Genomic DNA, 57,671 nt, shown 5'->3' on the forward strand with positions numbered 1-57,671 from the left:
CTTATATCTATGGGAGCTAAGATGATAGAATTCGATGAATTCTTGAAGTTAATAGATAAAGGATTAAGTTAATAATTGTAATGAGAAAGGGAGTACATTCAAAAATGATGTACTCCCTTAATGATGTTATTCATACCTATAAATAAAGGAGATATTATAATTATTGCCCATTTCACTAAATTATATACATTAAATAATAAAAAAAATCATATTATTTATTAAAACTGCAAGGATGTGATGATGTTTATGGATCTTAATGGCTTAAGCACTCTTGCTCTTTTAATGTATTTAGACGAAGGCTTAGTTACAAATCTATCTTCTTTAATGTTAAGTGGCTATATCAATATAAGAACTACTAAACTTATTCAAGATAGAACATTGTTAGGTAATGCAGCTATAGAAGAGAGAAATAGAGGATATGAAGAAGATAGAAGAGGGGATGAGAGAAGAGACGGGTTTAAATCTGACAATTATTATAATGTAGGTAGTTGTGAAGAATCAAATTTTAATAGAGGTTTTCTAGAAAATAGGGAATTTATAAGACGAGAAGAAGAGTTTCAGAGAATATATACTACATTTACGCTTCATAGTCAATTGATACAGGAGATAGGAAATAAATACGATGTTAAAGAATTTGATAATATAACAATAAACGAAAATCAAGTAAAGGCAGGGGATTATGTAAGTATTCATGGAGAGCTTACTAGTAAATCAGTTAATTCGTATGTGGATTCAGTTCTAACTGTATTTAATTGCTTTGGATGCGAAAACCTTAATAATATGATTTCACAAAACTTCAAAGATAAGTGCTGTATGGATTTTAATTCTATGAATACATTTATGAATCATTTAAGTGAAATTTTAAATAAAAATTCTACTGAAGATTTAATACTTACATGTGGGAATACTCAAGTTGTTTTGAATGTAAATGATAATTATTTTATGAATAATAAAGCATATGTATATGATAGAGTGGATTGTCCATGTACTGTATTTGGTAAAGTATTAAAAGTTGCTGCAAGTGGTGAATGTATAAGTTTACTTAGAAAAACAGCACAACAAGAATATTATGAAAAAGTATTAGATAATTTTTGCCCATATTGTGATGCCATGACAAGTAGTGGTATAGTTGTCCCAGAAATGCCAAATTTAAAATGTGAAGGAGTATCACTAGTAGTATTACCAATTAGTATTTCTATATAATTGGATCAATAGTAAATAAATCTATAGATCCAATTACTTTTATGAATTTATTTGACATAATGGTTAATAATATGTAAAATAAAGAATGTAAATGATAAATGAATATTTTGTGATGAAGAGAAAGAGTAATAAATTATATGCTTTTTAGAGAGACTAGGGGTGGTGCAACTAGTTAAGCAGATTTTATGAAAGGAATCTCTGAGCAGAAAGTAGAGAGAATCTATGTAGTGAAAGATGGGCTTAAGCCAAGAAGGGTGGAACCGCGGAATGATATTTCGTCCCTTTATGGTAAGAGCTTTTTTTGTTCTCTAGGGAATTAAAATAAATTATATCTAACTTTTAAGGAGAGGATAGTAACATGAAATCAATTTTAACAGTAATCGGTAAAGATCAAGTAGGAATAATTGCAGGAGTAAGTAATGAATTAAGTAAATTCAACATTAACATATTAAATGTTAACCAAACAATTATGGATGGATATTTTACTATGATGATGATGCTAGATACTAGTAATGCTAACAAGAGCTTTGAAGATATAAAAAAGGATCTAGAATTAAAGGGAAAAGAACTTAAAGTAGACGTTAAGATTCAAAGAGAAGATATATTCCAAAAGATGCATTCACTATAAGAAAAAGGTGGTTTAAAGATGAGTACAAATATTACTACGAATAATATATTAGAAACTATCAAAATGATAGAAGAAGAAAAATTAGATATTAGAACTATTACTATGGGAATATCATTATTAGATTGTATAGATTCTGATGGAGAAAAAGCTAGAAAGAAGATATATGATAAAATAATGAGATGTGCTAAAGACCTTGTAAAGGTCGCTAATGAAATACAAACAGAGTTTGGTATTCCAATAGTAAATAAGAGAGTTTCAGTAACTCCTATATCTATTATTGCAGGTGCAACTGATGATGAGAATTATGTTGAATTTGCAAAGGTATTAGATAAAGCTGCTGAAGATTTAGGAATAGACTTCATTGGAGGTTTCTCAGCATTAGTACAAAAAGGATGTACTAAGGGAGATAAGATATTAATAAAATCTATTCCAGAAGCATTAGCTTGTACTAAAAAAGTTTGTTCTTCAGTAAATGTAGGATCTTCTAAGAGCGGAATTAATATGAATGCTGTTAGAGATTTAGGTGTTATAATGAAGGAAACAGCAGAATTAACTAAGGAACAAAAAGGCTTTGGTTGTGCAAAATTAGTAGTATTTGCAAATGCAGTAGAAGATAATCCGTTTATGGCTGGAGCTTTCCACGGAGTAGGTGAAGCTGACGTAGTTATAAACGTTGGAGTAAGTGGACCAGGAGTTGTAGAAAGAGCTATAGAAAAGGTTAGAGGAGAATCTTTTGACGTTCTAGCTGAAACAATTAAGAAAACAGCATTTAAGGTAACAAGAATGGGAGAACTAGTTGCACAAGAAGCTTCTAAGAGATTAGGGGTTCCATTTGGAATAATAGATTTATCACTTGCACCAACACCAGCTATAGGTGATTCAGTTGCTCATATATTAGAAGAAATGGGACTTGAAACAGTTGGTACACATGGAACTACAGCTGCTCTTGCAATGTTAAATGATGCAGTTAAAAAAGGTGGAGTAATGGCATGTAGTCATGTTGGAGGATTAAGTGGAGCATTTATCCCAGTATCAGAAGATGCTGGTATGATAGATGCAGTAGTAGGTGGATCACTTAATTTAGAAAAGCTAGAAGCTATGACTTGTGTATGTTCAGTTGGATTAGATATGATAGCTGTACCAGGAGATACATCTGCATCTACATTATCAGCAATGATAGCTGATGAAGCTGCAATAGGTGTTATTAATAATAAAACAACTGCAGTTAGAATAATTCCAGCTCCAGGATGTAAAGTAGGAGATATGGTTGAATTTGGAGGATTATTAGGAAGAGCTCCAGTTATGAGAGTAAACCCTAATTCATCAGAAGCATTTATAGCTAGAGGTGGTAGAATACCAGCACCAATTCACTCATTTAAGAACTAGTAATTTTAAGTGTTATATGTTTCTATAAATTAAACAATATCATTAAGAATTTCTAAATATTAAAAAATTAAGTTAGCCAAATGTTGTAAGCTCACAAAAGCTTATATAATACAACATTTTTAATGCTAACTTAATTTTTTCTTTTACTCTTTAGGAGATTATATATTGTTTGTAGTTATTTTTATTCTTCTACTTTGTAAATTACTATGATATAATTTACTATGAAAAGCTAAATTATAATGGAGGAATATAGCGTATGACGAAAATGATTTCATGGAATGTGAATGGTATTAGAGCAGCAATTACTAAAGGCTTTTTAGATTATTTTAAGAAGGAAGATGCAGACATTTTTTGCATTCAAGAAACAAAGTGTCAAGTAGGTCAAGTAGAATTAGAACTTGAAGGCTACTATCAATATTGGAATCAAGCAGAAAAGAAAGGTTATTCTGGTACGGCAATATTTACTAAGAAGAAACCTATATCAGTTACATATGGCATGGGGATAGAAGAGCATGACAAAGAAGGCAGAATAATTACATTAGAATATGAAGATTATTATGTTATAACAGTATATACACCTAATTCTAAGAGTGAACTTGAAAGACTTGAATATAGAATGGTATGGGAAGATGATTTTAGAGCATATCTTAAGAAATTAGAAGAGAATAAGCCTATTATTGTATGTGGAGATTTAAATGTAGCACATACTGAAATAGACCTTAAGAATCCTAAAACTAACACCAAAAACGCTGGTTTTACTATAGAAGAGAGAAATAAGATGACAGAATTATTAGATTCAGGTTTTATAGATACGTTTAGATATTTTAATAAGGATGTAGAAGGTGTATATTCATGGTGGTCTTATAGATTTAAGGCTAGAGAGAAAAATGCAGGATGGAGAATTGATTATTTTTTAACTTCAAGGAGTTTAGAAGATAGATTGATAGGGGCAAAGATTCATACAGAAGTATTAGGATCAGATCATTGTCCTGTAGAATTAACTATAGAATAAGGAGTTGAGATAAACTTATGGAGAATTTTTCCGTGATTGGAATAGCTATGTGCATTGTATTAGGAGTTTTTTGGGGGATTGAATTGCTTAGCTTATTCTTTTCAATAGCAGAGAGAGGAAAAAGAGGTTACATACCATTACATTTATTTGGATTGATAACATTAGGTCTTGTAGAGCTTTATGCATTATGTGAAACTTTATCGATAGATGGTTTCTTTGATAAAAAGCTTATTGTAGTAACAGTTATTTGTGCATTTATATTTTTTATAGCTTTAGGATGGGATAGCCTTAGAGTTGAGCGAGTAATCCAAGAAGGTAGGAGAAATAGACATTGTAAAAAAACAGAACATAGAAGAAGACCGCAAGTTACAGAAGAAAGAAATCAGTCAATTAATTAAAATTGACTGATTTTTACTCTATAGGAAGTTGTATAGAATTTAAATATGAGAAAAGTATTAGAATAGAAGGAATATATAATGGTAAGAATAAAACTAGAGAAAAATAAAAAAGAAGAGCCTATATTTAAATTATACATAAAAAATTCTGATATAGAAAAATATAGATTTTTAAAGAGAGCTCTAATTGAAAGTAAAAAAGGCAAAGAAAAGGACTGTTATATTGTACCTATTAGATTTTTTGAGCCTATTTTTAGGAATATACCTAAAGAAGATATTAAGGTAGATAAGAGATCTATATTGTTTTATTTAGAATTTTCTGATGATTATGATGAGAAGTATTATTATAGAACTTCTGCTGCAGCTACATATATGAAGAAGTGGAGAGAAGAAGGATGCCCCCATATATATAAGATAAATCTTAATATAGAAGAAGCATCTATATCTAAAGAAATAGCATTTAAGAGAATATCATTAAATAATATTATAGAGCACGAGGAGAAGAAGGATGTTTAAGATAGGATGTCATTTATCAACAACAAAAGGATATTATAATATGGGGAAAGAAGCATTATCTATAAATGCTAATACATTTCAATTCTTTACAAGAAATCCAAGAGGTGGCAAGGCGAAGGATATAGATGAAAAGGATATAGATAAATTATTGCAATTAATGAAAGATAATAATTTTGCAAAGATATTAGCACATGCACCTTATACCCTTAATGCAGCATCTAAGGATGAAAAAACAAGAAGTTTTGCAGTTGATATGATTAAGGATGATCTTAGAAGAATGGAGTATCTTCCTGGTAATTTATATAACTTTCATCCAGGATCACATGTTAAGCAAGGTGTAGAAATTGGAATAAACTATATAATAGAGGCACTTAATAAATCTTTAGAAGAAAGTCAAACAACTACAGTGCTACTTGAAACAATGGCTGGTAAAGGAACAGAAATAGGAAGAAGTTTTGAAGAAATTAAATCTATAATAGAAGGTGTGGAGTTAAAATCTCATCTTGGAGTGTGTTTAGATACATGCCATGTGTACGATGCAGGATATGATATAGTTAATCATCTAGATGATGTTTTAGATGAATTCGATAGGATTATAGGATTAGATAAACTAAAGGCTATTCACTTAAATGATAGTAAAAATCCTTATAATAGTCATAAGGATAGGCATGAAACTATAGGAGAAGGATATATAGGATTAGATGCAATAGTTAATATTATTAATAATCCTAGATTAAGAGATCTACCAATCTTTTTAGAAACACCTAATGAATTAGAAGGACATGGAAGAGAGATAGCACTGCTTAGAGAAAAATATAAATAATGTGGAGGAAAATAATTTTTTTATGAATTTAGTAACAGTTGAAAATGTAAGTAAAAGTTATAGTGAAAAGGTATTACTTAAGGATGTATCTTTAGGTATAAATGAAGGCGATAAGATAGGTATAATAGGAATTAATGGAGCAGGTAAGTCTACATTATTAAAAATTGTTGCAGGCAAAGATGAATTTTTTGATGGAACTGTAACAAAGGGTAAAAATGTAAGGATAGCATATCTGTCTCAGAAGCAAGATTTTAATGAAGAAAAGACAGTTCTTGAAGAAATATTTGTTGGAGATTCTAGAGAGATGAGACTTCTTATGTCATATGAAGAATTATTAGAGAAAATATCTATAAGTAGTGATGATAAGCTTAATGAGAAATTATTAAAGCTTCAAAGCGAAATAGATGATTTAAATTTATGGTCTTTAGAAAGTGAAGCAAAAAGTATATTGTCAAAGCTTGGAATAAACAATTATAATGACAAAATAAAAGTATTATCGGGTGGACAACGAAAGAGAGTTGCTTTAGCTCAGGCACTTATTACACCTAGTGATTTACTTATTTTAGATGAGCCTACTAACCATTTAGATGCTGATTCTATAGAATGGTTAGAAGAATATCTTAATTCTCGAAAAGGTGCATTGCTTATGATTACTCACGATAGATATTTCTTAGATAGAGTATCTAATAGAACAATAGAATTAGATAGAGGTAATCTATATGTTTATGATGGTAATTACACTAGATTCTTAGAGAAGAAGATGGAGAGAATGGAGAGGGAAGAAAGTGAACAGAAGAAATTAAATTCTTTAATCAAAACCGAACTAAAGTGGGTTAAAAGAGGTGCTAAAGCTAGAACCACTAAACAAAAAGCAAGACTTCAGAGATTTGATGAATTAGTTAATAGAGAATATATTAAGCCACCTGAGGATATAGAGATTAATTTTATAGGTAGTAGATTAGGTAAGAAGATTATAGAGATAGATAATTTGTCTAAGTCATTTGGAGATAAGAAGATAATACAAGATTTTAATTATATATTTACTAGAACTGATAGAATAGGTATAGTAGGTAAAAATGGTGCAGGAAAAACTACATTGATTAATCTATTAAGAGGTCTTATACAGCCTGATAGTGGAGTTATTACTATTGGCGAAACTGTAAAAGTAGGTTGTTTTGCACAAACAGATGATGAAATGGACAACAATATGAAAGCCATCGATTATGTAAGAGAAGGTGGTGAATATATAGAAGTGGCAGATGGAACTAAGATAACAGCTTCAACATTGTGTGAAAGATTTTTATTTGATGGCACTATGCAATATACCAAGATAGAAAAGTTATCAGGAGGAGAGAAAAGAAGATTATATCTTTTAAGAATTCTTATGGAATCGCCTAATGTATTGTTATTGGATGAGCCTACTAATGATTTAGATATTAATACACTTAACATATTAGAAGAATTTTTAGATTCTTATGCAGGAGTAGTTGTTGTAGTTTCACATGATAGATACTTTTTAGATAGAATATGTAACAAGATATTTTCTTATGAAGGAAATGGACTGGTTAAAGTATATCATGGTAATTATAGTGATTTTCTTATATCTAAAGAAATAGAGTCTATACAGAATGAAAGTAATCAAGTAAAAGAAAAGAAAGTTGTTCAAAAAAGACAAAGAGAAGATAAACCTAAGTTTACTTTTAAGGAGACAAAGGAATATGAACTTATAGGGTCTGAGATAGAGAATCTAGAATTAAAGATAGAAGAATTAGAGAAACTAATGGAAGAAAACTCTTCAAGTTATTCAAAACTTCAAGAATTAGTTGATGAAAAAGAACAAGCAGAAGAAGAATTATTATATAAATATGAAAGACTTGAATATCTTGAAGATAAAGCAAGACAAATACAGGAATATAAATCTAAATAATACATTATATAAACTTTGTTACAAATAATTAAAAGTATAGAAACATGTTTATAATTGAAATGTTCACATAAGTAAAATATAATTATTTGTAGGAGGGGATTGGGTTGAAGTATGAGATAAAAGGAGAACCATTTCCAGCAGTTACATGTTATATTGAGGATGGTGAAACACTTATAACAGAAAAAGGTTCGATGTGTTGGATGAGTCCTAATATGTCTATGGAGACTGTTGGAGGGAGTGTTGGCAAAGCTTTTGGTAGGATGTTTTCTGGAGAAGCAATGTTTCAGAATAAATATACTGCAGTAGGAGCAGAAGGTATGATAACATTTGCATCAAGTTTTCCTGGAGTGATCAAAGCTTTTGAGATAACACCAGATAGAGAGATGATAGTACAGAAGTCTGGATTTTTAGCAAGTGAAACAGGTGTTGAATTATCAGTGTTTTTTCAGAAAAAATTTGGAAGTGGATTATTTGGCGGTGAAGGATTCATAATGCAGAAGTTATCAGGGAATGGAATAGCTTTTGTAGAATTTGATGGACATATTATGGAGTATGAGCTTGCTCAAGGAGAAAATATGATAATAGATACAGGATATTTAGCTGCTATGGAGAGTACTTGTAGTATAAATATACAAACAGTAAAAGGAATAAAAAACAAGTTGTTAGGTGGCGAAGGAATCTTCAATACAGTAGTTACAGGACCAGGTAAGATATATCTTCAAACTATGCCTATTAATTCTGTAGCATCATCATTAGCACCATATTTACCAATTACAAAATAGATTATAATAAGGTTATTATATAAGTTATAAATTAATATTTAACGTAAAAAATCGACAAGGCCATTATGGAACAGTCGATTTTTTTGTTTATTATGATAGATAAAAAATATTTTTTAAAAGTGCTAAATACTTAAATTATATTAAAGTAATAGAAATATATAAGTATTTATGGGATAATTAAAAAGAAAGTGTATGATAACAATCTTTTAAAGGTGCATAAACTAAAAATAATTAAAGTAATGGAGAAGATTTATGGAATTATATATAACATTAAAAGGAAAAAAAGATCCTATAATATTTAAAGGAGATAGAATAGATATATTAGATTTTGAAATGAATGGAGTGGAATACAAGCAAATTAGATATTTTAGGAAAGGATTCTCTAAATCTGAATATATAGATAAAAGTCTTATAGTAAAAATTCGCGAAAAAAAATAGAAAAGACTAATTCAAAACATTTGGTGAGTAATGGTTTCAATTGAACTAGTCATTTCTTCGTTGTCTAATTTTAACATAAAAAAGCTAGAAATACAATAAAAATCTGAAAACAAATCAAAAAATATATATTCGTGGAAAAATATGAGTAAAAATTGATTTTTAGGAAGGAAATAAATATGAGTAAGACATTAGTTATAGCAGAAAAACCATCAGTTGGTAGAGATATTGCAAAGGTTCTAAAATGTAATATAAATAAAGGTGCGTATATAGAAGGAGATAAATATGTCATAACATGGGCATTAGGGCATTTAGTAGGGCTTATGGATCCGGAAGGATATGGAGAAAAGTATAAGACATGGAGTATGGATACACTTCCTATGTTACCTAAGTATATGAAGCTTACAGTGCTTAAGAAAACTTCTAAACAATATAATGAAGTAAAAAAACAAATGTTAAGACAAGATATAAATGAAATAGTTATTGCAACTGATGCTGGTCGTGAAGGAGAATTAGTTGCAAGATGGATTATAGATAAAGCTGGAGTAAAAAAACCTCTTAAGAGATTATGGATATCATCTCAGACTAATAAAGCAATAATTGACGGATTTAATAATTTAAAAGATGCAAAAGAATACGATAACCTTTATAGAGCCGCAGTTGCAAGAGCAGAGGCAGATTGGTTAGTTGGACTTAATGTAACTAGAGCATTAACTTGTAAGTATAATGCTCAGCTTAGTGCAGGGAGAGTACAATCACCAACTCTTGCTATGATAGTAAATAAAGAAGAAGAAATTAAGAATTTTAAGCCAGTATATTATTATAATCTTTCAGCAAAGGCTAATGGATTTACTTTAAATTGGATAAATGATAAGAATAATGGTTTAATATATGATGAAGATTTTGCAAATAAGATATTGGCAAAGGTTAAAGGAAGTGAAGGCGAAGTAATAGAAATAAACAAATCTGATAAAAAGGTTTATTCAAAAGCATTATATGATTTAACTGAGCTTCAAAGAGATGCCAACAAAATATGGGGGTATTCAGCTAAACAAACGTTAAATATAATGCAAAGATTATATGAAAATCATAAAGTATTAACATATCCAAGAACAGACTCAAGATATATTACAACAGATATAGTAGCAACAATTCCAGATAGGCTAAAAGCAGTAGCATTTGGAGAATATAGAATTTATGCAGATATGCTTCTTAAGTCCACTATTAAAGGAAATAAAAATTATGTAGATAATAGTAAGGTTTCAGATCACCATGCGATAATTCCTACGGAGGAAAAAGGAAATTTGGCAAATCTTAGCTTGGAAGAAAAGCATATTTATGATTTGGTTGTAAAAAGATTTTTAAGTGTAATGATGCCACCTTATATATATGAACAAACGAAAGTTAAAGTAAAGGTAAACGGAGAAACATTCATAGCTAAAGGAAATGTGACTAAAGATAAGGGATGGAAAAAGTTATATGAAAAGTTTACAGCTATTGATGAAGAAGAAAATACTCAAGAATTACCAAGCCTTAATAAAGGAGAAAAAATAAAGATAAATTCAGTAGATAAAGTTAGAAAGCAAACAACTCCACCAGCGAGATTTAATGAAGCAACTCTTCTATCAGCAATGGAAAACCCTCATAAGTATATAAATGTAGGAAAAGAAGCTGCTAAAACTTTAAATGAAACAGGTGGACTTGGAACAGTTGCAACAAGGGCTGATATAATAGAGAAATTATTTAATTCTTTTGTAATAGAGAAAAAAGGTAAGGATATTTATCCAACTTCAAAGGGAATACAGCTTATAGAACTTGTACCTAAGGACTTAAAGTCACCATTACTAACAGCAAAATGGGAAAGTCAGCTTGATGATATAGCAAAAGGAAAAACAAATAGTAAAAAATATATAGAAGAAATGAAGGAATATGCAACTAAGCTTGTAGAAGATGTAAAGAATGGAAGTGCAAAATTCCATCATGATAATCAAACAGGTAAGAAGTGTCCTAATTGTGGTAAGTATTTACTTGAGGTAAAAGGTAAAAATGGAAGAATGCTAGTGTGTCAAGATAGAGAATGTGGTTATAGAGAAAATCTTGCAAGACTTACTAATGCTAGATGCCCTGAGTGTCATAAGAAGTTAGAAGTTAGAGGACAAGGTGAAGGAAAGATTTATGTATGTATCGGAGATACTTGTAATTTTAGAGAAAAAGCATCTGTTTTTGAAAAAAGGTTTGATAAAAAAGGTAAAATTAATAAAAAGGAAGTTAACAATTATATGAAGAAGATGCAGAAGGAAGCAGAGAAGATAGCTATAGAGGATAATCCTTTTGCATCACTTTTAGGAAAAATGAGTTTTAAAGATAAATAGTTCAAATTCTATTAATATAAAATTAATAACCTAATATATAAAAATCACAAAAAAAAATCCGATAAACACTGTAGAAAAAGAATTTGGTGTGTTTGGAGGAATTCAATATGGAAGATATAAGAATACAGGAAATAAAAGAAAAAAATAAAGTGGCTTACAAAATAGAAATTGCAACAGTCTTTTTTGTGTTTCTTACATTGCTTCTAGCAGTGCTATTTAAAGAAAATTTAATAAGTATAGATATTCAATTAGTTATGGCAATTATAGCTATAATTGCAATATTAGTAAGTCATAAAAAATTAGATCCAGAAAAGTTTGCAGAAGCAGGCATAATATGGATGGCAATATTTTATTGTACAGTAATGCTATGCAATAGATTAGATTATGTATATATATATTCATTTCCAATAGTTTATGTTGTTCTTATATATATGAATAGAAGTTTCATAAAAAAAGGAACATGGATATTATTTTTAAGTAATGTTGTTAATGTTATATCTAGAGGTGTAAGAGGATATATTAATAATGAAAATGGAGCTATGGTTGTAGTTCAAATTTTAATAGTTTTAATTACATGTTATGCAGCTAATAAAATAGGATTTTTATTAACTGAATTTAATAAAAAGAATCTAGAAGATATACAAGAAAAAGCAGAAAAAGAAAAAGAAGTATCAAGTGAAGTTCTTAATATGGCAGAGGAACTTGTAGAAAACTTTAAGTTAACAAGAGAATTGGCACAAAAGCTTAACGAATGTGTAGAAACTAATAATACAAGTATGAAAAGCATAGTTGATATTTCTGATAAGAATATGGAAGCTATACAAAATCAAGCCGAGATGACTAAAAATATTCAAGAGAATATGGAAGAAACTAAAACAGAAGTAGATAACATTAAAGAAACTTCTAAAGCAACAAAAGAAATTATAGATGATGGTGCAAAGATTATAGAAAAGCTTCAAGGTCAAGCATCAGAAGTTAAATCAGCAAGTGAAGAGAGTAAAAATTCTGCTGATAATTTACTTAATAGTATATCAAAGGTTGAAAATATCATAAGTACTATATTAAGTATATCTAATCAAACAAACCTATTAGCATTAAATGCTTCTATAGAAGCTGCTAGAGCAGGAGAAGCAGGAAGAGGATTCTCAGTTGTTGCAGATGAAATACGTAATCTATCAGAGCAAACTGTTGAAGCTACTAATGAGATAACTAATATAATTCATAATTTAACTGTTGATGTTAAGAATGTTGGTGACTCTATTATGGGTGCTTCAGAACTAATTAATATGCAAAATGATATGATAGGTGTTGCAGGTGATAAATTTGCTGGAATAAATAGTAATGTAGATAATTTATATAATATTGTTGATTCTATGGTCCTTATTGTATCTAGTATAGTTAAATCTAATGAGGAAGTTGCTGCTAGCTTGACAGAATTATCTAATAATGGTCAGGATATATATGATTCATCTAATGAAGGATTGAAACAAAGTGGTGATTCTATAGAAGCATTACAACATGTTAATGAAATATTAAATAAACTTTATGATATTGCAGATAATATGAAGAATTTAGTTTAATTTGATTACCAAAAAGAGTGTCACTTTAGTAGTGGCACTCTTTTTAGTGTATAGATAATTATATTTAATTCAAATCTATGAAAAAGCACTGTAACCATAGAATTAATATATAGATATTAAATACTATAAGTTCTTTTCCATAACTGTGTTGATATAGTTTAATCTTTGTTTTAGCAATTAGTATTGACAAATAAGGGAAATAGTAATACACTATATATGAACACTTATTCATATGAAAGAATATTGGTTGTGAAGGAAACGGATGTTATCTGCGACCTTTCACAGAGATATCACATTAATTACGTATGTTAATTTGTAATATAGGTAATTATATGATAAACTTGTAATAAAAAATAATTGATAATGAATTTCAATTACAAAAAAGGGGGAAGCAAATTGTTTTTAGAGGTAAAAAATTTAAAGAAATATTATGGTGAAGGAGAAAACAGAAATGAAGTTTTAAAGGGACTTAATTTCACTATAGACGATGGGCAAATAGTAGTTTTATTAGGACCAAGTGGTTCTGGTAAATCAACATTATTAAATGTCATAGGTGGAATAGATACAGTTGATGAAGGATCTGTTGTTATTGGTAATGAAGATATAGCTGTCATGAGCAAAAAGAATTTATCAAATTATAGAAGAAATAATTTGGGATTTGTATTTCAATTTTATAATTTAATTCCTAATTTAACTGTAAAAGAAAATATAGAAGTGTGTGAATATTTATCTAAGAATCCATTAGATATAGATGAACTACTTAAAACATTAGGATTATGGGATCATAAGGATAAGTATCCTAATCAACTATCAGGAGGACAACAACAACGTTGTGCTATAGGAAGAGCATTAATAAAGAATCCTAAACTTATATTATGCGATGAACCTACTGGAGCATTAGATTACAAAACTTCAAAAGAAATACTTAAACTAATTGAAGATGTAAATAAAAAATATAAAAATACTATAATAATAGTTACACATAATGATGCTATAAAGCTTATGGCAGATAAAGTTATGAAACTTAAAGATGGAAATATAACAAAGAGCTATGAGAATGAAACTAAAGTAGCTGCTAGTGATTTAGAATGGTAAGTAGGTGAAGAAATGAAAAATCCGTTAAATAAGAGATTGCCAAGGGATATGAAACATAACTTTGGTAGATATTTTGTAATATTTATGTTTTTGACATTAACTATAGGACTTATATCAGGTTATTTAGTTGCTAATACTAGTATGCAGATAGCATTTAAGGATAGTTTTAAGAAATATAATATAGAAGATTGTAATTTTGAAATTCCATTTAAAGCTGAAGATACTCTTATAGATACATTAGAAGCTGAAGATATAACTCTATATGAGAATTATTATGTTGAGGAAGATGCGTTAAAAGATACAGCTTTACGTATATATAAAGTTCCAACAAAGGTTAATAAGGTATCTGTATTAAAAGGAAAGAAACCGCATAAGGATAATGAAATAGCATTAGATCGTTTATATGCAGTTGGAAATAACATTGATGTTGGAGATACTATTAAAATAAACAATAAAAATTTTAAAGTAACAGGTTATGTTGCATTATCTAACTATACTGCAGCATTTAAGAAAAACTCAGATATAATGTTTGATTCAAAGAATTTTGGTGTAGCAATAGTTACTGATGAAGGATTTAAAGATTTAAATCAAAAAGAAATTCATTATAGCTACTCATACAAATTTAATGATAAACATTTAACAGATAAAGAAAAAAGAGAAAAAAGTAAAGATATAGTTAAGATATTAAGTAGCAATACTATTGTTACAAGTTATACATTAGAAGAAAACAATCAAAGTATACATTTTGCAGGGGACGATATAGGAAAAGATAAGAGCATGACGATATGGTTATTGTATATTCTTATACTTATAATGGCATTTATATTTGCAGTTACAATAATTAATACAATAGACTCAGAATCAGTAGTAATAGGAACTCTTTTATCTTCTGGATATTCAAGATGGGAATTAGTTAGACATTATTGTAAGCTACCTATTGTAGTTTCTCTTATAGCAGCAGTTATAGGTAATATATTAGGATATTCTTTATTTAAAGGTCTAATGGCTGACTTATATTATGGAAGCTATTCATTTCCAACCTATAAAACAGTATGGAATGCAGAAGCATTTGTATTAACAACAATTGTTCCTATAGTTATAATGATAGTAATTAATATTGTGGCACTTTCGCATAAATTGGCCATTTCACCACTTAAATTTTTAAGACATGATTTGAGCAAGAAAAAAAATAAAAAGGCATTAAAGTTACCTAATTTCAAATTTAAAACTAGATTTAGATTAAGAGTAATAATACAAAATATGTCTAATTATATTGTTTTATTTGTAGGTATTCTATTTGCAACATTCCTTTTATTATTCTGTTTGATGATGCCAACAACAATTGATAAGACTAAAGATGCAATAAAGGATAGCCTTATAAGTAAATATCAATATATATTAAAAACTCAGGTAGAAACTGAAAATAAGGATGCAGAGAAATTTGCAACATATTCTGTTGAATTGAACAAAAAGGTATATTCTTCTGATGAAAGTGTATCTGTATATGGACTTCAAAATGATTCTAAATATGTTAATTTAGATTTTGATGATAATTCTAATGGTGTATATATATGTGATGGTATATTAAAGAAATACGGAGTGCAAGTAGGAGATAATATAGAGCTTAAGGATTCTTATAATGATAAAAAGTATAAGTTTAAGGTCCTAGGAACATATGATTATCCAGCAAGTATGGCCATATTTATGAATATAGATGATTTTAATAAGTGCTTCAATCATGATAAAGATTATTTTAATGGATATTTATCAGATAGTAAAATAAAAGATATAGATGAAGTATATATAGCTTCCATAATAAAGTTATCAGATATGACTAACTTATGTGAACAATTAACTTCATCAATGGGTAGCATGTTTGATATGTTTACAGTTGTATGTGGAATATTATATATTGTACTTATGTATTTGTTAACTAAGGTTGTTATAGAGAAAAATTCAAATAGCATATCTATGGTTAAGGTGTTTGGATTTAATGATAGGGAAGTAAGTAGTTTTTATTTACATGCTACTACTATTGTTGTTATAGTATCACTTATAATAAGCATTCCAATATCAGAATGGTTACTAAGTGTATTGTTTAAAGAGATAATGAAGAGTATGACTGGTTGGTTTACTATGTATATAGATACAATAACTTATGTAAAGACTTTTGTAATAGGTATAATATGTTATATAGTAATTAATTTAAGACAAGTTAGAAAAATTAATAAGATTCCAATGGAAGAAGCGTTAAAAAACAGAGAATAAATGAAAAAATTAAGGTATTATTGTTAGATAACTTATATTTGACAATAATTAATATCAATATTATATGTTCTAAGTAAATAATATAATATCATTAAGTATTTACTAATATAATAAAAAAGAGTAAAGATCCCTAAATACTATAAACTCGCTAAAGCTCAGACAGTATAGTATTTTTAACGGGATCTTTACTTTTTTATTATAAGAAATACTAAATTCTATTATAAATAATTTACTTAAATCAATAATTTGATATTAATAACTGAAAAATAAGTAATCTAAAAAATATATTCAATAATTTTTTTAAGTAAGAATTACTGAAGACTTAAGATATTTGCAGACAATATAGATATATTAAAAATCACCATAACGCTTAAATAATTAAAATATAATATGATTAGTGGAAGTAACCATTATTGTTATGGTTAGAATTATAGGTAGATACAGAATAATATAACCATGAAGAATTAAAGATTAGTATGAGTAATATGGAACAATCGGTTACTGAACTAATGCTATTATATTTTAATTATCAATATTTATTCAAAGCAATAATATTGATACTAAAAAAGAAAATCATAATATTAGCATTATCAAATAACATTGGATTTTTCATTATCAATATTTACTTAAATCAATAATTTGATATTAATTAACTGAAAAGATAAGTAATCAAAAAATATAGTCAATAATTGTTTATGTAGAAATGCAGAATACATAAGATACTTATTGAAAATATAGATATACTAAAAAAATAACGCTTAAATATTTAACATAGAAGTGATTTGATGGAACAAAGCATTTTTGCTAGAGAAGAATTAATAATGTCTATAATAAATAAAATACTGTGAGAAATTAGAGGTAAGTATGAATAAAATTGAGCAAACGCTTTGTAAAATCAAATCACCTCTGTGTTAATTGGTTACTGAACTAATGCTATTATATTTTAATTACTATAAAAGTGCTTTGTTTCTGTATTCTTTTGGCGTAACATTAAAATGTTTTTTAAATAGCTTATTAAAATAAGAAACACTATTAAAACCTGTATCTAATGATATTTCCATAATAGACATATCTGTAGTTGTAAGTAGATGAGAAGCTTGTTCTAATCTAACTATATTTATATATTCTATACATGTCATACCTATATGCTTTTTGAAAAATTTCATAAAATGATATTCACTAAAGTTAATTAAATCAGCTATTTCCTTTATAGTAATTTGATTCTCATAATTATTATTAATATAATTAAGAATTATTTTGATTTTTGAACTAACAGTTGGAGAAAGCTTACTTATTTTACTAGAATCTTGTATCAAGTTATTTTTGTATAATAAGTAAAAAAGATGAAACAAAAGTGCTTTTATTTCTAGTTCATAAAAGTTATCTTTATCATCATAGCAAGTTATAATATTTTTTATAACTGCAACTAATTCAGTATATTCTTTCATTGAAGAATCTATACGAATATACGATTTCATATCATTATTTAAAAATGGAGCAATATATTTTATTGTTGCACCATCTGTCAATGCACTTTGTAGCATAGATAAATTAAACACCATAGAATGCCATGTGCAATATGTATTTTCATCTTTCTTTAGTGAATGAAGAGCAAGGGGTTTTATAAATATAATTTCTCCTTCTGTAGGGACAAATTCATTTAATTCAACATTGAAAACACAAGTACCTTTTTCAATATAATTAATTTCAAATTCTTCATGCCAATGCATAGGAATTAAACTAAAATTGCTTGATAAATCACCGTGATAGGTTGTAAAAGGAAGATTAAAGTCTCCGTGTATTGCATTTTCTTTTAAACTTTTGTTCACAAAAGCACCTCCTTTATAAGATAAAAATGACAGTATTGTTTTACTGTGCCTTAGTATATTGCTAGAATACTACCTATATCTATTATATAATAACATTATAGTAATAAACAATACTAGGAGGTATATTTTATGGATAAAATGGGTAAAATAAAAGGATACAATGTAGAAGGTAATGATATTAGAATAGAGTATGAAAATTTTACAGCTTATGTAAAGGTTATCTCTAAGTCTATAGTTAATTTTTTTGTTCCTTTTCATAGGGAAGAGAGGAATTCTAAGGCAGTAGAGAATATGGTTTGTGATTTTAATGAATTTACAGTGAATAAGGAAGGAGATTCAATAGTTATTACAACTGATGAATTAACTGTTAAGGTATATGATGACTTTATTGTAGATATATATGATTCTTGTGGCAGAGCTTTATGTAAGGACTATAGGGGTGAGAAGGCACCATTTGAGAGAAGAAGAGGAGATTATGGGTTAGCAGAAGCAGAAGGCCATAAGATAGCTGTAGATGATGGATATAAGGTATATGTATCTAAAGAGATGAAGGAGAATATGTATTTCTATGGGTTAGGAGAGAGAACAGGTCATCTTAATAAGAGAGGATATCATTATGTGAATTGGAATACAGATGATCCATCACCTCATGGAGAAACATTTTTACAACTATATAAGTCTATTCCTTTTATGATTGGTATGGCAGATAGCAATGCATTTGGAATATTTTTTGATAATCATTTTGAGACTCATTTTGATATGGGAAGAGACAATGAAGAATATTATTATTTTGCTGCAGTAGATGGAAACTTAGATTATTATTTTATTAACGGACCAGAAATAAGCAAGGTTATAACAGGGTATACTTCACTTACAGGAACAACACCTCTTCCTCAATTATGGACATTAGGCTATCAACAATGTAGATGGTCATATACTCCTAGAGAGAGATTAATGGAAGTATGTAAGAGCTTTAGAGATAAGAAGATTCCTTGCGATACTGTGTATCTAGATATAGATTATATGGATGGATATAGAGTATTTACATGGGATGATGAGAAGTTTAACAATCATAAAGAAATGTTAGAAGAATTAAAAAATATGGGATTTAAAGTAGTTACTATTATAGATCCAGGTGTTAAGGTTGATAAAGGATACAAGATATTTGATGAAGGAATGGAAAAGGGATATTTTGCAACAGATAAGAATGGATTAACTTATGTTAATGAAGTATGGCCAGGAGATGCGGTTTATCCAGACTTTATGAATTCAGAAGTTAGAAAGTGGTGGAGCAATAATCAGAAGATTCTGTTAAATGATGGTGTATCAGGAATATGGAATGATATGAATGAACCAGCTAGTTTTAGAGGTCCACTTCCTGATGATGTTATGTTTGATAATGATGGAAGAGCAGTTACTCATAAGGAAATTCATAATGTATATGGACACATGATGGATAAGGCCACATTTGAAGGAATCAAGGCAACTACTAATAAGAGACCTTTTGTTGTGACTAGAGCATGCTATGCTGGCACTCAGAAGTATGCTACAGTGTGGACTGGAGATAATCAGAGTACATGGGAACATTTAAGAATGTCTATTCCTATGCTTATGAATTTAGGCTTGAGTGGATTCGCATTTTGCGGAACTGATGTTGGAGGATTTGGCCATGATTGTTCTAAAGAATTATTAAGTAGATGGGTTCAAGTGGGAGCATTTACTCCATTATTTAGAAATCATGCAGCTATGGGTACAAGAGATCAAGAACCATGGGCATTTGATGCGGAAACTGAGGAGATAAATAGAAAATATATTAAGTTACGTTATAAGTTTTTACCATACTTCTATGATGTAATGAGGGAAGCAGAGAAAACAGGAGCACCATTTATAAGACCATTAGTATTTAATTATCAGGATGATCGTGATACTTATGAAATAAATGATCAATTCATGGTAGGAAAAGACATATTAGTTGCTCCAGTAGTTGCACAAGGTGTACACAAGAGAATGGTATACTTACCAAAAGGTGATACATGGTTTGATTATTGGACTGGTGAAGAGATAGAAGGAGGACAATATATAATTAAAACAGCACCATTAGATGTATGTCCTATTTATATTAGAGAGGGAGCGATTATTCCTGTATGTTCAGAAGATATAGATTATGTAGGTCAAAAGGATATAGATACATTAAGGTTAAATATTTATTTATCTGATGAAAAAGAATATGAAACTGTATATCATCATTTTGTAGATGATGGTGAATCTTATGATTATAGAGATGGAATATATGATGAATACAAAATTACCGTAAAAAATACTAAAAATAATATAACAATTGATTTTGAGAAACTTAAGAAAAATTATAAGGACAAATACAAGAATGTAGAAATATTTGTTCACAGCTTATTTGAAAGAGATGTGATAGTTAATGGAGAAACAAGTATTAAAGTCAGAGATTATACAACAAGAAGAGGCTAGGAAGTTTGGCAAGAAACTATTTAAGATATGTTGGCCTTTGTTTATTGAATTAGCACTTACTATGTTACTTGGAAGTGTAGATACATTTATGTTAGGTAGATATTCAGATAATGCGGTAGCAGCTGTAGGTGTGGTAAATCAAGTAATGAACATGGTTTTGTTAGTGTTTCAGATAATCACAACTGGAACAACAATAATATGTGCTCAATATATAGGTGCAAAACTTAAAGAACATGAATTGTTCAAAATAATAGGAAGTTCAATAAGTTTAAATTTTGTATTAGGAATTATATTTAGTATTGCCATGGTTGTATTTGCAACACCAATACTTAGGGTACTTAACTTAGATAGTGACCTTATGGCGTTAGGAAAATCTTATATGGTTATAGTTGGAAGCTTTTCTGTAATTCAAGCAATGAACTTAACATTTTCAGCTGTTATAAGAAGTTATGGTAATACTAAAATGACAATGATAGCAACACTTGTTATGAATATGTTTAATATTATAGGCAATTATACTCTTATATATGGAAAGCTTGGAGCACCAGAGTTGGGAATAACAGGAGCAGCAATATCAACATCCGTAAGTAAAGTTATTGGTACAATTATATTAGTAGTATATTTATTTAAAGTGTTACTAAAAAACTTTAAATTTAAATATATAATAACTTTGTACAAAGCAGAATTAAAGAAGATATTAACAGTTGGGTTACCTTCGGCAGGTGAATCAATTGCATATAATTCGGCTAAGTTAATGTGCACAGTTATATTGACACACATCAGTATAGTTGCACTTACTACTAATAATTATATTAATAATATAGCTATGTATATATATATATTCTCTACATCATTAGGACAAGGTACAGCTATAATTATAGGACAGTTAGTTGGAGAAGGTAGAGAAGATGAAGCGTACAAGCTTTGCTTTTCGTCGTTAAAGAAAGCATTTATAGCGTCAACTACGCTTGCTATAATTGTTGCATTATTAGGTAAACAAATATTTGGAATATTTACAGATAATGCAGACATAATAGAATTAGGTTCAACTATATTATTTATTAATATTATTTTGGAAACTGGTAGAACTTTTAATGTAGTTGTTATAAATTGTTTAAGGGCAGCAGGAGATGTGAGATTTCCTGTATATATTGGAATTGTATCTATGTGGGTTATAGGTGTAGGAGTATCTTATGTATTAGCTATACCTTGTAAGCTTGGATTTCCAGGAATGTGGTTAGCACTTGCAATGGATGAATGGACTAGAGGAATAATTATGTGTTTTAGATGGCGTAGCAAAAAGTGGCATGGAAGAGCACTCGTGTAGAAGTTAAATAATAAGAGCAAGAATATTTGCAGGATATACTTAATTGATTATCTGTATGAAGTTAATATATAAGTATAAAGTGCAAATATTTTTTGCATTTTAGAGAAGTTTAGTGTATTGTAGTGTTAATATTAATAAATAAAAAGGGGAATATAGAAATGGGTGATTTTTTAATAATAGCCTTCTTATTTTTTATAGGTAGTTTAATAGGTTGGTGTCTAGAAGTTATATTTAGAAGGTTTTTTTCAGATGCGAATCCAGAGAGAAAGTGGATTAATCCAGGTTTTTTAGTTGGACCATATTTACCTTTATATGGTTTTAGTTTGTGTGTGTTGTATATATTAGCACATATAAATGTATCTTTCATACATAATAAAGTAGGAAGAGAAGTTACTTTGTTTATATTAATGGCAATTGCAGTTACAATAGTTGAATACATAGCTGGGCTTGTTTTTATTAAGGGAATGAAGGTTAAGTTATGGGATTATACAAATGAATGGGGAAATATACAGGGAATAATTTGCCCTAAATTTTCTTTTTTCTGGGTTATATTAAGTGCTGTATATTATTTTTTAATACATCCACATATAATAAATGCACTTACATGGCTATCGGTACATTTATCATTTAGTTTTGTAGTTGGATTTTTCTATGGAGTATTTGCAATAGATTTATGTTATTCATTGAAGCTATTATCTAAGATTAAGAAGTTCGCAGATGATTATCAAGTAGTAGTAAAATATGAAGCATTAAGAGAAAGTATTAGAAAGAGAAATGAGGAAAGGTCCGAGAAGAGGAAGTTTATGCTTACTATGAGATCAGAAACAACAACCTTTGCTGAAAATTTAAAACAATATCTTGAACAAGAACAAGCGAAAATAAAAAATGAATATGAGGCAGGAATAAAAAAATTAAAGAGAAAGAAGTAAATTCTAAATTTAGTATAGATCAACATAATGCTTAAATAATTAAAATATAATAAGATTAGTGGAAGTAACCATTATTGTTAGGGTTAGAATTATAGGTAGATATAGAATAATATAACCATGAAGAATTAAAGGTTAGTAAGATTAATATGGAACAATCGGTTACTGAAACTAACACTTATTATATTTTAATAAACTATTTCTTTGATTTCATAAGAAACAATATACCTAGTATAAGAACTAAGGTGACAGCAAGTCCTCCCTCCATTCCAAAAGAACCTCCATTAAGAATTGCATACTTAGATGAGGTAATATTAAGGATACTAGTATCTCCAGCCATACCGCTTACTGAGAAACCATAGAAATTTCCTTGAAGGAAATTCCACATACTATGAAATGCAGCAACTGGCCATATATTCTGATATTTTAAAATATATATGCTTGCAAATACTCCGTATAGAGCAATATTAATTATAGCTAATATTGTGACCCCAGGATTTAATGCGTGGAATAATGAGAAAATTATTGAATTAATAATAATAGCATTTCTTATAGATGTCTTATTACTAAGGGATACTAAAAGGTAGCCTCTAAATAGCACTTCTTCGTTGAAGCCTTGTATTAAGTAACCTAAGAAAAATAAAAATATAGTAAATAAGTTTGCAGAAGTATTTAATTTGAATTTAACAGAACCACATAGAAATACAATTAATACAGCTAATGAGAAAATTACAAATCCAAGTAGTAAACCTTTTAAATATAGAGAAATACTCTTTTTCTTTACTATTCCAATACTAGCTAATGAACGTTTTTCTATACAAGTACAGTATATAATACCAGAAATAGCAGTAAATATAGTAGCAAATAAAGTTATTATCATTGTATTTGCAGGAAGATTATTAGAATAATCCATAATTGCTTTAGGATCAGTAAGTATACCTAATCGCGAAAAATCATGCAACATATATATAGTAGTTGGAATACTTGAAAGGATAGTACCTATAATAAATACAAGCATAAAAACTAGGCACATTGTAACTGCATTTTTTTGGTATTTACCATTTGATGAACTTTCAAGCATTAAATTATTGTTATCAAAGAACTCCATAAATTGTCAACCCCTTTTATATAATAATATTAATTATATCATTTAACTGAAAAAATAGTCTATACAAGTGGTGTGGAAATTATAATATTAGATAATCAATTATAATATAGGCAATGGTTAAGTTTTGTTCATTTTTGTCGATAAATAACTAAATATATGTAATTGTGTAACTATCTAGAGATTGGTTTAATGTTAATTAATAATAATTTTAAATTAAGAAAACGTATAAAATTCAATTTGCATAAAAAGTATAGATTTACATATAAAAAATTATAGGAGGGTATTACATAATGAAAAAGGGAGAGAAGAAAATTGAAAAAGAAATGAAAAATGTAAAAGGTAGTTTGTCAAAGAAAACTTCAGTAGCTATTGGTATGGTAGTTATCGTTTGCTTAACTATTATGGTTATAATAAGTGCAACCCTTAGTAGAAGTTATTTAACTACAAGTATCAGTAATGAATTTGCAGGAATAGCATCTAAGAATGGAGTGATGGTTCAAGCAATTTTAGATAATGCATCTAGTACAGCAGCAGATCTACAAGGATACATAGAAAATCAATATGATGAATTTGCGAAAAATGGATATAGTGGAGAAGAGGAAAAAAGTGATCTTTATGATGTAAATTTACAACGAATGAATAAAGAAATTGAAGATTATATCTTAAATACATCATGGGCAACAGTTGGTAGTAATAATTCTATATCTGGTGTAGGTGTTTTCTTTGAACCGGGAGCATTTGATCCTGCTATAAAGGATTATACTATTTATGTAAATGAATCAGATGCAAAAAATAAGACTTGTCAGAGTTATGGAGCATACTCAGATTATGGTTCAAAAGATTATTATACACAAGCATCAGAATCAAAGAGTACAGTTTTTACAGCTCCATATGAAGATCAAGGGGTAAAGATGATTACAGCAGCTTATCCTATTTTATATAATGATAAGGTACAAGGTGTAGTTGTAGTAGATATTAATATAGAGAATTTTAGTGAACTAGAATCAAAAAATTCAGAATATTCAAGTATGTATGTAGATATACTTATGCAAGATAGTACTATGGTATATGATAGTGAATCTAATGAATATGTAGGACAAAAATTATCTGAATTAATTGATTCAAATCAATATAAAAAGATACAAGCAGGTGTTGATAAAGGAAAAAGTTTCTCTGTAACTACAAAGAAAGATTCAGGAGAGATGGTATCACGTTATTATACTCCAATAGATGCAGAAGGACAGACATGGTGGGCAGCAAGTGCTTTAAATAAATCTGATTTGTATCAAAATGCAACAATATTAACTATAATTATGATTATAATATCTGTTATTTCAGTTGTAGTTATTGTATTAATTGCAGCATATTTATTACGTAAATACATTAAACCAATTGATAAAGTTGTAGCAGCTTCTGAACAATTGAAAAAAGGAGATTTTGATATTGATATAAAAGCAGAAAGTGATGACGAAATAGGACAGTTATCAGAGGCGTTCTCAGAAGCAGCAGCTCAATTAAGAAGTATTATTCAAGATATAAAAACAGTATTAAATAAGATGGCCGAAAATGATTTTAATATAAAGCCAAGTGTAAAATATCCGGGAGATTTTGCAAGTATAAAAGAATCTCTATATAAAGTTGTTTCTGATGTATCGGGTACATTAGGAGAGATTAATGTTGTTTCAGAAGAAGTTTCAGCTAATGCAGATAATATATCACAAGGGGCACAATCTATTACAGAAGGAGCAACTGACCAAGCAAGTGCAATAGAAGAATTACAAGCTACAATTACAAGTGTTTCTGAAGAAGTAGGCAAGAATGCAGAAAACGCAAAGGTTGCTAATGATATGGCACAAGTTGTGGGAGAAGAAATTAGATCAAGAAATGAAGATATGCAACAAGTTGTTGATGCTATGGAAGTTATTAATGAAAGTTCTATGCAAATAAATAGTATTATTAATACTATAAGTGATATAGCTGCACAAACAAATTTACTTGCATTAAATGCCTCTATTGAAGCAGCAAGAGCAGGGGATGCTGGAAAAGGATTTGCTGTAGTTGCATCACAAGTAGGTGAACTAGCAACTCAAAGTGCAGAAGCAGTAAAAACTTCAAATGATTTAATTGAAAATACTATTCAAGCTGTTGAGCGAGGAAAGAATTTAGTAGATGTAGCTGCAAAACAACTTTTAGAAGCAGCAGAAAAAACAAAAGATTTAGTTTCTAATATAGGAGAAATTTCAACTGCTTCTGAAAATCAAGCAACAGCAGTAAGTCAGATTTTAATGGCAGCAGATCAGATTGCAGCAGTAGTTGAAGAAAATACTGCTATGGCACAAGAAAGTTCTGCAAGCAGTGAAGAACTTGCAGCACAAGCTACTAGATTACAAGAATTAATTGCAGTATTTAAGTTATACGTTAAAGAATTAAACTAGGCAGTATATATTGTCGATTGTTAGTAAAAAAAAACTAACAATTGACAATATTAAAATAATAAGATAAGATAATAATGAATTTAAGATTGATTAATTGCAGTGAGAAAGAGGAGTAGAAACTGAAAGTATTATAGAGAGAGAACATATGCTGGAAGTTCTTATATGGAAGGTTTTGAAGGTAGCTTTTGAGCATCTTTAGTGAAATAATAGTAGCTAGAGACGGTTTGTATCTAAATCGTTATTATAATAAGAGCCTATGTTTGTAGGAATTAAGGTGGTACCGCGAGCTTTCGTCCTTTATTATAGAGGATGAAGGCTTTTTTTAACGTTTAGTAAAGAATAAAATTTTTTGAGAGTGAGTACTGATTTCTTAATATATAAATTGGTAAAAACATTAAAAAATTAATTGTAGATCTCAAAAGAACCAAAAAGCAAATTAATTAACTTGTATTTAAATAGGAAATTATTTTGCTTTTAGAACCTGTAATAATGGTTAAACAAAATCTAGAATCGTATATTATTTAGGAGGTATGAAATGAAGAAGGAATTATCAACAACTTATAATCCAAAAGAATTTGAAGATAGACTGTATAAGAAGTGGGAGGATAACAAGTATTTTACACCAAAGGTGGATAAGAGTAAGAAACCATATTCTATAGTTATGCCACCACCAAACATAACAGGTAAGTTACATTTAGGCCATGCATTAGATAATACAATGCAAGATATGCTTATTAGATTTAAGAGAATGCAAGGATATTGTACTCTATGGGTTCCAGGAGAAGATCATGCTTCTATTGCAACAGAAGTTAAAGTTGCTAATGAACTAGCAAAACAAGGCTTAGATAAAAAGAAAATGGGAAGAGAAGCTTTCCTAGAAAAAGTATATGAATGGTCAGATGAGTATAGAGGTAGAATAAGAACTCAACTTAAAAAACTAGGAGTATCTGCAGACTTTACTAGAGAAGCATTTACTATGGATGAAAACTTAGATAGAGCTGTAAGACACGTTTTTGTACAATTATATAATGAAGGTTTAATATACCAAGGTAATAGAATAACTAATTGGTGTACAAAATGTCAAACAGCTTTATCAGATGCGGAAATAGAATATGAAGAGCAAGCTGGTCATTTCTGGCACATTAACTATCCATTAACTGATGGTTCAGGATATTTAGAGATAGCAACAACAAGACCAGAAACATTACTTGGAGATACTGCTGTTGCTGTTAATCCAAATGATGATAGATTTAAACATTTAATAGGTAAAACATTAACACTACCATTAGTAAATAAGGAAATTCCTATAGTTGGAGACGATTATGTTGATATGGAATTTGGTACAGGTGCTGTTAAGATAACACCAGCTCATGATCCTAATGACTTTGAAGTAGGTAAGAGACATAACCTAGAAGTTATAAGAATAATGGATGATAAGGGTATTATCAATGAAAAAGGTGGTAAGTATCAAGGATTAGACAGATATGAAGCAAGAAAAGCTATAGTAAAGGACTTAGAAGAAGCAGGACTTCTTGTTAAGATAAAAGATCATACTCATAATGTTGGAACACATGATAGATGTGGTACAACTGTTGAACCTATTGTATCAAAACAATGGTATGTTAAGATGGAATCTCTTGCAAAACCAGCTATTGAAGCAGTAAGAAGTAAGAAAACAAAATTTGTTCCTGAAAGATTTGATAAAACTTATTATAACTGGATGGAAAACATTCAAGATTGGTGTATTTCTAGACAATTATGGTGGGGACACAGAATACCAGTGTGGTATTGTCAAGATTGTGGAGAAGTAATAGTTAGAGAAGAAACTCCAACAGAATGTCCTAAGTGTGGTTGTAAGCATCTAGAACAAGATAAAGATGTATTAGATACATGGTTCTCATCTGCATTATGGCCATTCTCAACATTAGGTTGGCCTAATAAAACAGAAGATTTAGAGTATTTCTATCCTACTAATGTTTTAGTAACTGGATATGATATTATATTCTTCTGGGTTGCAAGAATGATATTCTCAGGAATTCATAGTATGGGAGAAACTCCTTTTGATACAGTATTAATACATGGTATTATAAGAGATTCTCAAGGTAGAAAGATGAGTAAATCATTAGGTAATGGTGTTGATCCATTAGATGTAATAGATGAATATGGTGCAGATGCATTAAGATTTATGCTTATTACAGGTAATGCACCAGGAAATGATATTAGATATTATCCTGAAAGAGTAGAATCAGCTAGAAACTTTGCTAATAAGATATGGAATGCTTCAAGATTTGTTATGATGAACTTAGATGAAGATTTAATGAAGAAATATGCTGATTGTACAGAATATTCATTAGCAGATAAATACATCTTATCTAAGGTTAATAATTTAGTAAAAGAAGTAACTGAAAACATGGAAAAATATGAACTTGGTATAGCAGTTCAAAAGACATATGATTTTATGTGGACAGAATTCTGTGATTGGTATATAGAATTAGTTAAGCCTGTTTTATATGGTGATGATGAAAAGGCTAAAGGAGTAACATTTAATGTATTGTACAATGTATTGTGTACTGGATTAAAATTATTACATCCTGTAATGCCATATATAACAGAAGAGATATATGTAACTTTAACAGGAGAAGAAACTATAGTTAATGCTAAGTATCCAGAATATTCAGAAGAACTACATGATGAAAAAGCAGAAAATGATATGGCTTATGTAATAGAAGCTATAAAAGGACTTAGAAATGTAAGAGCTGAGATGAATGTTCCACCATCAAGAAAAGCAAAAGTTATATGTCTTATTGGATCAGAAGCAAAAGAAGCTTTTGAAAATGGAGTAACATATATCGAGAAATTAGCTTCAGCTTCAGAAGTTGCATTTATATCTGATAAAAAAGAAGTTCCTGAAAATGCAGTATCACTAGTAGTTAAGGGTGGAGAATTATTTATGCCATTACTTGATTTAGTTGATAAGGACAAAGAATTAGAAAGATTAAATAAAGAAAAAGAAAAGCTTAATTCAGAAATTGCTAGAATAGATAAGAAGTTATCTAATCAAGGATTTGTATCTAAGGCACCGCAACAAGTTGTTGATGGAGAAAAGGCTAAGAGAGAAAAATATGTTGAGATGCTTAATTCAGTAGAAGAAAGAATAGCAGCATTAAATTAATAATTATTGTCCCTGAAGATTTTAACTTCGGGGACAATGTTTATAGGAGTGAAAAAAATTTGAAATATGAAGAAGCTATGAGCTATATAAGAGAGCTAGGAAAATTCGGATCAAATTATGGCTTAAATAGAACTAAGAGAATATTAGAATTGTTAGGAAATCCTCAAAATGATTATAAGATTATTCATGTAGCAGGAACAAATGGCAAGGGGTCTACTACATCAATGATAACATCTCTTTTAATGGGAAAGAATTATAAAGTAGGGATGTATACTTCTCCATATCTAGAAGAATTTGAAGAAAGAATTCAAATAAATAGAGTTAATATTCCTAAAGAGGAATTAGCAAATTGTATGGATAAGATAGTTACTGTTGTAAATAAGGTTATAGAAGAAGGATATGAACATCCAACTGAATTTGAAATAATAACATGTCTTATGTTTTATTATTTTAGTAAGTGTGAAGTTCAATATGCAGTTGTAGAAGTAGGATTAGGTGGTAGATTAGATTCAACAAATGTAATAACTCCATTAGTAAGTGTTATAGCATCCATAAGTTATGATCACACTAATATTTTGGGAAATACTTTAAGAGAAATAGCAAGCGAGAAGGCTGGAATTATAAAGCAAAATATTCCAGTTGTAACTTATAATCAAAAAGAAGAAGCAATGAAGGTATTAGAAGAAGTTTCTAAGGAAAAAAATGCTGAGCTATCAGTTATAGATGTTAATGATGGTAAATTAATAAATATAGTTAACGATAATGAGTTCTATCAAAAGGTTCAAGTAAAAGTATTTAATAATACATATAATATAGACCTTCCTCTTTTAGGAGAACATCAGATTAATAATCTCATGTTAGCATTAGGAGCTTTTCTTAAGGTATGTGAATTAGAGAAACTTAAAGTAGATAATGAAGAGATTAATAATTCTATAAGAAAAGTTAAATGGATAGGTAGATTAGAAGTATTAAATAAAAAGCCTTTAGTAGTTATAGATGGTGCTCATAATATTCAAGGAATTACAGCACTTAAGGAAAATATATTTAAATACTTCAAGTTTAATAATATGTATCTATTGTTAGGAATATTAGCAGACAAACAAGTACATGATATGGTTGATATGATTGCACCAAATGCTAAGAAGGTATATGCATTAACTCCTCATAGTGATAGAGCTGAAAAAAATACACAGCTTAAGGATGAAATTTTAAAAGTAAATAGTAATTGTGAAGCACTAGATAGTTATGAAGAAGCTTATAAAAAAGCATTATTAGAAGCAAATGATGATGATATAATCGTTATTAGTGGCTCATTATATATGATAGGTGATATGAGAAAAATAATAACAAGAAATATGTAATAATGTTTTTAAATCTGTCATAATATGCTAATATTATATATATAAATATTGTGTAAAGGAAGACATAATAATGGGGGATAATATTGTGAAACAAAGGAATAATGAGAGTAGGTTATCTATAGAAAATCTTGTCAAGATGAATGAAAAGGCTATGGGGGGAATGTTAAAGTTGAATAATTATAGTATATTAATTCAAGATACTGACCAGAATATTGATACATATATAATTGAAAAACAAACAGGAATGGGTGGCATTGCATTACTTACAGAAGATAAGAAGGTTAAAATAATATTAGGTAATCTAGAACTTGAAGATTATTTTGTAACAGAAGAAGAGTTTAATGATAACTTTGAAATATATGAAAGATATTAGAATGATATATTAGTTTAAGTATGCTAAGTGAACTAAATAGCTAAACTAAAAATTATCATAGTGCTCATATAATTAAAATATTATAAGGTCTTTTCCATGAAAATGTTGAAGTTATAATAAGTTATATTGTCCAATAAATAACTTTAACACTATTGTGGAAAGGACCTTATATTTTGCTTTTAGATATTTTGTGATATTGCAATTGCAAGTTGATCAGGACATGATGTTCCACGACCATTACAATTTATTCCTTTTAGTTTTTCTACTGCTTCTTTTGCATCCATACCTTCTACTAATTTAGATATTCCTTGAAGATTTCCATTGCAACCTCCTAAGAATTTTACATTTTTAACTTTGCCATCTTCAATATCGAATGATATCTCTCTAGAGCAAGTTCCTTTTGTTTGATAATTAATCATAATTATAGCTCACCTCATTTGTTTTTTCCTATTATAACACAAAACTTAAAATTATGTGCCACTATGTGTAACTTTTCATATATTAATAGTAAATATCAATATATGAGGGGCGAAAGACATATTGGGGAACTATTCTTTTGTGACATACAATCTAATTCTATAAAGAGAGTAGAACTAGTGGATAATAAAGAGATAGAGTACAAGCTATTTGATGATAACATCTTAGGAAGGACACATAATTTTCGTGTATATAATGATAAGATTATTACAGCTAATACGGATATAGATAGTATATCTGTATTAAAGTACTTAGAAAGAAAGATAATAAACATAGGGGTGAGTAGAGGACCTAAAGATATATGTGTTTTGAACAATAAAGTATATGTTGTATGCACTGATTCAAATTCACTTGATATAGTAGATCTTGATAGTAGTGAAAGGATAATAACTATAAAGGTGGGAAATTATCCTTATAGTATAGATAAGGATATAGAAAATAATAGAGTATATATTGCAAGTTTAATTTCTGGATTTATAGATGTTATAGATTGTGAGGATAATAGTATAATACAAACGATAAAAGGCTTATTATATCCACTTAAGGTTTTGGTATCAAAGAATAATAGATATTTATATGTATTAGAGAGTAATATAGAATCTAATGAAAAAGGATATATTACATTTATTAATAGGAAGAATTTTAAGATATTATGTAGAATACAAGTGGGTATGATTCCTATAGATTGTATAGAGGATGATAATTATATATATGTATCTAATTATGGCGATAGTACTATAAGCATTATTAATATTGAGCAGAAACAAGAAGTGCTTAAGATTGATGTAAGAGGAGCACCTAAAGCTATAAGTAAATATCATAATAGTATATATTATTCTGATTATGATAGTGGTAATATATATGAATTAAATTTAGAATATGAGGTAATAAAAAAAATAGCATCAGGAATAGAACCTAATGCTATAATAGTTATTTAGTATCGTCTTCTTTTAGTAGGTAATTAATAATTTCATTGTATATATCAGATGAATTATTTTGCCACTTGTTGCATAGGGTTATAGCATGCTTTTTTGAAGGAACGGATAGTTTTAAATCCATTAAAATAGAATCACCTTCAAAGGCCTTTAAATCTACTAAAAAGTTATTATCTTTTGTAGGAAAATAGTCACTTTGGATGTATAATTCCTTTCTTATAGTGTCAATCTTTTCAGCTATGTAGTTATCGAAAAGTTCTTTTTTTGTAGGTGATATTCTGTTACCAAAAAAAGAAAGTACATTTTCACCTTTTTGTGTTAAGATTATTAAATCTTTATCTTTTATTTGTTTATATGCTACAAATTCAGCTTCTTCTAATTCTGTTAAGTATTCTTGAAGAGTAAAATAATTAATAAAACTATTTTCAAGAACCAAGTCGGTTAATTGTGAATTACTTATAGGCTCTTTTAAAGTTTTTAAAATATATAATATTAGTAATTTATTCTCTGCTAAATCACTTGAATTTTCAAACATGGTAATAAACCCTCCATCTCCTATTAACTATCAACAATTATAGCATAAAAAAATTATTATTACTATTAAACTTACACACTTGAAAGAATGTAAAAATATTTTTATAAAAAATAGTAATATTTTTACAAGTAATATAATATACTCTTATAGAGATTGCTTTTAGAGGTATTGAAGTGGAGTGGAGAAGAAAAAAGATAGTAATAATTATATGCATGTGTTTAATTTTAGCTGTTATTTCTGTTAGATTAAGGTCTTCTAACACTACTACAATTGCAGATATATCTGGAATACCAATATATTCAGTTCAAAGAGATGATAAAGCTGTTGCTTTAACATTTGATATAAATTGGGCGGAAAAAGATAATATCTATAGCATATTAGATACTCTAGAAAAATATAATGTAAAGGGAACTTTCTTCATTATAGGTAAGTGGGTTCAATATAGTGAAGAAAATACCAAGAAACTTTTAGCTATTTATGAAAGGGGGCATGAAATAGGAAATCATAGTTATACACATTGTGATTTTTCTACTATTAACAAGACAAATATTGAAGAAGAACTAAAAAAAACAGATAAGGTTATTGAGGAATATACAAAGGAAAAGCCTAAAATCTTTAGATTCCCAAGTGGGTCATATAATGAAGAGGCAGTTAGAATAGTAAAGGATTTAGGTTATATTCCAGTACAGTGGGATGTTGATTCTGTTGATTGGAAGGAAATTGGTGCTGAAGTAGAATATAAAAGAGTAAGGGAAAATATAAAGTCTGGATCCATAGTATTATTCCATAATAATGCAAAATATACTCCTGAAAATTTGGATAAGCTGCTCAAAGAGCTAAAAAAAGAGGGGTATAACTTTGGAACTGTAAGTGAAATTATTTATGAAAAAAATTATTATATAGATAATTCTGGAATGCAGATTAAAAAAAATTAATAAAAAATATTGGAAAAAAGGTTAATTTGTATTATAATGGAAACATGTACTTAAGGGGACGTATCTTTATTTAATAATTATTACAAATGGAGAGAGGGGTTACAAATGGATAATTTAATGTTAAACAACAAGATTTATTTAGAGGGAAAGGTAGTTAGTGAATTAGAATTCAGTCATGAAATGTATGGGGAAGGTTTCTATAGCTTTAATATAGAAGTTATGAGATTGAGTGATTCTGTGGACTTACTTAATATCACTGTATCAGAAAGATTATTAACTAATTTTGATTTAACAATAGGCAAAGAAATAATAGTAGAAGGACAACTTAGATCTTATAATAAATTTATAAATGGATCTAACAAACTTATATTAACAGTATTTGCTAGAAATATTGAACCATGTATAGAAAAGAGTAAGAATCCTAATGAGATATTCCTAGATGGATTTATATGCAAAGAACCTGTTTATAGAACAACACCTTTTGGAAGAGAAATTGCAGATGTTTTATTAGCGGTTAATAGAGCATATAATAAGTCAGATTATATACCTACTATTGCATGGGGAAGAAATTCAAGATTTTGTCAAACATTAAATGTTGGTGATAATATAAGAATTTGGGGAAGATTACAAAGTAGAGAATATCAAAAAAAGATATCTGAAACAGAGGTTATAAAAAAAGTAGCCTATGAAGTATCTATTTCCAAGATGGAAAAAGTTTCGAAGGATGAAACTGTTAATAAAGATAATGGTGAAGTAGGAGCCGTTTAAGTAATAAAAAATCAGCAAGAATTTAATTCTTGCTGATTTTTTTACTCTTTAGGAAATTATATTTTGTTTGTAGTTGCAAATAAGTATCTTAAATATATGTTAGAGTGTATTACCTAAAGAGTAAAAAAGAAAAATAGTGCTATGATAGAACTACAAAAAAATAAGTTTTAGAACCTGTCATAAGCTTCTAACAAAATCGACAGCTTCATAAAGGCACCTTGGAAATTTGGGGCACTTATAAAAGCTAAATTAGAAATTTAGTACCTCACTTATTACATCATTCATATCATAAAGACCTGGTTTAGTTACTGTATTCATAAATTCACATGCTTTTAATGCACCTATTGCAAAGACTTCACGCGATATTGCTCTATGATTAAATTCTATAACTTCACCAGTTCCTGCAAATAGTACATCATGATCACCTACTATTCCGCCACCTCTAACAGCATGAATTCCTATTTCAGATTTTTCTCTCTTCTTGATTCCATCTCTTCCATAAACATAATGTGTTTCTTCATCAAGAGAATCTTTTATAGCATCAGCAAGAAGTATTGCTGTTCCACTTGGAGCATCTACTTTTTGATTATGGTGTTTTTCTATTATTTCTATATCATAATTACCATATAGTAATGGTGATACTTTCTTTAATACATTAGCAATTAGGTTTATTCCAAGAGAAAGATTACCAGTTTTAAATAGAGGAAGAGTCTTACTCTTTTCATTAATAAGTGCTAAATCATCTTCAGTAAATCCAGTTGAACATATTACTAAAGGCTTATTAGTCTTTTCAGTAAGTTCTATTAAATCATGTAGAGAATCTGCTCTAGAAAAATCTAATAAAACATCATATTCAATATCTACTTCCTTTGTACTTTTAAAAATCTTATAATCTGCAGTAGTTGGGAATTTATCAATACCTGCTACAATTTCTAAATCAGGAAATTGACTTGTACATGCTGTAACCATTTTCCCCATTTTACCACAGCAACCGTTTAGTATTACTTTTGTCATATTTGCCTCCTTATATTAAGTTGTAATCCTTAAGTGTATTTTTTAAAATCTCTTCGTTTTTACTATCCATTTCATATAATGGAAGTCTTAAAGGACCAACTTTTTTACCCATAAGATTTAATGCAGTTTTCACTGGAATTGGGTTTGTTTCTATAAATAAATTATTAGCTAGTTTTAAATAATCTAGCTGAAGAGATTGAGCTTTTTTGTAGTCCCCATTTAATGCAGCTTTAGTCATATCATGAACTGTATTAGGAATTATATTGGCTAGTACAGAAATAACTCCTTTGCCACCGATAGATATAAATGGGACTATTGAATCATCATTTCCAGAATAAAAATCTATTTGATCTTTATAAGAAGCCATCATTTTAGCGATTTGCGAAAAATCTCCGCTAGCTTCTTTTATGGCTTTTACGTTAGATAAAGTAGCTATTTTGCCTAAAATATCTGGTGTGATATTTACATTTGTTCTCGATGGAACATTATATAACATAATAGGAATATTAATTGCATTATTAATAGCTTCAAAATGCTTAAATAGGCCTAATTTATTAGTTTTATTATAATAAGGAGTAATTACTAAGACAGCATCTACTCCTACTGATTCAGCATATTTACTCATATTTATAGCATCTTGAGTATTATTAGAACCAGTACCTGCGATTACAGGTATTCTTTTGTTTATTATATCTACTGTGAATTTTATAGTCTTTTTCTTTTCTTCTAATGTCATAGTAGTAGCTTCACCAGTTGTGCCACATATTAGTATAGCATCAGTATGATTTTCTACATGCCAGTTAAGCAGCTTCTCTAACTTGTTATAATCTACACCCTCATCAGTAAAAGGCGTTATTAGAGCTACACCAGAACCTTCAAATATAGACATCTAAATCCTCCAATCTAATATTCTTATTTTTAGTATATTATATTCATTCTATCTTAAAAATTTAAGAAAAAATTATTAAATTACAATTACTATGATAATGAATAGAAACTAAAATATCAATAAATATTATTATTAAAATGAATATTCAAATAATATATGGGTAAAATATATATAAAATAATTAGCGATATGGAGATGTTTAGTATGAGTAAAACACCATTGAAGAAGATAATAAAATCTAAGCTAAAAAGCAATAGGGAGCTAACTCCTGAGGAGAAGTTAAGAGAGAATATGAAATATGAGATTGCAGAAGAATTAGGATTAAGTGATAAGGTTGATAAATATGGTTGGGGTGGACTTAGTGCTGAAGAAACAGGTAGAATAGGTGGAATTATGACTAAGAGAAAAAAAGAACGTAATATACCTAGTAATAGAGAGATACTTAGTAGAAAATAAATTGACTATTTTCATGATAGGCCTTAATATAATGTGTAGTAATTAAAAATGTACTAGTTGAGGTGTTATACATGAGTTATGGTGAATTTGCTAAGATATATGATGAACTTATATATGAGGATATAGATTATGATAAGATAAAGGATAAAATTAATTCATTTATCACAGAATATAATATAGATAAAGAAGATTATTTAGATCTTGCTTGCGGAACTGGGAATGTTTCTATTAACATTGCACCAGAATTTAAAACAACTTATCTAGTAGATTTATCAGAAGAGATGCTAGATATAGCTTTTAATAAGTTTAAGAAAAACAAAATAAGAGCGAAGATGATATGTCAAGAGATGAGTGAGCTTAGCCTTAATCATACATTTGATTTGATAACATGTGTATTAGATTCAACTAATTATATTCTTGAAGAGGAAGAGGTATTAGATTATTTTAAAAGTGTTAAGAATCACTTGAAGGATAATGGAATATTTGTATTTGACATTAATTCTTTCTATAAGATAACTGAAGTTTTAGGCAATAATATATACACTTATAGTGAAGAGAAGATTTTTTATACTTGGGAGAATACATTAGATGAAGATAATATAGTGAATATGTTCTTGACTTTCTTTGTTAAACAAGGAGAATATTATGAGCGATTTGAAGAAGAACATTATGAGAGAGCTTATTCTGAAACTAAGATAGAAGAATTATTAGAAGAAGCAGAACTTAATGTATTACATAAGTATGATGGATATTCAGATGAAGAAGTTAATGACAAAAGTGAAAGAATATTATATGTAGTTAATAAGAAGAAATAAGGAGAGGATATTTATGGATAAGTTAATAAGAGGAACTGCCAAAAATGGAATGGTTAGAGTATTAGGAGCTATAACAACAGACACTGTTAATTATGGAGCTAGTGTTCATAATTGTACTCCAGTTGCTGCAGCAGCTTTTGGTAGAATGTTAACAGCAGGCGTACTATTAGGAAGTACTCTTAAGTCTGATAAAGAAGTAGTTACAACTAAAATAAATGGTGGAGGACCTATTAATGGTATAACTGTTACTGCATATAGTGATGGACATGTAAAAGGTTATGTAGGGAATCCATATGTGGATCTACCACTTAATGATAAACATAAATTAGATGTAGGTGGTGCTGTAGGTGTAAATGGATTATTATATGTTATAAAGGATTTAGGAATGAAAGATCCATATGTAGGACAAGTGCCTATTCATTCTGGAGAAATTGCAGAAGATTTTTCATACTATTTTACAATATCAGAACAAACTCCATCAGCAGTATCATTAGGAGTATTAGTTGATAAAGACTTAAGTATAAAAGCAGCTGGTGGTTTTATAATTCAAATGATGCCAGATGCAGATCCATTGCTAGCAGATTTATTAACATATAGACTAGAAGAGATTCCTTCTATAACAACTATGATAAGTGAAGGTAAAACTATTGAAGAAATATTAGAATATGTATTTGAAGGAATGGATTTAAAATTATCAGATGAAGTTATAACTCCTTCATATTATTGTGATTGTACTAGAGAAAGAATAGAAAAGGCTCTTATAAGTATAGGTGAAAAAGATTTAAGAGAGATATATGATGATGGAAAAGAAGAAGAGCTTGTATGTCACTTCTGTAATAAAAAGTATAAATTTACTCATGAACAAATAGGTGAGATATTAAAGAAAGCAACAGAAAAGTAAATATAACAAAATCGTCAAGGCTTCATATTTGCCTTGACGATTTTATTTTTATATTCAAATAGAGATTACCATAAGGTGTAAATAGTTATAGCTAAGGTGCTGAAAATAACTACACTAGATGCTATAGATAACAAAGAAATTGTTTTTAGTTTTACTCTTTTCTGTTTGTATCCTATATATGCTGAACTAATTATGGTATAACTCATCATCAATTCCATTATTATTATAAATATAACAAAATACTTTAAATAAAACATGCTAAAATACCTCCTTAATGTGATATTAAAATAGTATGTGTAGTATTGCTTTTGAAATTCGAATTATAGTTAGTATATAATTAATTTTATCAAATATAGAAAAAATAAACAAATAATATTTTTATCCTATTATATATATACTGCCACGGTCTATTAACTTGCCTTGAGATAAATATATGGGTTTAACATCATACTTATATAGAAAATCATATACTTCTCTACCGTAAGCATAATATTGTAGGTTACCAAAGAATGCCATAGTATTATTGTTTATAAGCCCACCAGTTCCACCAATGAATCCATAATTCATTGAAGGTAATATAATATCGCCAGGTGGTATAAGAAGCACATCAAAATTTTCTTTTTTTAGAGCATTAGCAATTCCTTTGTCGCTAGTAATTATCGCTTTTTGATTTACAATTAAGACAGAACACTTACTATATCCTTGTTTGACATTTATTAGCGTCTTATTTTTTATGTTATCTAAAAGATTTTTATCTGTATATTTTAAATTATGAATAAAATAATTGTCTAGAACAATTCCGTTTAAAATAATATCTCCAGGATATGAATATTTTAAATCATCATTGGAAAAGATATATTTAATATTGAATTTATCAAGTGTATTGCAGAAATCTTTATCCATAGATTTGTGAATAATAATAGTATTTTTTGAGATGATATTCATTTGAATGTCTACATGTCCATTAATTGCATCATATACATTAGTGGTTTTAGGAACAATTATTGGTGTTAAGCCTTGTTTTACTATGTTATCTATTTCTTCATTTGAACATCTATAATCTAAGAAACAATACATAATTTCCTCCTGTTAGATTTTGTTTTTTCTTATCTATAAAAATACTATCATTTTGTAATAAAATCAAATTTAAACATTGTGTTTATTTAGAACTAATGTATAGTAAGTGCCGTAATATAAAATATAAATAACTATCATTGAACTATTATAATATTTTGAATATAGAAAAAAATAAAGACCATACTATAATTAGAAGGGAGTGAGAACCCATGCTTGTACTAAAAATAGTTTATAATAAAGAAATGGACTTTGCAAAAGAACTACAGGATATGAAAAATTCATTTGATAGTAAAAATATTTCTATTGGAATAGTAGAAATGGAAGAAGGTAGCTCTAGAATAGTAAAAATAATGTGTGATGATTCTACCTACAACTCAAATATATCAGAGAAGATATTATTATATGTTAGCAATATTTTATTTAATGTTGTGGTAGTAGAGTATAGGAAGAAGGAACTATACGACTATATAACAGAAAATTATTTTTTCCTTAAACAAGAAGAAATATTAGATATAGAGCAAAATATAATAGATGTATTAGAAACAAGAGAAAAGCCTAGTGAAGAAATATTTATTTATTGCTATAATATGATACATTCTATTATAGACAAGATAAAATCATGTGTGAGTGAGAATGACACAATAAATTTTAATGGATTTATTACCTTTAGAATGAGAGAATTGAGAGAAGATATAGAATCTATAGTTGACAAGATTATAGAGAAATATATAATAGATAAAGAATATGAGGAATTTATTAGGCTTCTTAAATATTTTGTAGATATTCAAGAATGTAAGATAGATGAAGTTAGAATTAAGATTACTTCTTGTGGATTATATATTGTTGAAGATCAAGATGGTAATGATATGCTTAAGGTATATCTTAAAGAACTTGCAGATACAGAGCTTAATATTGTAGATGCCAATGTTGAGGATATACTTATAAGTGGACTTATAACTAGTGTACCGAAGAAGATTAAGATATATGGTTATGATAATTGTAATAATAAAGAATTTCTCAGGACATTAGAGCAAGTATTTGAAGATAGAATTATATTTTGTGAGAATACAGATAAATATAAATTATCTAAAAATAAAGTGTTGACAGAGTAATAAATAGATGATACAATAATTAACGTTGAGAAGAAGAAACAAGCCGTTTCTCACCTTGCAGCACTTGTTTAGTAGCTAGCATGGTTAGCATTAAGTAGATTTACTATTTGATAATAACAGACGGCATATGCCGTCTTTTTTATTATATATTATAGAATATTTGCTTTTTTATTTCGGAGGTGAAAACTATCAATAATAAAAAATATATTGTTAATGAAGACATAAAAGAAAAAGAAGTAAGAGTAATTAATAATGATGGTGCTCAGTTAGGAATCATGAATATTAAGGATGCCCTTAGAAAAGCAGAAGATGCAGACTTAGATTTAGTTATGATTTCGCCTAATGCAAAACCAGCAGTATGTAAGATCATGGATGTCGGTAAGTATATATATGAGCAATCAAAGAAAGAAAAAGAAGCTAAAAAGAATCAAAAAGTTATGAATATCAAGGAAATCAGAGTTAGTATTAACATTGAAGAACATGATATCGCAATTAAAGCTAAAAATGCTAAAAAGTTCTTAGAAGATGGGGATAAAGTTAAAATCACTGTCAGATTTAGAGGAAGAGAAATGGAACTTTCTCATATGGGATTAAAAATCTTAGATAACTTCGCTGAGAAGTTAGCAGAAGTTTCAACAGTTGAGAAACCTGCTAAAAAAGAAGGAAGAAGCATGACAATGGTTTTAGGCCCTAAGAAGGCTTAAACTGAGAGGAGGAAACATAAAATGCCAAAAATGAAAAGCCATAGAGGTGCAGCAAAGAGATTTAGAAAAACAGGAACTGGAAAGTTAAAGAGATCTAAAGCTTTCACAAGTCATATCTTAACAAAGAAGAGCGCTAAGAGAAAGAGAAATCTTAGAAAAGCTGGATATGTATCAACTACTCAAGAAAAAGTAATGAAGAAATTATTACCATACCTATAGGATATAGAACACAGGAGGTTTAAGAAATGGCAAGAGTTAAGAGAGCTGTAAACGCTCGTAAGAATCATAAAAAAGTATTAAAGCTTGCAAAAGGATACTACGGTGGAAAGAGCAAGCTATTTAAGACTGCTAATGAATCAGTTATAAGAGGATTAAGAAATGCTTATGTAGGAAGAAGATTAAAGAAGAGAGACTACAGAAAGCTATGGATAGCAAGAATTAATGCTGCTGCAAGAATGAACGACATGTCTTATTCAAAATTCATGAACGGAATCAAAAAAGCAGGAATTGATATAAACAGAAAGATGCTTTCTGAAATAGCTATCAATGATCCAAAAGCATTTGCAGAATTAGTAGCAGTTGCTAAGAAACAATTAGAAGCTTAAGACAAATTATGGATGCGGCAAAGTACTTGTCGCATTTTTTTTACTCTAATAGGAAGTTATATTTGCTACTATAATTGTGAGGTGGTTATATATATGGAAAATACTAAAAAAAAACATAGAAGATTTAATGAAGTTCAAATACTTGCTTTAGGATTTATAATAATAATATTAGTAGGAGCATTAATATTATCACTTCCTATATCATCTAGAAGTGGTAAAAGTACTAATTTTTTAGATTCATTGTTTACTGCAACTTCTTCAGTTTGTGTAACAGGACTTATAACATTAGATACGGGAACATATTGGAATACATTTGGTCAATCTGTTATATTGTTCTTAATTGAAATTGGCGGACTTGGATTTATGTCTCTTACAACATTTATATATATTATCATAGGTAAAAAAATTACTTTAAGAGATAGAATGATAGTACAAGAAGCTATTAATGTTTTTGATATACAAGGAATAGTAAGAATGGTTAAAGGTATACTATTATTTACTGTTATAGTGCAAGGAATAGGTGCAATAGCACTTGGTTTTATATTTATTCCTGATTATGGATTAAGTAAAGGAATATTTTATAGCATATTTCATTCTGTATCTGCTTTTTGTAATGCAGGATTTGATCTTATAGGTAATTTTAATAGTATTACAGGTTATAATACTAATACTTTATTTATACTTGTGATAAGCGCTCTTGTAATAATAGGTGGATTAGGGTTTAGTACTATATCAAATATATATCAAACAAGAAATAGAAAAAGGTTATCAGTTAATACTAAATTGGTAATTACAACTACAATTACCTTATTAGCTATAGGAACTATTGCATTTTTCTTTTTAGAATATAATAATCCAGAAACATTAGGCAATATGACTTTTAAGAATAAGTTATTAAATGCATTCTTTTCGGCTGTTACTCCTAGAACCGCTGGATTCAATTCTATATCTACTGGAGGCATGACAGATTCTAGTAAGATATTAACTATAATGCTTATGTTTATAGGAGGTTCACCAGGTTCAACAGCTGGTGGTATTAAAACAACTACTATAGGGCTTATTATACTTACTATAATTTGTGTTATAAAAGGAAGAGATGACACAGAAGCTTTTGGACGAAGATTTAGCAAGGAAATAGTATATAAAGCATTCACTTTATTTGCAATTGCAATTGGAATAGTTTTTGTAGTTACGTTTATATTGGTAATTGCAGAACAAGGAGAAGATTATATTGATTTGTTGTATGAAGCTACTTCAGCATTTGGAACTGTTGGAATAACTACAGGAGTTACTCAGAGGTTAGATGTAATTGGTAAAATAGTAATAATCATATCTATGTATATAGGAAGAGTAGGACCTCTTACAATAATTTTTGCATTAACTAAGAAGAAAAAGAAAAAAATAAGTTATAAGTATCCAGAAGGGAAATTATTAATTGGGTAGAGGTGATAGAAAATGACTAAGAAACAATTTGCAGTAATAGGATTGGGGAGATTTGGTAGGTCTCTTGCTAAGACATTATACGAATTAGGGCATGATGTGTTAGTTATAGATAAAGATGAAGATATAGTAGAAGAAATGGTTGAATTAGCTACAAAAGCTATATGTATGGATGTTACAGATAAAGACCAATTATTATCATTAGGACTTAGAAATTTTGATATAGTCATAGTAAGTATAGGAGATGATCTAGAATCAAATGTGCTTATAACTCTGAATTTAAAAGAAATAGGAGTTAAAAATATAATATGTAAAGCTAAAAATGAAATGTGCGAAAAAGTTTTAATGAAGATAGGTGCAGATAAAGTAGTATTACCAGAGAAAGATATGGGAATAAGAATGGCATATAATCTTGTATCTTCAAGTGTATTAGATTATATTCAATTATCAGATGAATACGGGGTAATGGAAATAGGAATAGCTAAGAGCTGGGAAAACAAAACACTTATTGACTTGGAACTTCGTAAAAAATATGATATTAATGTTGTTGCTATAAAATCCAATAATTCAATAAATGTTAATCCTAATGCTGAAGATATAATAAAAGCAAATGACATATTAGTAGTTATAGGAAGTCGAAAGAGTTTAAATAAACTAGAAAATATCTCAGTTAATAAGAAGATATGAGGTGAAACATTTGATAAAAATAGAAAGTAAAGAAAACAATCTATTTAAAGAAACTAAGAAATTAAAAGATAGACGTGGAAGAAATAAAAATAAAAAATATTTAATAGAAGGCTTTAGGATAGTGCAAGAAGCATTTAAAGCAGGAATTAATGTTGATAGAGTTTTTGTTTCATGTTCTTCTGAAGATAAGATTGAAGAATACCTAGGTGAATACATTAATGATACAAAAATATATATACTAAAAGATGAATTGCTAAATGAATTATGTCAGACTGAGAACCCTCAAGGGATAGTTGCAGTATTAGATATAGGCAATTCTATAGTTAATAAAGAAGGATCGTTTTATTTATTATGTGATAAAGTTCAAGACCCTGGAAACTTAGGTACTATAATTCGTACAGCTCATGCTGCAGGAGTTGATGGAATAATACTTACTAAAGGAACAGTAGATGTATATAATCCTAAGGTTATAAGAGCTACAATGGGATCGATATTCTATATTCCTATAATATTAGATGATGAAGAATATTCTCAAACAAAGGAATTAATAGATCAAGGTTTTTCTATGTTAGCTACATCATTACAAGGAGAAAAGAATTTCTTTGAAGAAGATTTAACTGGTAAAATAATTATATCTATGGGCAATGAAGGTAATGGTGTTAGTGAGGAAATATATAATTTAAGTGATAAAAAAGTGAAAATCCCTATGCCAGGTGGAGCTGAATCATTAAATGTGTCTGTTGCAACAGCAATAATATTATATGAAAAAGTAAGACAAAAAACAGTTGAATTTATTAGATAATATGGTTATAATAATTAAGTATATGAAAGAAATGTAGATGAAGAGAGTAGATGTTTCGAGACATATAGGGAGAGAAGGTCATAGACTGTAAGCCTTCTTATGGCAAGTAGCATTGAAGTTCACTTCGTAGTTCTAGCTGTGAACATTTTAGTAGTAGCTAGCGGTTTAAACCGTTATATTTTATTTGAGAGAACATTCTATAATGAATGTTAATTAGGGTGGTAACGCGGATATTTTCGTCCCTTTGTTCGTTTTGAACATAGGGGCGTTTTATTTTGTACTATAAAGGAAATTATATAATTAATAATACCATCTACATAAGAAAGGAGATAATTAAATAATGAAAGAAAAATTAAAAGCCATTGAAGAATTAGCATTAAAAGCAATACAAGATGCTAAAGAAAGTGCTGAACTAGAAGATTTAAGAATTAAGTATTTAGGTAAAAAAGGTGAATTAACTACTATTTTAAGAAGTATGGGTAATGTATCAAAAGAAGAAAGACCTATAGTGGGTAAAATGGTAAATGATGTTAAGAAAATAGTTGAAGAAAAATTAGATGCTGCTAAGGCAACTATAAAAGAAGCAGAGAAGAATGCAAAATTAAAAAATGAAATTATAGATGTAACTATGCCTGGTAATAAAAAGGTTATAGGTAACAAACATCCAGTTGAATTAACAATAGATAGAATAAAAGATATATTTATTTCTATGGGGTTTGCAGTAGAAGATGGTCCAGAAGTTGAACTTGATTATTATAACTTCGAAGCATTAAATATACCTAAGAATCATCCGGCTAGAAGTGAACAAGATACATTTTATATAAATGATAATTTGGTTCTTAGAACTCAAACATCAGGAGTTCAAGTAAGAACTATGGAGAATCAAAAGCCACCAATTAAAATGATATCACCTGGAAAGGTATATAGAGCAGATTCAGTTGATGCAACACACTCACCTATATTCCACCAAATGGAAGGATTGGTTATAGATAAAAATGTTACATTTGCTGATTTAAAAGGAACATTAGAGTTATTCTGTAAGAAGATGTTTGGAGATAAGGTTAAGACTAAGTTTAGACCTCACCATTTCCCATTTACAGAACCATCAGCAGAAATGGATGCTACATGTTTTGTATGTGGAGGAAAAGGCTGTAACGTATGTAAAGGATCAGGTTGGATAGAATTATTAGGTTGTGGAATGGTTCATCCTCAAGTATTAAAAAATGGTGGAATAGATCCAGAAGAATATAGTGGATTCGCATTTGGATTCGGAATAGATAGAATGGTTATGTTAAGCTATGGATTAGATGATATACGATTACTATATGAGAGTGATATGAGATTCTTAAATCAATTCTAAGAGATGGAAATAAGGACGGAGGAAATAAAAAATGAAAGTACCATATAATTGGATTAAAGATTATGTAGATATAGATGTAACACCACATGAATTAGGAGATATCCTTACATTAACAGGATCTCAATTAGAAGAAGTAATGATTCAAGGAGATGAAATTCAAAACGTAGTAGTATGTAAAATACTTAAGATAGAGAAACACCCAGATGCAGATAGATTAAGTGTATGTCAAGTTGATATTGGAGCTGATGAACCATTACAAATAGTAACAGCTGCAACAAATATGCAAGAAGGAGATAAAGTTCCAGTTGCACTTCATAAATCAAGACTTGCAGATGGAACAGAAATTAAGAAAGGTAAAATGAGAGGAGTTGCTTCTAATGGTATGTTCTGTTCTGAAGAGGAATTGGGCATAGCAGGAGATGAACCTGTTCATGGATTACTTATATTAGATAAAGATGCTGTTGTAGGAATGGATATAAAGGAACATTTAGGATTAAACAAAGCAATATTAGATTTTGATATTACTTCTAATAGACCAGATTGTTTAAGTATGATAGGAATGGCAAGGGAAACAGCAGCTGCATTAGATACAACTTATAAGATGCCTAATTTATCATATGAAGTTAAGGGAAATGGCAATGTTAAGGATGAATTATCTGTAGAGATAAAGAGTGACTTATGTAAGAGATATATGGCTAGAAAGGTTAAGAATGTTAAGATAGCTCCATCACCAGCATGGATGCAAGAAAGATTATTAGAAGCAGGAGTTAGACCTATAAACAATATAGTAGATATAACTAATTTTGTTATGTTAGAAATTGGTGAACCTATGCATGCTTTTGATGCAAGAGAAATATCAACAAATAAAATAATTGTAGATACAGCATCAGATAATGAAAAATTTACTACATTAGATGAAGTAGAGAGAACTTTAGATAATACATTCTTATGTATAAAAGACACTGATAAGACAGTAGCTTTAGCTGGAATAATGGGTGGATTGAATTCAGAGATAAAAGATGATACAACAGAAGTTATATTTGAATGTGCTAACTTTGATGGAACTAACATAAGAGTTAATTCTAAGAAATTAGCTCTTAGAACAGAAAGTTCAGGAAGATTTGAAAAGGACATAGATCCAAACCTAGCAGAACTTGCCCTAGATAGAGCATGTGCCTTAGTATGTGAATTAGGAGCCGGAGAAGTTGTTCATGGAACAATAGATGAATATCCATGCAAAAAAGAAGAAGGACATATGGAAGTATCAGTTTCATATATCAATTCATTTTTAGGTACAGATATAAAAGCTGATGATATGAAAAAATATCTAGATAGTTTAGACATGAAGACGACAGTAAATGGAGACACTTTAGAGATAACTGTTCCTACATTTAGAGTTGATATTGGAATAAAACAAGATATAGCAGAAGAAGTAGCAAGAATATATGGCTATGACAAGATTCCTACAACTGTTGTTGATGTAGTTCCAGATAGAGAAAATATTCATAAAAATGATAAGTTAAGAAAAATAGTTTTAGATACATTAGTATCATCAGGATTAAACCAATCAATATCTTATTCTTTTGTATCACCAAAGGTATTTGATAAAATAAGAGTAGCAGAAGATTCACCACTTAGAAATGTTATAAAAATTAAAAATCCATTAGGTGAAGATTATTCTGTTATGAGAACTTCAGCACTTCCATCGATAATGGAATCATTAGGTAGAAATTATTCAAGAAGTAATGATTATGCTAGTATATTTGAAATAGGAAGAGTATACATTAAAGATGAGGATGAAACAAAGATTCCTACTGAGAAGAATGTGCTTACTATAGGTATGTATGGAGATGTAGATTTCTATGATCTTAAGGGGATAATAGAGAATCTAGTAGAAGAATTAGGATTAAAGGCTAGATATGCAAGAGAAAGCGAAAATCCTACTTTCCATCCAGGAAAAACAGCAAACTTACTAATAAGAAACAAAAATGCAGGTGTATTTGGAGAAATACATCCAGACGTATTAGAAGCTTATGGAATAGATGTACCTTGTTATGTTGCAGAATTAGATTTAGATATGATGTATGAAGCTGCAGATATAACTAAGAAATATTCACCTATTGCAAAATTCCCAGCAGCAACAAGAGATATCGCAATATTAGTTGATGATGCAGTATTAGCAGGTGATGTTGAAGATGCTATAAAGAGAGCAGGAGGAAATCTTGTAGAAAAGATATCATTATTTGATGTATACAAAGGTGAACAAATAGAAAAAGGTAAGAAGAGTATGGCATATGCTATAGTATATAGAGATGTTAGAAAATCATTAACAGATAATGAAGTTAATAAAGTTCATGATAAGATATTAAAAGCTCTAGAGCATAAATTAGGGGCTGTTTTAAGATAATAATTTGTTTGCTATAAAAAAAGTGGTTTTATACAATTTCTAGTGTAAAATCACTTTTTTACTAAACAGAAAGTTTATATTAAAAGAAATATAGGGAGATTAGAAGATATGGAGTATATACATAAATATATGTCGCCTATTGGAGGAATTACTATGGCAAGTAATGGAGAAAAGCTAATAGGATTATGGTTTGATGGACAGAGATATTTTGCAGATACACTTGGAAATGATTATATAGAAGAAAAACTTCCGATATTTGAAGAAACCTGTAGATGGTTAGATATTTATTTTAATGGCAAGGTACCTGAATTTATGCCAGAAATATCAATAAATACAACAAGCTTTAGAAGAGAAGTATGGAAAGTATTATTATCAATTCCTTATGGTAAAACAATGACTTATGGAGAAATTGCAAATACGATTGCAGATCAAAGGGGAATAAAGAGGATGTCAGCACAAGCAGTTGGAAATGCAGTAGGACATAATCCTATATCTATTATTATTCCTTGTCATAGAGTTGTTGGTCAAAATGGAAAATTGACAGGCTATGCAGGTGGTTTAGATAAGAAATTGTGGCTATTAAATATGGAAACACATAAATAAAGAAATTCTTAATATTATTAGGTATTATTATAGATGAAATACTTATTGCAATAGATAAAACTTAAAATTACTATAAGTTTGGGATAATTAAAATCAAAGTCATTCTATTTTAATCAAGTACTTCAATTAATGCTATTATATTTTAATTATAAACATTCGCTATTTACAAATTATTTGCTTTTTGTTATGATAATAGGCATTTTTGTACATTATAATATTATTATAGTGTACAATTAGGTGGTGATATATATGGAATTTGAAATCAAGAAGATTCATGTAGGATGGTTTGGTATGACTTTTAATGCTGATGACAAAAACGTTTACATAGTCACAACTAGTAAGTGGTTAAATGATGGACCTAGACATTTTTTACAAGCATTTAATGAGATATTAACAATAAATCACGGAGAAAGATATGTTATATTAGATGATGAACCAGGTGCTAATATTATATGTATGAAGAAAGTGAAGCCTGGAATGATAAATATTAGTATATATGCAATTATTGAATGGTATGATTCTAGAATTAAGTTATATGGAGAAAAGATGCCAGATAACTTAGAAATATATGAAAAACTATTAGACGCAAACTTTAGTACTGTCAAACTATCTCATGATATATTAGATGCATTTGGGGAATATAGTCGTGGAGATAAAAATGAATATTATAATAAACATTGGTTTGAGTTTCCAGATGATGATTATGAAAAACTAAAAAAATTAGTGTCAGGAAGTAGTATGAGTGATGTGGGATGATTTGTATAATATTGTTAGATAGCTTATATTTTACAATAATTAATATCAAAATTATATGTTTAAGTAAATAATATAATATGGATAAAATCCAATGTTATTTGGTTTGATTAATATTATGTTTATTATTAGTATCAATATTATATGTTTTCATAAATAGCATAATTTCATTAAGCATTTCTAAATATAAAAAAATTAAGTTAGCTAAATGTTGTAAACTCACTAAAGTTCAAACAGTACAACATTTTAAACGCTACCTTAATTTTTTTATAATAAGAAATCCTAAAATTCATTATGAAGATTTATTCAAAGCAATAATATTGATACAAATAAAGAAAATCATAATATTAGCATTATCAAATAACATTGGATTTTTTATTATCAATATTTACTTAAATCAATAATTTGATATTAATTAACTGAAAAGATAAGTGATTAAATAATAAATATATTCAATAATTTTTTAAAAGTAAGAATTACTGATGAATACTTAAAATAATACAGATACACTAAAAATCACCATAACGCTTAAATAATTAAAATATAATAAGCTTAGTGGAAGTAACCATTATTGTTAGGGTTAGAATTATAGGTAGATATAGAATAATATAACCATGAAAAATTAAAGATTAGTATAAATGATATGGAACAATAGGTTACTGCAACTAATGCTATTATATTTTAATTATAATCATTCATTATGAAGATTTATTCAAAGCAATAATATTGATACAAATAAAGAAAATCATAATATTAGCATTATCAAATAACATTGGATTTTTTATTATCAATATTTACTTAAATCAATAATTTGATATTAATTAACTGAAAAGATAAATAATCAAAAATAAATGTATTTAATAACTTTTTTAAGCAAGAATTACTGAAGAATTAAGATGCTTATAATAATATAGATACACTAAAAATCACAATAACGCTTAAATAATTAAAATATAATAAGCTTAGTGGAAGTAACCATTATTGTTAGGGTTAGAATTATAGGTAGATATAGAATAATATAACCATGAAGAATTAAAGATTAGTATAAATGATATGGAACAATAGGTTACTGCAACTAATGCTATTATATTTTAATTATCAATATTTACTTAAATCAATAATTTGATATTAATTAACTAAAAAGATAAGTAATCCAAAAGAAATATATTCAATAATTTTTTTAGTAAGAAAAATTAATGCCATTTAATGCTTTAATTATAAATTGCCTTTATATGTTTAATGAGAAATTTTGCTTGATATTATAGTTGCTGTAATATTGTAAATGTGAATTTTCTATGATATTCTCCTAATTAGGAATTCTAGGGAAGATAAATTAATCAGAGAATTCTATTTTTTAAGGAGGTAAGATATATTTATGAAGAAAATTAAAGAGAGAGGTATCGCACTTGTTTTAACTGTATTAATGGTTTTATTTACAGTACCTAATATTGCATTTGCAGCAAATAATCCACCAAGTGAAATTAAAAATTGCGAATCAAATTTTGGCTATGATTTTAAAATCGAATTTAATGATACAGATAAAGAATGGCTTGAAGCAATTGATGAAATAATAATTGCTAACGAGAATTATTCAAAAGGTACATCAAGTTATAGTGTTTGGAATAATAAATACTATTACATTGATAAAGATAATCAATATCTTTATATTGGCGAAGGGGGAGCTTTTGTAGACAATAAAGCAAGATGTGTAATAAAGGCTAACGGATATGAAGATTTGGTTTTGGAATTAGATAAAAGTAATCATACTGCAATTATATCAAAGGATTCATCTGAAGAAGATGAGAAATGCAAACATAGTGGTGGTATAGCAACATGTATAGAACAAGCAACTTGTGAAAAATGTGGCAAGAAATATGGTGAATTAGGACCACATAATTATATTAATGGAGTATGTACTGTATGTGGTGACACATTAACAGCAGCACCTGAAGTATCATTAGAATCAGAATCTTATTATCTTGTTTTTAAAATAAAAGAAAAGGGATATGTATCAGGAATATCATCAATTTCTGAAAATGATACAGAATGGAAAGAACAATCATTTAAGATGGCTCTTAATGGAAAGCAATACTATTTAGATAAAGAAAATGACTGCATATATTTTGATAAATTTAATGGGATTCCATTTGAAACAGGTGGAATTATAACAATAAAAAATGAAGCTTATCAAGATATAAAATTAAAAGTAAATGTTGTTAATGATAAAGATGTTAATATTATTCCTGTTACAGATGATGTAGAAGTTGGAGATGAATATAGATTACATGTAAGATTAGTTGGAAACTTTGAAGCAGCTATAATTAATCAAAAAGGTTATGATGCAGTAACAAGTGCTTCAACTAGTGTTACACAAAATAAAAATAGTAGTGCAGAAGTACAAGCTGTTATATTACCAAAGGATAAAGAACCAACAGAAGAAGATTGGAAACCACTATGTGATAGTAATATTTCTTTAAATACCGCAAAGGACAAAACTTTTGTAACATTAGATGATCAATCAGGCATGGTTGGAGTGTATTCACCATATGATAGTTCTGTAACTTTATCAGGTACACCAGAAAAGAAAGGTGAATACCCAATAACTGTAACAATAACTGATAATCAAGGAAGAAGAGCTACAAGTAATGCACTTATATTTAAGGTTTATTCAGGTGAAGAAAATTTAGAAGATCAACTTACAACAGAAAATTGTACTCAAACTGCTGATGGTAAATATATGTATGATATGGAACCATGGGCAATTAAAAATTTTGATAATGATGATAATATAGTATATGTACCTAAAAATATAAAAGCTTGGTATGGTTCTCATACATCAGGTACTTATGGAAAATTAGGATATTCAATTCCATCAGCTTCAAAAACTACTCAAACTCTTGTAGTACCAAAGGGGTGTGATTTAACATTAGTAAATATGGATGTTTTGAGTAGTGTACGTATTGTTGTTGAAAATGGAGGTAAGCTATCTCTACATGATACTCCTATTCAAGGCATTGTTGAAGTAAAAAAAGGTGGAACTTTCTCTATGAATTATAATGATTTTGGAGATGGAGAATTCCTTACAGGTTCTTCTATAAATGGACAACTGATACTTCAAGATGGAGCTACTGTAGTTAATTCAATTATTTATTCTAATACTAATTATATTGCAAATGGTGATGAAACTAGATCAAATATTAATCCTGTAGTTGTAGCAAATGGTAATGTTAATGTTATAGGTACAGTAGTAATTCGTGGAGATGAATCACCTATGGGTATAAATGCAACAACAGGGAAAGCAAATCCAGGACAAACAGGATTAAAAGTTAATGGAAAACTTAATATAACAGAAGGATCATATCTTGCTGTGTATGGTGGGGGTCATCTTGCACTTACTACAAATGGTGGGACAGCAATTGTTCTTAATAATGGAGAAATTACTGGTAAAGGTAAACTAATAGCTGTTGCTGGTGATGGAACATTTGGTTATGGCGGAAATGCAGTTGAAGGAAAAGGAATTATATCAGTTAAAGATGCATACTTAGAAGGTGGAGCTGCAATAAAACCTATGAAAAATGAAGTAGGAGGCAGTGCAATAACAGAAGGTATTAAAATCGCAGATACAACTAATCGTAATTTAATTAATGGAGAAACAAATACTACAGGAAATGTTGACTATGACAATGACACATATTGGGGAAGCATTGCAGATCCTCTTCCAAGTTTTGATGGTGCAGATAGTAAGTATCAAGTAGAAAAAAATGGCGTTACTAACATTAAAAAAGAGTATACATTAACATTATCACCAGAAAATACTAGTATTTATGTTGGAGATGTGTTTAATATAACATATTCTGTTAACCCAATAGATGCAACTAATCAAGGAGTTATATACTCAAGTAGTGATGAATCAATAGCAACTGTAGATAATAATGGTATTGTAACTGCAATTGCAGAAGGAAATGTTGTTATAAAAGTAACTACAGTAGATGGAACTCATAGTGCTGTTTGTAATGTAACTGTAGCTCATAAGCATGTATATAGTGATGAATGGAAATGGGATACAAATAATCATTATCATATATGCACATGTGGTGATATAGCAGATTCTGAAACACATGTATTTGGCGATTGGACTGTAATACAAGAAGCTACTATAGAAGAAGATGGCATTAATGAACGTGTATGTACTGTTTGTGGTTTCATAGAAAGAACAACTACAAAATATGCTATAATTCCAGATTCAAATAAAGTTTTAGATGTGGATAATAACAAGAATAACAATGATAAAATTAATAAAGTTAATAATATAAAAGTTAATGATAATAATATAGTAAATAAATCAAGTAAGAATGAAAAGGATAGTAATAAAGTTATAAAAGAATCTAATGCTATCAAGACAGGAGATAATAATTCTTATATTGTATATGGTGTTATGATGATCTTAAGTATCGCATTATATGCAGTATATTTAAACAAGAGAAAGAAATTAAGTTAACATTATTGTTAGATAACTTATATTTTACAATAATTAATATCAAAATTATATGTTTAAGTAAATAATGTAATATGTAAAAAATCCAATGTTATTTGGTTTGATTAATATTATGTTTATTATTAGTATCAATATTATATGTTTTCATAAATAGCATAATTTCATTAAGTATTTCTAACTATAAAAAAATTAAGGTATTATTGTTAAATAACTTATGTTTCACAATAATTAATATCAAAATTATATGTTCTAAGTAAATAATATAATATCATTAAGTATTTACTAATATAATAAAAAAGAGTAAAGATCCCTAAATACTATAAACTCGCTAAAGCTCAGACAGTATAGTATTTTTAACGGGATCTTTACATTTTTATTATAAGAAATACTAAATTCTATTATAAATAATTTACTTAAATCAATAATTTGATATTAATAACTGAAAAATAAGTAATCTAAAAAATATATTCAATAATTTTTTTAGTAAGAATTACTGAAGACTTAAGATATTTGCAGACAATATAGATATATTAAAAATCACCATAACGCTTAAATAATTAAAATAGAAGTTATTTGATGGAACAAAGCATTTTTGCTAGGGAAGAATTAATAATGTTTATAATAAATAAAATACTGTGAGAAATTAAAGGTAAGTATTAATGAAATTGAACAAACGATTTGTAAAATCAAATCACTTCTTATTTTAATTACTGAAACTAATGCTATTATATTTTAATTATACAAGCACTCTATAAATTATTAAGAAAAGTATACGAAAATAAATATGATTATGATTGTAGAGGAGACAATAATGGTAAAGTATGATTTTTTGATAAAAGATAAAAAAGTGCTTAAAAATAATAAGGTGTTAGAAATCCTTTATAAAATGTTGAATGAACTTGAAGTTTTAGTATACATTAATAAAGATCTAGCTATGGGAAGATGTAGATATATAATAGAATTTTTATATGAAAATTATGCTAGATTATATGGAGAAAGAAATATAAAATATACTAGACTTAAACAGGATAAAAAAATTAGAATTGATGGTTATAAAAAGGATTATGAGGTTAAGGCAAGTAATATTTTATCTTCTATTGAAGTAAAAGATAAAGAAACTGAGAGAATGCTAGATGAATTATATAATATTATAAAATGGATATATTCTAAGGTATCTAATACTATAATTAATATGAGGCAGGATGGAGAAAATATTATAGATAAATCTATTTTAGATTATGAGATTATGTTTGATGATAATAATTATCTAGAGGAGCTAAGCCTAAAAGATATAAAACATAAGAGAATAGGATTAGATATATATAATTTTACTACATACGATGATAATGTAATTATATATGATAAAAATAAAAACATTATATTTGAAACTGTAGGAAGGACTATAGACAATAATACTAAGGAAGATATAATAGCTGAAATTAATGCAGGTATAGATGCTATTAAGGTTGAATATGAGAAACTATATCCTTACATAGAAGCTCTAGAAGAGAGCGCTTTAAAAATTCAAGATAAAAACGTTACTATGGTCAAGGAATTAACTGAATATGCGAATTCGTTTGATATAGAAGAAGATAGAAGAAAGGTTTTATTATCAGCATTAAATAAATTAAAAAGAGAAGAAAATAAAATACTTAATGGAATATCTGATGCACTTGACAATATTAATAGCAATATAGATGTCTTTATAGACAATTTTTTAGGATTAGAAGATATTTGTGATATGTTAATTCTTTCAAATTATTTAGATAAAGCTATGTTAAATTTAAACTATCTAAAGGTTTTACATATTGTTTTAAAAGAAGCAGATATAGATTCAGAACGAATATGGTTATGGGAGAAGATACATAAAATAATAGATAATGCTAAAAATAATGAATTTACTGAAAGAAATTATAAGCAATTATATACGTTAAATGAAGTTAAATGTTTTTTTAATATTTATAAGATGCAATATTTAGAAATGTCTTTTCAGTATCAGTGTGAGAGAATGTTTAGTGATTATTATGTAAATAATAATAAAAAAACAGAGTTAGAAAATCAAAAATTATCTCAACAGGCATTAATAGCAGAAAAGACAAGCATATATAATAATAATTTATTAGAGATCTATAAAAATAGATGTAAAATATTACAGACAGTTGGCATAGGGTTTGTAGTAGTAATATTATTTTTAGTAATGTTAAATTATTTATAGGCTCTCTAAATTAAAGTATAAACATTACTTATATTCCTTACTTAAGTAACTTATAGAAAAAGTTTAATAGAGAATGTAGTACCACCACCTAAAGTATCAGATACAGATAAGGTGCCTTTAAGTAGTTTTATTATTTCATGTGCTATAGATAATCCTAAACCAAAATTACTTTTACTATTTCTAGAGTTATCCACTCTATAGAATGGTTCAAATATGTGAATTTTATCTGTATCACTTATGCCTATTCCATTAT

49 protein-coding genes and 4 other annotated features (2 of these 53 running past the window's edge) are annotated in these 57,671 nt (G+C 28.3%); of the genes, 41 read left to right on the forward strand and 8 right to left on the reverse strand.

What is annotated here, in order from left to right; all coding sequences use genetic code 11:
- The 15 genes from aat to KQI77_RS11410 all read left to right on the forward strand — a co-directional run.
- Positions 1 to 72, forward strand: the final stretch of a protein-coding gene (gene aat, locus KQI77_RS11340) for a leucyl/phenylalanyl-tRNA--protein transferase (RefSeq protein WP_216390539.1). Its footprint begins 573 nt before the window's first position; the window shows 72 of its 645 coding nt (coding positions 574-645); the start codon falls outside the window, past its left edge; its stop codon occupies positions 70 to 72.
- Positions 73 to 246: 174 nt separating this feature from the next.
- Positions 247 to 1,203: a hypothetical protein gene (locus tag KQI77_RS11345; protein WP_216390540.1), complete on the forward strand. Its 957-nt coding sequence runs from the start codon at positions 247 to 249 to the stop codon at positions 1,201 to 1,203.
- A gap of 103 nt (positions 1,204 to 1,306) precedes the next feature.
- Positions 1,307 to 1,489, forward strand: a binding site (T-box leader).
- A gap of 72 nt (positions 1,490 to 1,561) precedes the next feature.
- A complete protein-coding gene (locus KQI77_RS11350; protein WP_216390541.1) occupies positions 1,562 to 1,831 on the forward strand; it encodes an ACT domain-containing protein in 270 nt (89 codons plus the stop codon).
- 30 nt (positions 1,832 to 1,861) lie between these two features.
- Positions 1,862 to 3,217: a PFL family protein gene (locus KQI77_RS11355; RefSeq protein WP_216390625.1), complete on the forward strand. Its 1,356-nt coding sequence runs from the start codon at positions 1,862 to 1,864 to the stop codon at positions 3,215 to 3,217.
- A 256-nt stretch (positions 3,218 to 3,473) separates the two neighbouring features.
- Positions 3,474 to 4,229 carry an exodeoxyribonuclease III gene (locus tag KQI77_RS11360; protein WP_216390542.1) on the forward strand — a complete coding sequence of 252 codons (756 nt, stop codon included), beginning with the start codon at positions 3,474 to 3,476 and terminating at the stop codon, positions 4,227 to 4,229.
- 17 nt (positions 4,230 to 4,246) lie between these two features.
- Complete coding sequence (locus KQI77_RS11365) at positions 4,247 to 4,627, forward strand: hypothetical protein (protein WP_216390543.1); 381 nt, start codon at positions 4,247 to 4,249, stop codon at positions 4,625 to 4,627.
- Between the two features lie 78 nt (positions 4,628 to 4,705).
- Positions 4,706 to 5,140, forward strand: coding sequence for a hypothetical protein (locus KQI77_RS11370; RefSeq protein ID WP_216390544.1), 435 nt, complete (start codon positions 4,706 to 4,708; stop codon positions 5,138 to 5,140).
- Entirely contained in the window at positions 5,133 to 5,963 is an 831-nt protein-coding gene (locus KQI77_RS11375; protein WP_216390545.1) for a deoxyribonuclease IV, read from the forward strand. Before KQI77_RS11370 ends, KQI77_RS11375 begins: the two co-directional genes overlap by 8 nt.
- A gap of 22 nt (positions 5,964 to 5,985) precedes the next feature.
- Positions 5,986 to 7,890: an ABC-F family ATP-binding cassette domain-containing protein gene (locus KQI77_RS11380; protein ID WP_216390546.1), complete on the forward strand. Its 1,905-nt coding sequence runs from the start codon at positions 5,986 to 5,988 to the stop codon at positions 7,888 to 7,890.
- A 104-nt stretch (positions 7,891 to 7,994) separates the two neighbouring features.
- On the forward strand, positions 7,995 to 8,672 hold the full coding sequence (locus KQI77_RS11385) for a TIGR00266 family protein (protein ID WP_216390547.1): 678 nt from the start codon (positions 7,995 to 7,997) through the stop codon (positions 8,670 to 8,672).
- A gap of 252 nt (positions 8,673 to 8,924) precedes the next feature.
- The gene (locus tag KQI77_RS11390) at positions 8,925 to 9,110 is read left to right on the forward strand and encodes a hypothetical protein (protein ID WP_216390548.1); all 186 of its coding nucleotides are present in this window, start codon (positions 8,925 to 8,927) and stop codon (positions 9,108 to 9,110) included.
- Between the two features lie 176 nt (positions 9,111 to 9,286).
- Entirely contained in the window at positions 9,287 to 11,479 is a 2,193-nt protein-coding gene (locus tag KQI77_RS11395) for a DNA topoisomerase III (RefSeq protein WP_216390549.1), read from the forward strand.
- A gap of 107 nt (positions 11,480 to 11,586) precedes the next feature.
- On the forward strand, positions 11,587 to 13,059 hold the full coding sequence (locus tag KQI77_RS13225; protein WP_216390550.1) for a methyl-accepting chemotaxis protein: 1,473 nt from the start codon (positions 11,587 to 11,589) through the stop codon (positions 13,057 to 13,059).
- 396 nt (positions 13,060 to 13,455) lie between these two features.
- On the forward strand, positions 13,456 to 14,154 hold the full coding sequence (locus KQI77_RS11405; RefSeq protein WP_216390551.1) for an ABC transporter ATP-binding protein: 699 nt from the start codon (positions 13,456 to 13,458) through the stop codon (positions 14,152 to 14,154).
- Positions 14,155 to 14,166: 12 nt separating this feature from the next.
- On the forward strand, positions 14,167 to 16,422 hold the full coding sequence (locus tag KQI77_RS11410) for an ABC transporter permease (protein WP_216390552.1): 2,256 nt from the start codon (positions 14,167 to 14,169) through the stop codon (positions 16,420 to 16,422).
- A 950-nt stretch (positions 16,423 to 17,372) separates the two neighbouring features.
- Here the strand turns inward: KQI77_RS11410 and KQI77_RS11415 are convergent.
- On the reverse strand, positions 17,373 to 18,251 hold the full coding sequence (locus KQI77_RS11415) for an AraC family transcriptional regulator (protein ID WP_367397305.1): 879 nt from the start codon (positions 18,249 to 18,251) through the stop codon (positions 17,373 to 17,375).
- A gap of 129 nt (positions 18,252 to 18,380) precedes the next feature.
- On the opposite strand from KQI77_RS11415, the gene KQI77_RS11420 reads away from it, so the two are divergent.
- The 3 genes from KQI77_RS11420 to KQI77_RS11430 all read left to right on the forward strand — a co-directional run bounded on the left by KQI77_RS11420 (position 18,381) and on the right by KQI77_RS11430 (position 22,988).
- A complete protein-coding gene (locus KQI77_RS11420; protein WP_216390553.1) occupies positions 18,381 to 20,732 on the forward strand; it encodes a glycoside hydrolase family 31 protein in 2,352 nt (783 codons plus the stop codon).
- Positions 20,683 to 22,059, forward strand: coding sequence for an MATE family efflux transporter (locus tag KQI77_RS11425; protein WP_216390554.1), 1,377 nt, complete (start codon positions 20,683 to 20,685; stop codon positions 22,057 to 22,059). The genes KQI77_RS11420 and KQI77_RS11425 overlap by 50 nt, the downstream gene beginning before the upstream one ends.
- A gap of 158 nt (positions 22,060 to 22,217) precedes the next feature.
- Positions 22,218 to 22,988, forward strand: a complete 771-nt coding sequence (locus tag KQI77_RS11430; RefSeq protein WP_216390555.1) for a putative ABC transporter permease — start codon at positions 22,218 to 22,220, stop codon at positions 22,986 to 22,988.
- A 193-nt stretch (positions 22,989 to 23,181) separates the two neighbouring features.
- Here KQI77_RS11430 and KQI77_RS11435 read toward each other — a convergent pair whose 3' ends face one another.
- A complete protein-coding gene (locus KQI77_RS11435) occupies positions 23,182 to 24,093 on the reverse strand; it encodes a CPBP family intramembrane glutamic endopeptidase (protein WP_216390556.1) in 912 nt (303 codons plus the stop codon).
- Between the two features lie 290 nt (positions 24,094 to 24,383).
- Between KQI77_RS11435 and KQI77_RS11440 the strand changes: the two genes are divergently transcribed.
- The 4 genes from KQI77_RS11440 (at position 24,384) to KQI77_RS11455 (ending at position 31,434) form a co-directional block, all read left to right on the forward strand.
- Complete coding sequence (locus tag KQI77_RS11440) at positions 24,384 to 26,528, forward strand: methyl-accepting chemotaxis protein (protein WP_216390557.1); 2,145 nt, start codon at positions 24,384 to 24,386, stop codon at positions 26,526 to 26,528.
- 90 nt (positions 26,529 to 26,618) lie between these two features.
- Positions 26,619 to 26,829 (forward strand) — a binding site (T-box leader).
- Positions 26,830 to 27,063: 234 nt separating this feature from the next.
- Complete coding sequence (locus KQI77_RS11445; protein ID WP_216390558.1) at positions 27,064 to 29,700, forward strand: valine--tRNA ligase; 2,637 nt, start codon at positions 27,064 to 27,066, stop codon at positions 29,698 to 29,700.
- 77 nt (positions 29,701 to 29,777) lie between these two features.
- A complete protein-coding gene (locus KQI77_RS11450) occupies positions 29,778 to 31,061 on the forward strand; it encodes a folylpolyglutamate synthase/dihydrofolate synthase family protein (protein WP_216390627.1) in 1,284 nt (427 codons plus the stop codon).
- 85 nt (positions 31,062 to 31,146) lie between these two features.
- Positions 31,147 to 31,434: a hypothetical protein gene (locus KQI77_RS11455; RefSeq protein WP_216390559.1), complete on the forward strand. Its 288-nt coding sequence runs from the start codon at positions 31,147 to 31,149 to the stop codon at positions 31,432 to 31,434.
- Between the two features lie 179 nt (positions 31,435 to 31,613).
- Here KQI77_RS11455 and KQI77_RS11460 read toward each other — a convergent pair whose 3' ends face one another.
- Positions 31,614 to 31,853, reverse strand: a complete 240-nt coding sequence (locus KQI77_RS11460; protein WP_216390560.1) for a TIGR03905 family TSCPD domain-containing protein — start codon at positions 31,851 to 31,853, stop codon at positions 31,614 to 31,616.
- A gap of 177 nt (positions 31,854 to 32,030) precedes the next feature.
- Here KQI77_RS11460 and KQI77_RS11465 point away from each other — a divergent pair, with 177 nt between their 5' ends.
- Positions 32,031 to 32,849, forward strand: coding sequence for a YncE family protein (locus KQI77_RS11465; RefSeq protein WP_216390561.1), 819 nt, complete (start codon positions 32,031 to 32,033; stop codon positions 32,847 to 32,849).
- Here the strand turns inward: KQI77_RS11465 and KQI77_RS11470 are convergent.
- The gene (locus KQI77_RS11470; protein WP_216390562.1) at positions 32,842 to 33,381 is read right to left on the reverse strand and encodes a DUF4364 family protein; all 540 of its coding nucleotides are present in this window, start codon (positions 33,379 to 33,381) and stop codon (positions 32,842 to 32,844) included. The two genes, KQI77_RS11465 and KQI77_RS11470, sit on opposite strands and share 8 nt — an antisense overlap.
- 173 nt (positions 33,382 to 33,554) lie before the next feature.
- Between KQI77_RS11470 and KQI77_RS11475 the strand changes: the two genes are divergently transcribed.
- Together KQI77_RS11475 and KQI77_RS11480 are read left to right on the forward strand one after the other, a co-directional pair.
- Positions 33,555 to 34,316 carry a polysaccharide deacetylase family protein gene (locus KQI77_RS11475; protein ID WP_216390563.1) on the forward strand — a complete coding sequence of 254 codons (762 nt, stop codon included), beginning with the start codon at positions 33,555 to 33,557 and terminating at the stop codon, positions 34,314 to 34,316.
- A 105-nt stretch (positions 34,317 to 34,421) separates the two neighbouring features.
- A complete protein-coding gene (locus KQI77_RS11480) occupies positions 34,422 to 35,084 on the forward strand; it encodes a single-stranded DNA-binding protein (protein ID WP_216390564.1) in 663 nt (220 codons plus the stop codon).
- A 249-nt stretch (positions 35,085 to 35,333) separates the two neighbouring features.
- Here KQI77_RS11480 and dapB read toward each other — a convergent pair whose 3' ends face one another.
- Positions 35,334 to 36,098: a 4-hydroxy-tetrahydrodipicolinate reductase gene (gene dapB / locus KQI77_RS11485; protein ID WP_216390565.1), complete on the reverse strand. Its 765-nt coding sequence runs from the start codon at positions 36,096 to 36,098 to the stop codon at positions 35,334 to 35,336.
- 10 nt (positions 36,099 to 36,108) lie between these two features.
- A complete protein-coding gene (dapA, locus tag KQI77_RS11490; protein ID WP_216390566.1) occupies positions 36,109 to 36,987 on the reverse strand; it encodes a 4-hydroxy-tetrahydrodipicolinate synthase in 879 nt (292 codons plus the stop codon).
- A 203-nt stretch (positions 36,988 to 37,190) separates the two neighbouring features.
- Between dapA and KQI77_RS11495 the strand changes: the two genes are divergently transcribed.
- The 3 genes from KQI77_RS11495 (at position 37,191) to hslO (ending at position 39,158) form a co-directional block, all read left to right on the forward strand.
- The gene (locus KQI77_RS11495) at positions 37,191 to 37,442 is read left to right on the forward strand and encodes a small, acid-soluble spore protein, alpha/beta type (RefSeq protein WP_216390567.1); all 252 of its coding nucleotides are present in this window, start codon (positions 37,191 to 37,193) and stop codon (positions 37,440 to 37,442) included.
- Positions 37,443 to 37,513: 71 nt separating this feature from the next.
- Entirely contained in the window at positions 37,514 to 38,257 is a 744-nt protein-coding gene (locus KQI77_RS11500) for a class I SAM-dependent methyltransferase (RefSeq protein ID WP_216390568.1), read from the forward strand.
- 13 nt (positions 38,258 to 38,270) lie between these two features.
- Entirely contained in the window at positions 38,271 to 39,158 is an 888-nt protein-coding gene (hslO, locus tag KQI77_RS11505; protein ID WP_216390569.1) for an Hsp33 family molecular chaperone HslO, read from the forward strand.
- Between the two features lie 378 nt (positions 39,159 to 39,536).
- Here hslO and KQI77_RS11510 read toward each other — a convergent pair whose 3' ends face one another.
- Positions 39,537 to 40,235 (reverse strand): DUF6873 family GME fold protein, encoded by a 699-nt coding sequence (locus KQI77_RS11510; protein WP_216390570.1) that lies wholly within the window; start codon positions 40,233 to 40,235, stop codon positions 39,537 to 39,539.
- A 209-nt stretch (positions 40,236 to 40,444) separates the two neighbouring features.
- Between KQI77_RS11510 and ytxC the strand changes: the two genes are divergently transcribed.
- The 13 genes from ytxC to KQI77_RS11575 all read left to right on the forward strand — a co-directional run bounded on the left by ytxC (position 40,445) and on the right by KQI77_RS11575 (position 57,418).
- Complete coding sequence (gene ytxC, locus KQI77_RS11515; RefSeq protein ID WP_216390571.1) at positions 40,445 to 41,347, forward strand: putative sporulation protein YtxC; 903 nt, start codon at positions 40,445 to 40,447, stop codon at positions 41,345 to 41,347.
- A 24-nt stretch (positions 41,348 to 41,371) separates the two neighbouring features.
- Positions 41,372 to 41,495: a sequence feature (ribosomal protein L20 leader region), on the forward strand.
- A gap of 31 nt (positions 41,496 to 41,526) precedes the next feature.
- Positions 41,527 to 42,051: a translation initiation factor IF-3 gene (gene infC, locus KQI77_RS11520; RefSeq protein ID WP_216390572.1), complete on the forward strand. Its 525-nt coding sequence runs from the start codon at positions 41,527 to 41,529 to the stop codon at positions 42,049 to 42,051.
- A 21-nt stretch (positions 42,052 to 42,072) separates the two neighbouring features.
- The gene (gene rpmI, locus KQI77_RS11525; RefSeq protein ID WP_216390573.1) at positions 42,073 to 42,270 is read left to right on the forward strand and encodes a 50S ribosomal protein L35; all 198 of its coding nucleotides are present in this window, start codon (positions 42,073 to 42,075) and stop codon (positions 42,268 to 42,270) included.
- A 26-nt stretch (positions 42,271 to 42,296) separates the two neighbouring features.
- The gene (rplT, locus tag KQI77_RS11530) at positions 42,297 to 42,656 is read left to right on the forward strand and encodes a 50S ribosomal protein L20 (RefSeq protein ID WP_216390574.1); all 360 of its coding nucleotides are present in this window, start codon (positions 42,297 to 42,299) and stop codon (positions 42,654 to 42,656) included.
- Positions 42,657 to 42,749: 93 nt separating this feature from the next.
- Positions 42,750 to 44,099 carry a TrkH family potassium uptake protein gene (locus KQI77_RS11535; RefSeq protein ID WP_216390575.1) on the forward strand — a complete coding sequence of 450 codons (1,350 nt, stop codon included), beginning with the start codon at positions 42,750 to 42,752 and terminating at the stop codon, positions 44,097 to 44,099.
- 12 nt (positions 44,100 to 44,111) lie between these two features.
- Positions 44,112 to 44,783, forward strand: a complete 672-nt coding sequence (locus tag KQI77_RS11540; protein ID WP_216390576.1) for a TrkA family potassium uptake protein — start codon at positions 44,112 to 44,114, stop codon at positions 44,781 to 44,783.
- A 10-nt stretch (positions 44,784 to 44,793) separates the two neighbouring features.
- Positions 44,794 to 45,585 (forward strand): RNA methyltransferase, encoded by a 792-nt coding sequence (locus KQI77_RS11545; RefSeq protein WP_216390577.1) that lies wholly within the window; start codon positions 44,794 to 44,796, stop codon positions 45,583 to 45,585.
- Between the two features lie 25 nt (positions 45,586 to 45,610).
- Positions 45,611 to 45,832, forward strand: a binding site (T-box leader).
- Positions 45,833 to 45,925: 93 nt separating this feature from the next.
- The gene (gene pheS, locus KQI77_RS11550) at positions 45,926 to 46,945 is read left to right on the forward strand and encodes a phenylalanine--tRNA ligase subunit alpha (RefSeq protein ID WP_216390578.1); all 1,020 of its coding nucleotides are present in this window, start codon (positions 45,926 to 45,928) and stop codon (positions 46,943 to 46,945) included.
- A 31-nt stretch (positions 46,946 to 46,976) separates the two neighbouring features.
- Positions 46,977 to 49,352, forward strand: a complete 2,376-nt coding sequence (gene pheT, locus KQI77_RS11555) for a phenylalanine--tRNA ligase subunit beta (protein WP_216390579.1) — start codon at positions 46,977 to 46,979, stop codon at positions 49,350 to 49,352.
- Between the two features lie 108 nt (positions 49,353 to 49,460).
- On the forward strand, positions 49,461 to 49,955 hold the full coding sequence (locus KQI77_RS11560; RefSeq protein ID WP_216390580.1) for a methylated-DNA--[protein]-cysteine S-methyltransferase: 495 nt from the start codon (positions 49,461 to 49,463) through the stop codon (positions 49,953 to 49,955).
- 249 nt (positions 49,956 to 50,204) lie between these two features.
- Positions 50,205 to 50,711 carry a hypothetical protein gene (locus KQI77_RS11565; RefSeq protein WP_216390581.1) on the forward strand — a complete coding sequence of 169 codons (507 nt, stop codon included), beginning with the start codon at positions 50,205 to 50,207 and terminating at the stop codon, positions 50,709 to 50,711.
- Between the two features lie 1,372 nt (positions 50,712 to 52,083).
- Positions 52,084 to 55,206 carry an Ig-like domain-containing protein gene (locus KQI77_RS13100; RefSeq protein WP_253289445.1) on the forward strand — a complete coding sequence of 1,041 codons (3,123 nt, stop codon included), beginning with the start codon at positions 52,084 to 52,086 and terminating at the stop codon, positions 55,204 to 55,206.
- An 808-nt stretch (positions 55,207 to 56,014) separates the two neighbouring features.
- A complete protein-coding gene (locus KQI77_RS11575) occupies positions 56,015 to 57,418 on the forward strand; it encodes a hypothetical protein (RefSeq protein ID WP_216390582.1) in 1,404 nt (467 codons plus the stop codon).
- Positions 57,419 to 57,468: 50 nt separating this feature from the next.
- Here KQI77_RS11575 and KQI77_RS11580 read toward each other — a convergent pair whose 3' ends face one another.
- Positions 57,469 to 57,671 carry the 3' portion of a cell wall metabolism sensor histidine kinase WalK gene (locus KQI77_RS11580; protein WP_216390583.1) on the reverse strand. It continues 1,087 nt past the right edge of the window, so only the last 203 of its 1,290 coding nucleotides appear in the window; its start codon lies beyond the right edge, outside the window; its stop codon occupies positions 57,469 to 57,471.

It is taken from the genome of Clostridium sp. MSJ-8, assembly GCF_018918325.1.
Classification (GTDB): Bacteria; Bacillota; Clostridia; order Clostridiales; family Clostridiaceae; genus Clostridium.

What these genes read in the sequence shown, in the direction of transcription:
- KQI77_RS11345 (WP_216390540.1), top strand. Translation starts at nt 247, where the DNA reads ATGGATCTTAATGGCTTAAGCACTCTTGCTCTTTTAATGTATTTAGAC.
- KQI77_RS11350 (WP_216390541.1), top strand. Translation starts at nt 1,562, where the DNA reads ATGAAATCAATTTTAACAGTAATCGGTAAAGATCAAGTAGGAATAATT.
- KQI77_RS11360 (WP_216390542.1), top strand. Translation starts at nt 3,474, where the DNA reads ATGACGAAAATGATTTCATGGAATGTGAATGGTATTAGAGCAGCAATT.
- KQI77_RS11365 (WP_216390543.1), top strand. Translation starts at nt 4,247, where the DNA reads ATGGAGAATTTTTCCGTGATTGGAATAGCTATGTGCATTGTATTAGGA.
- KQI77_RS11370 (WP_216390544.1), top strand. Translation starts at nt 4,706, where the DNA reads ATGGTAAGAATAAAACTAGAGAAAAATAAAAAAGAAGAGCCTATATTT.
- KQI77_RS11375 (WP_216390545.1), top strand. Translation starts at nt 5,133, where the DNA reads ATGTTTAAGATAGGATGTCATTTATCAACAACAAAAGGATATTATAAT.
- KQI77_RS11380 (WP_216390546.1), top strand. Translation starts at nt 5,986, where the DNA reads ATGAATTTAGTAACAGTTGAAAATGTAAGTAAAAGTTATAGTGAAAAG.
- KQI77_RS11390 (WP_216390548.1), top strand. Translation starts at nt 8,925, where the DNA reads ATGGAATTATATATAACATTAAAAGGAAAAAAAGATCCTATAATATTT.
- KQI77_RS11395 (WP_216390549.1), top strand. Translation starts at nt 9,287, where the DNA reads ATGAGTAAGACATTAGTTATAGCAGAAAAACCATCAGTTGGTAGAGAT.
- KQI77_RS13225 (WP_216390550.1), top strand. Translation starts at nt 11,587, where the DNA reads ATGGAAGATATAAGAATACAGGAAATAAAAGAAAAAAATAAAGTGGCT.
- KQI77_RS11410 (WP_216390552.1), top strand. Translation starts at nt 14,167, where the DNA reads ATGAAAAATCCGTTAAATAAGAGATTGCCAAGGGATATGAAACATAAC.
- KQI77_RS11420 (WP_216390553.1), top strand. Translation starts at nt 18,381, where the DNA reads ATGGATAAAATGGGTAAAATAAAAGGATACAATGTAGAAGGTAATGAT.
- KQI77_RS11425 (WP_216390554.1), top strand. Translation starts at nt 20,683, where the DNA reads ATGGAGAAACAAGTATTAAAGTCAGAGATTATACAACAAGAAGAGGCT.
- KQI77_RS11430 (WP_216390555.1), top strand. Translation starts at nt 22,218, where the DNA reads ATGGGTGATTTTTTAATAATAGCCTTCTTATTTTTTATAGGTAGTTTA.
- KQI77_RS11435 (WP_216390556.1), bottom strand. Translation starts at nt 24,093, where the DNA reads ATGGAGTTCTTTGATAACAATAATTTAATGCTTGAAAGTTCATCAAAT.
- KQI77_RS11440 (WP_216390557.1), top strand. Translation starts at nt 24,384, where the DNA reads ATGAAAAAGGGAGAGAAGAAAATTGAAAAAGAAATGAAAAATGTAAAA.
- KQI77_RS11445 (WP_216390558.1), top strand. Translation starts at nt 27,064, where the DNA reads ATGAAGAAGGAATTATCAACAACTTATAATCCAAAAGAATTTGAAGAT.
- KQI77_RS11450 (WP_216390627.1), top strand. Translation starts at nt 29,778, where the DNA reads ATGAGCTATATAAGAGAGCTAGGAAAATTCGGATCAAATTATGGCTTA.
- KQI77_RS11460 (WP_216390560.1), bottom strand. Translation starts at nt 31,853, where the DNA reads ATGATTAATTATCAAACAAAAGGAACTTGCTCTAGAGAGATATCATTC.
- KQI77_RS11470 (WP_216390562.1), bottom strand. Translation starts at nt 33,381, where the DNA reads ATGTTTGAAAATTCAAGTGATTTAGCAGAGAATAAATTACTAATATTA.
- KQI77_RS11480 (WP_216390564.1), top strand. Translation starts at nt 34,422, where the DNA reads ATGGATAATTTAATGTTAAACAACAAGATTTATTTAGAGGGAAAGGTA.
- dapB (WP_216390565.1), bottom strand. Translation starts at nt 36,098, where the DNA reads ATGACAAAAGTAATACTAAACGGTTGCTGTGGTAAAATGGGGAAAATG.
- dapA (WP_216390566.1), bottom strand. Translation starts at nt 36,987, where the DNA reads ATGTCTATATTTGAAGGTTCTGGTGTAGCTCTAATAACGCCTTTTACT.
- KQI77_RS11495 (WP_216390567.1), top strand. Translation starts at nt 37,191, where the DNA reads ATGAGTAAAACACCATTGAAGAAGATAATAAAATCTAAGCTAAAAAGC.
- KQI77_RS11500 (WP_216390568.1), top strand. Translation starts at nt 37,514, where the DNA reads ATGAGTTATGGTGAATTTGCTAAGATATATGATGAACTTATATATGAG.
- hslO (WP_216390569.1), top strand. Translation starts at nt 38,271, where the DNA reads ATGGATAAGTTAATAAGAGGAACTGCCAAAAATGGAATGGTTAGAGTA.
- KQI77_RS11510 (WP_216390570.1), bottom strand. Translation starts at nt 40,235, where the DNA reads ATGTATTGTTTCTTAGATTATAGATGTTCAAATGAAGAAATAGATAAC.
- ytxC (WP_216390571.1), top strand. Translation starts at nt 40,445, where the DNA reads ATGCTTGTACTAAAAATAGTTTATAATAAAGAAATGGACTTTGCAAAA.
- rpmI (WP_216390573.1), top strand. Translation starts at nt 42,073, where the DNA reads ATGCCAAAAATGAAAAGCCATAGAGGTGCAGCAAAGAGATTTAGAAAA.
- rplT (WP_216390574.1), top strand. Translation starts at nt 42,297, where the DNA reads ATGGCAAGAGTTAAGAGAGCTGTAAACGCTCGTAAGAATCATAAAAAA.
- KQI77_RS11535 (WP_216390575.1), top strand. Translation starts at nt 42,750, where the DNA reads ATGGAAAATACTAAAAAAAAACATAGAAGATTTAATGAAGTTCAAATA.
- KQI77_RS11540 (WP_216390576.1), top strand. Translation starts at nt 44,112, where the DNA reads ATGACTAAGAAACAATTTGCAGTAATAGGATTGGGGAGATTTGGTAGG.
- pheS (WP_216390578.1), top strand. Translation starts at nt 45,926, where the DNA reads ATGAAAGAAAAATTAAAAGCCATTGAAGAATTAGCATTAAAAGCAATA.
- pheT (WP_216390579.1), top strand. Translation starts at nt 46,977, where the DNA reads ATGAAAGTACCATATAATTGGATTAAAGATTATGTAGATATAGATGTA.
- KQI77_RS11560 (WP_216390580.1), top strand. Translation starts at nt 49,461, where the DNA reads ATGGAGTATATACATAAATATATGTCGCCTATTGGAGGAATTACTATG.
- KQI77_RS11565 (WP_216390581.1), top strand. Translation starts at nt 50,205, where the DNA reads ATGGAATTTGAAATCAAGAAGATTCATGTAGGATGGTTTGGTATGACT.
- KQI77_RS13100 (WP_253289445.1), top strand. Translation starts at nt 52,084, where the DNA reads ATGAAGAAAATTAAAGAGAGAGGTATCGCACTTGTTTTAACTGTATTA.
- KQI77_RS11575 (WP_216390582.1), top strand. Translation starts at nt 56,015, where the DNA reads ATGGTAAAGTATGATTTTTTGATAAAAGATAAAAAAGTGCTTAAAAAT.